Source organism: Cohnella lubricantis, assembly GCF_014212015.1.
Lineage (GTDB): Bacteria > Bacillota > Bacilli > Paenibacillales > Paenibacillaceae > Cohnella > Cohnella lubricantis.
Window position 1 is genome coordinate 1 of record NZ_JACJVN010000024.1, and the last position, 57,671, is coordinate 57,671.

The following is a 57,671-nucleotide window of genomic DNA, read 5'->3' on the forward strand; positions in this document are numbered from 1 at the left end:
CGGCTGGAGCGGCTTCGCGAGGAGGCGGAGGCAGAGGATCGCCTCGTTGCCTATGAAGAGTTGAATGCCGAGTTCGCGAGGCTGGCGGACCGCTATGCGGTGCTGTCGCTTACGGCGGAGCTGATCCGCAAGACCAAGCTGATATTCGAAGAGGAACGCCAGCCGGAAGTGCTGCAGAAGGCATCGGGCTACTTCGAGCGGATGACGGACGGCGCTTATGCGCGGATCGTCGTGCCTTCGGACGCCGAGACGCTGATCGCGGAGACGAACGACCGGCGCGCGATCGAGGCGCAGCTGCTGAGCCGGGGGACGCGGGAGCAGATGTATCTGGCACTGCGGTTCGCGCTGGCGGGAGCCACCTCGCCGTCGCAGGCGCTGCCGCTGCTTCTGGACGACCTGTTCGTCCACTTCGATGCCGTACGCCTGAAGCGGACGGCGCAGGTGCTCGGAGCCGTGTCGCAGGAGAGGCAAGTCGTGCTGTTCACGTGTCATGAGCATGTCGCACAGACGGTTGCGGGCTCGCTGCCCTCCGCCCAGGTGATCAAGATGGCAAGGAGGGAGGACGCGGCCGGAGCTTCCGGTCTCGCCCCATCAGGAACATCCAGCCGAGGCTGAGCATGCCGAACAGCGGATACAGCGTGGACAGCAGCGGGCCGAAGCCGAACTGGCCGGCGACGAAGCAGATGAACAGCACGGCTAGAACAAGCGCGCTTCTGCTGAACTGCAGCCGCTCCTGCAGCTGCAGCGTCAGCCCGTAAATATCGGCGACGAGCGTCGTGAAGATCTCCATGAAGATGAGGAAGATGAACGCGTAATGCACCCATGGCCCGGTCTCGCGCGCGATGCCGCCCATCGGGATATCGAATTGCTGGATGCCGGGCATGCGCGAAGAGAGCGTCAGATGGCCCGCGAGCAGCATGACGCCGATGCCGATGCCGCCGAGCCAAGCGCCGCGCCTCAGCACGGTCGGGTTCCCGATCGCGGAGCCGACCGGCACGAGCACGGCCTGCGCCATGGACAGGTTAAACGCGGCGTACAGGAACGGGGACATCCAGGCGGCGAACGGCGATTGCTCCGACGTCAGCGTCAGCCAACGTCCGGAGCCGGGTCCGTTAAGCGTGTGGAGAACGAGCACAGCTGTGAACAGGAACATGACGGGGACGACGAGGGTGTTGATCGCGAGGATGGCGTTCATTCCCCTGCGGAGCAAGGCGAAGCAGGCTGCCATCGTGATGAGGAGGCCGGTCTGGTAGGCGATATTCAGATGTTCGGAGAAAATCGATCCTGCCCCCGCCAGCATCACCGCGTTAACGCCGAGCAGCAGGACAAGCATCAGATGGCTGACCCACGTCCCGATCCGCTCCCCGAACAGGTGCTTGTTCAGGTCTTCATAAGACTTCGCCTTCAGTTCAGCGGCGAGCAGCATCATCTTCGCTCCCAGCCAGACGAACAGCAGCGTCGCCGTGGCGATCAAGAGCGCGCCCCAATGGCCGAACCGTGTGAAGAACTGCATCACTTCCCGGCCCGTCGCGAATCCGGCGCCGACGACGGTGCCGATGAACGTGAAGGCAATCTGCATACTCCGGAGCCAAGATCTCATAGGACGGACCCTCCCGAGCGGTTTGTCCGCATTCTTCTCCCTTAAAGGTATGAAGAGAATCGGACGGGCATGCCTCGGAAGCGGCGAATGTTACGGCTGACCGACGAGCTTAATCGAGAGCACTCGGTGCGTATCCGGCGTCAGGTCAACCTTCAGCAGTCCGCCGGTCACTTGGCAGGAGAGCACTTGCGAGTCGGGGTAGAAGGGCAGGCCGAGAGCGGCCGCGGCTTCCGGGCCTCCTGCGCCGATCTCTACGCCCGCAATGCCCGTCTCGGCGCCGGGCGCGGAGATCTCGATATATACGACCATTCCATGCGAATTGAACCCGACCGTCAGGCGGTCATATTCGTTCATCGATACGGCGGCACTGCCGTCCGCGAGGTTGTATCGCTCCGCCGGCTGGCCAAGTAGCCGCTTGATATCTTGCTTGCTCATTCCCAAGGCGATGCCGCCGAGCGATGGCTGATCAGGATCGAATGCCGAACTGGCGGTATCCATATCGTCTGAAGAGTCGATGTGGTCTTCGGATGAATCGGATTGGGCAGCAACGGCCGAGGAGGTAACCAAATGCGCGTTCGATAGCGTATCGGACGGCGATGATAGCTTGTCTTCTGAGCTTGCAGCGCTGCTGCAAGCGGTCAATGCGAGCATAACGGCGAGGGCGAACGTGGCCCGGACGAACGGTACGGATGATCGGCGCATCTGCAACCCGCCTTTCCACCTTGTCTTACTTAATAGGACAGCTTTAGCCGGTGAAAAGTTTCGTATATCCAACACTTTCTCTAACTTAATTGGGATTCCATCGCACCGTTGGATTCGTTGTCGCCAATTTGTGCAAAAAAAGGTTGCAAACTCATCTCAAGCGGTTATAATCTAATGCAAGCTATCGAAACCTATGTCGGAAATCGCTTGATATTATGCGCGGAGTGGAGCTAATGGATATTTTGAAGGAGAGAATTCTCCAGGAAGCAACTGTCGTCAACGCAGGCGTCTTGAAGCTGGATTCGCTGCTCAATCATGGGGTCGACCCGGAACTGACGATGGAGATGGGCAAGGAATTCGCCCGCCGGTTCCAGGGCCGGACGATTACGAAGGTCATCACGGTGGAATCGTCCGGCATACCGGTGGCGTTCGCGACGGCGCTGACGCTTGGCGTGCCGCTCGTATTCGCCCGGCGCAAGAAGACGCTGCTGCAGGATCCGGACGACTATATGGAGCGAGTGCCCTCGTTCACGAAGGGCATCGTGACCGATCTGATCGTCTCGCGGCATCTGCTGGACGAGAACGATTCGGTTCTGTTCATCGACGACATTATCGCCAACGGAGATGCGGCCAAAGGGCTGCTCAAGATTATCGAGCAGGCGAGAGCGAAGGTCGCCGGCATCGGGATCGTGCTCGAGAAGTCGTTCCAGGCAGGCGGCAAGACGCTGCGCGAGCTGGGTTACGAGGTCGAGACGCTGGTGCGGATCTCCTCGCTAGAAGGCAATTCGATCACGTTCGAGTAAGACGAGAGCGGCTAATGGGAACGTTTTCCCAGGCCTATATTGGCTTGAGTCTCTTCACGATCGCGAGCTGTTGCCCTATAATAGGAGTATGTCGCTGAGGGGAGGCGAGCAGAATATGGGAGACAACGCAAACCTGTCGGTTGATTTCTTCGTGAGCAAGCTGGATGACGCCAAGAACCATTTCGAGCGCGCGCTCGACTGCAAGCACACCGAATTCGACGATCTGTATCCTTACATGATCGAGCATCCGCAATTTTTCTGGTACAAACGCTATGTCGCATGGTCGGAGCTGCTGACGATCGTCAAGCTCTGCGAGGAGCTGAACTTCCCGTGGACGGACCGGTTCACGGAACGCCAAGCGGAGTATGTCCGCAATCGCGTGATGTCCGGCACCGTGCTCGATTGCTGGTACGAGACGAACGATACGCGGGAGCATGTGGGGTAACCTCGCGTTCTTGCCCAAGGCCCGCCGGGACGGTAACGTCTTGGGCGGGTCTTCTTGTTGGTCATGTAGATTGAATTAGGAGGTCGGCGAAAGTGACGGAAGAACAATTGGACAAGCTGCGGCTTGACGGTACGAAGGTGCGTGTCGTGCGCGACGCGCTGGAGTTGAACGATGTGGTCGGCTTCGTCGTCGCTTGGGACGATGAGAACGTGCTCATCCGGCGGCCGAACCGCCGAGTCGTGAAGCTGAAGCGGAGCTACGCGATCGTACCGGCGAGCGAGCCGCGCCCGGACGTATTAACTGAAAATTAGAACTTCCAAGCATCGGCTTGACTCTCCCCGGCGCCCGTGCTAAGATAAGTCTCGTGATTGCGACGGGTTAGCCGGAAGACGCCAATAACGCCGGCAGGAATTAGCCTTCATCACATCTTATATGCGGTCGTGGCGGAATTGGCAGACGCGCTAGATTCAGGTTCTAGTGGTGTAACAGCCGTGGAGGTTCGAGTCCTCTCGACCGCACCAACCATACCAATGGAAGTCCTTCTGATCAGAAGGACTTTTTTGTTTTCATTTAATGGGTTGTATGCGTACAATCATCCATGTACTTCTATTCTTTAAACACTCAGGAGGAACCCATGAGCGGAATCGCTAGAACGCCAGAACCGGCGTTAGTCACTTCAGCAATTTTGTTTTTGTTGTCCCATTTAATCCCACTCACTCTAGAATTAAATAAATCTTTAATAGGAATGAATGCCTCTTTGTATTTAAATTCCTTCTCAACTTTTCCTTGATTGATGTGAAGTACCGTATAACTTTTCTCTGAGTTATATGCATTGTTGGCCCTCTCCAAAATTGTCTTGCCAGTAGGAGTGACTGCTAGAACGGAAGAACTAACAACAAATAAAGATAGAGTCATCGTACTAAGTGCGATTAACTTCTTTAACATTTGAGTACATACCTCATTTCTGAAATATTACGCGATGTGAATATTTAATTAGGATTACTTGAAATTATGGTGATCGATTGTGAAGCAATGCTTCCTGTTGAGGGAGACTTGGTTATTAATCCCGGAGACTAGAGCCTTTTCTTCAAATGTACCCCCCCATGAATAGTTCAAATAGACTTATCCTAACGTGTTGTCTAACTATTAAGACGATGTTCGTTATCAATATCTGACGCAAAACATTATATTTTATCGTAATAGGTACTTTGTACCAATTTGTATTATTGATAAATATTGAAAAAGATAGAGGTATAGATTGTTAATCATTTAGAATAATAGTATCGAGAAGCCTTTATACACAAAACTTTTTGTATGGCTGATATGGAAAGTATGGAAGGTATATTCCAATGAGACAATGTATGATTCAACTTTCGAAACAGCGTGCTGCTTTTGCATGCTTGATAATCTGTACTGGGAAGACCCGACGACTTGAACCTGAACGATAACATGCATAGGATTCGTTCTTGGAATCGTTCCCGATTCCACATTATGATATATAATGGGAACGCAAGGAATGAGAAGGGGGCTCTCTCCGGATGACGATGCTGATAAATAATGTTCCGACGAATCGCAAGCAGGTTGCCTTTACGTTCGACGACGGTCCTGATCCAATCTACACGCCGCAGATTCTCGATATTTTCCGGGAAGCGGGCGGCCGGGCGACGTTCTTCATGGTGGGAAGCCAGATCGACAAGTCTCCCGAAGTCGCGAGGCGGGTGCAGGAGCAAGGGCATGAGATTGGCAATCATACCTATACGCATCCGAGATTAATCGATCTTAGCGAAGCCGACCGCGAGGAGGAGCTGCTGCGGACGCATCGATCGATCGAATCGCTGACCGGCGCGGCGCCCCGGACGTTCCGGCCGCCGTACCTCGCGTACGACGAGCAGGTGGAGCTGGCCGCTCGGAAGCTCGGCTACGCGGCGATTGGAGCGGTGAATTCAGAGGCAAGGGATTGGGATCAGCCCGGCGTCGACCATATACTGCAAGCCACTAGAGCGGAAGCGAACCCTGGCGCCATTCTATTGTTCCACGACGGCTTCGGAGACCGGTCCCAGACCGTCGAGGCGGTTCGCCGGCTGGTATCCGAACTGACGGAGCAGGGCTATTCCCTTGTCACTGTTAGCGAATTGTTGGCATCGGGTTCGGAGGCGCGGCAGTTTGGCTAATGATGTGCAAAAAATAAGATTGACACCGGCCGTGCATTCGTGATAAATTATTATCTGTTGACGCCGTAACAACGGCGGCCAACATCAAGGATGTGCGGTCGTGGCGGAATTGGCAGACGCGCTAGATTCAGGTTCTAGTGGTGTAACAGCCGTGGAGGTTCGAGTCCTCTCGACCGCACCAACCACAACAATGGAAACCCTTCTGAGAAGAAGGGTTTTTTTAATGTGCCGATATGGAGATGCGACGGAGACGGCGTGACGGCTCTTCTCTCGGGCTCAAGCGTTCCTTCGTCTGGCGGAGAGCTTGCGCTTGTTGTCAACTGCTGCAGATCTCCTTCTGGACACGGCAGATCTTCTCTTGGCGGCGATCGTACGGGCTTTGAGCCTTCTGAGCCTGCCCAGCTTATTTCGCTTGCGGGCCGAACGCTGTCCTCTGCGGGTTAAGCGTCTCTTCGCTATGCGGGATCTTCGCCGGATAACCCGTCTTCTGCGCCTTGCGGCAGGCAAGCGAACCGGAGCTTCTACTGGTGCTGGGATAGGCGGGCCTTCCGGCGGAACGCCATTCATTCCCTCGCTGATGGCAGCCGGAACTGCAATAGGCGGAACGCCATTCGGCGATGATGCTGGGTGGCCCGCGTCTGCCGGCGGGATGGACTGTGCCTCTTCGGCTTGCGGCCCCGCGGCGTCGGCTAGTGATGCTTCAGCTCCGGCCTCCGGATTCGAGAAGTCGTGGAACCAAGCGGCTTTCGGAAGCGGAGCGATCCATTCGGGGTCCCAACTTGACGCTTGCGCGCGGTCGTTAGAAGCAGAGGAAGCAAGCGGACTAGCAAGGGGCAATTCCCTAACCGAATGCTCTGCGGCACCCATTCCTTCAACAGGCATATCCCGAGCAATCGTCTCCGTGCCGGCCATGTCAGCGGCGGTCGCATCGGCATCCGATTCCAATATTGAAGCTTCAGCCGCAGCATCAATCCGAAGCCATGCTTCGTCAACGTACGGCGCGGAAGGCGCCGTTGTCTCCGAGGCGGCATTCAGCAAGCTCTCCTTAGGCGCAGCTGGATCCGTCTCCACGCGCTTCACTCCCATCTCCCCTATTGTAATTCATTGTTATACATATGTTCCGCGGCAGTGACCGGCATGTACATTCGCGTATATCGCCCGAAGATGTCTATTCATGCTTGTCCGGTTCATAAACTCCATTAAGCAAATTCTCGCCTTCGGGCAAGGAGGGGCAATGGTGAGCATACAACGGAACGTCGGCAGCGAATCGGCGCTGTTCGAGCATCGGTTCTGGCTGCAGGTGTTGGGCGACCACTCGCGGTTTATCCGCGATGCGCTAGCGCCGAAGGAGAAGGCTGATATCGCTGGAGCGGAGCGGTTCATCCAGGCATACGATCAACTGTTGCAGCAGGCGCGGTCGGCGGGGCCAAGTACGGACCTAGGCGAGTTGAACCAAGCGGCGCGCACGGAGACGGCGGCGCTGCGCGAGTTCAAGCTCGATCTGCTGGCGCGATCCTTGACCGGCCGGGTGACGGTATCGCTTCCCCCGACCTTCTTCAGCCATATGCTGAACGAGCTGGATGAGTATGTCCGCATTCTGGACGCTCTGCTCGCCGGACAGCCGGTTCCGGTCTATCACCCGCTGCACCACGACTTGTTATGGCTGCAGGATGCCTACGGTCACGCCGGATCGATCGTGTCGGGCCTCGACCGGATTGAATCGGATCTGCTGCACCGCTTCTCCGAATTCGAGAAGCACTTTCAAGCGTTATACTTAAAATCGGTCGAGATGGCGGGATATCTGCGTACGCAGCTGCGGGACTTCCCTTCGATGCGGAGGTTCCACCATCAGGTGCATCTGGAGATGGCGTTGTTCCGTAAATTCCTGCTTGAGCTCGACGAGATGGAATTCGACGCCGCGGTGCTGGATATTATCAGTCCCTTGATGCCGGATCATATGGCGCGTGAAGAATGCTACTATCTGCTTAAGCTGGCGCAATCGGGAGCCGTTCCGCCGCCGGACTGCGATCCATCCAAGCCCCGCGTCGGAGCTTAAAGACCGCAAGGCAAGAAGCCCCCGAATCGCCAGCGGCGGGTTCGGGGGCTTCTTGCGGTATCGGAAGCTTCCTTCCGGATTAGAACATGACGAGGAAGTAGAACAAGATCGCCAAGGCGAAGCGGTAGTAGGCGAACGGGGCCAAGCCGATACGATTGATCAGCTTGAGGAAGCCGACGATGACCAGCATGGCGACGACGAATGCCGTGACGAAGCCGACCGCGAAGAGCGGGATATCCGACTTCTGAAGCACGTCCAAGCTCTGCACGAAGTCAAGTCCGCTCGCTCCGATCATAATCGGCACTGCCAGAATGAAGGAGAATTCGGCTGCGGTCTTCCGCGACGCTCCGACCAGCAGGCCGCCGCTGATCGTGGAGCCGGAGCGGGAGAAGCCGGGCCACAGCGACAGACATTGGAACAAGCCGATGATGAACGCTTGCTTGTATGTCAGCTCGTCCAGCGATTCGGATCGGCTGCGGCGGGCGAACCGATCGGCGTACAGGAGCAGCAAGCCGCCGATGACGAGGCTGATCAGGACAGGGTACGGTCCGAACAGCTTCTCCTTAATCAGGTCGTGAAGGATGAGGCCGAGGACGACCGCGGGAGCCATCCCGAGAATGACATGGAGCAAATTCAGCGAGCGCTGCCCTTTGGGCCTGCCGACGCCGAGGATCGACCAGAGGCGCTTCCAGAAGACGACGACGACCGCTAGAATCGAGCCCAGCTGAATGATGATCTCGAACGTGCTCGCGCGGTCGCCTTCGAATCCTAATAGGTGGCCGACCAAGATCAAGTGGCCGGTCGAAGACACGGGGGCGAATTCGGTAATCCCTTCCACCGCGCCTTGAATTAAACCGATTAACCAATCGCTCATCAATGAACTTCCTTTCAGCACTATCGCGTTGCTATGTTGAGACAAGAAGGCGATCCAAGCATGGCTTGTCCACCGCCACTTATTCTAGCACATTCGCGGTCACATACAATTGTTCGCACCCATTATTAAGAATTCCTTAATAAGTGACAGCCGCAGGCGGATAGCCGCCTGCGGTCGTCCTTCACAATATGAAGCCGTCTTATCTGCCGCGAGCTCTTGATCCGCCGCGATGGGCGCCCTGCGGGCGGCCGCGAACTTCGGCGGCGCCGTTCACCCAGACGTCCTTCGCTGTGCAAGTATAGATGTGATGAGGGACCGGCACACAATGGTGGCGCCGGATCACTTCGACGGAGTGGACCACGTTGACGACTTGGGGATGGTAGTAGTCCTCGTAGACGACTTGCGGCGGATCGTAGGCGGTCTGCGTAGGGCAGTTCGGGCAGTATTCGTCGGACATGCTGATCAAGCTCCTTTCCTGGGGTGTTGTACAGTATACGGTACGCCTGCGGATCCCGACTGTTCACTTGCCCACGGGCGCGCGGACGAATGTACCGATCCGAACGGACGAACGACGCGGTGTAGACATCGTTCTTCAGCTGTCCAATAAGCGGCATGTCTGAGGTTAACCGAATAATTCCTCAGGACTCAGCGCACACTGAAGAGGATTGTCTCGGCCTATGCGAGGCTAATCCAGACAGCGCAAGAGAGATGATAAGAGAGATGATGGAGCTGTGACAATGCGTTCGCGCAAGGACAGAGCAAGCGCAGAATCGGGAATTCAACCCAGAGCAAGAGCTGGAGCAAGAGATAGAGCGGACGCAAGGAGCGGAGGCTTGCGCCTGCTAGCCGCCGCCATGGCCGCTTCCGCCGTCATCGGTGCGGCGACGTTGACGATGCCAGCCGGCGGTCGAGCATTCGCGGGCGAGCACGCGAATGCAAAGGCGGAGGACCATTCGGCGGTCCCTTCACGGCAGATCGCTATCGTCATCGATGACTTCGGCAACAGCATGAAGGGGACGGAGCAGATGCTGGAACTGCCCGTGCATTTGACCGCGGCCGTCATGCCGTTCCTGCCGACGACGAAGCAGGACGCCGAAGCGGCCCATGCCAAAGGCCACGACGTCATCGTCCATTTGCCGATGGAGCCGGTCCGGGGGAACGCGAACTGGCTCGGCCCGAACGCCATTCTAACGTCGCTGCCGGACGACGAGATTCGGCGCCGGGTGGAGGCGGCGATCGCGGACGTGCCTTATGCGATCGGCATGAACAACCACATGGGCTCCAAAGCGACGGTCGACGAGCGGGTGATGCGGATAGTGCTGCAGGTATGCAAGGAGAAGGGGCTATTCTTCCTCGACAGCCGAACAGCCTGGCGTTCGGTCGTTCCGAAGGTCGCGAAGGAGCTGCAGGTGCCGCTGATCCGCAATGACGTCTTCCTTGATGACGTCTACACGGCGCATCACGTCTCTCATCAATTGACTGTATTGAAGGAGCACTTGGCTAAGCAGGACAGCTGTGTCGTCATCGGGCACGTTGGCCCTCCCGGCTTGATTACGTACGGCGCGCTGAAGTCCGCGATACCGCAATTGCGCAAGGACGCCAGCTTCGTCGGCCTGACGGAGCTGCTGCCTCTGCCTTCAGGCGTGTCGGTCCATTATCGCCAATGAACGCCGCAAGCCTAACAACCCCAAGCTAAGCGCAAGGGCCTCCTTGATCGGCGAGTCCGCAGCTCGCCGTTCGAGGAGGCCCTTGCGGCTAGGGGCGGTTAGCCAATAGGACGCTTAGGCATTACGGGGAAATGCAGCGGTAAGCGATAATCCCTTCGGCAATCGCAGCGGCGATGCGGGTCTGCCCGCGAGTGGAGGTCAGCATCGCACGGTCGCCGGGGTCGCTTAAGAACGCGGTCTCGACGATGACGCTCGGAACGCGGATTCGATTGAGTACATAGAAGCTCGATTCCGCGATCGGATGCCTACTCGTCTTCTGCTGCCGGTTCAGCCCCTCTTGGATGAAAGAGGCAAGCAGCGCACTGCGGCCTTCCGGTTGATGAAGGACGAGAGGACCTCTTTTCCTCCTCTTGGGGGCCCAATTGACATGAATGCTGACGAACATACGCGGCTCGATCTCTTCGCTCAGCCCGCCTCGCTGGGACAAATCCCGGCTGTGCCGCGACGCCCTATGCCAGCGGTTCTCGTCGCTAAGCGCATAATCTCCGGTCCGGTTGAGCACGGCCTTCACGCCGCGGCTGCGGAGGATCAAGTACAGCTTGCGCGAGATGGCCAGATTAATATCCTTCTCCATCACATCGCCCCAATGCGTGCCCGAGTCGATGCCTCCGTGTCCGGCATCGATCAGCACATCCGCCGCGGGCATTGTATGACTGGCCAGAGAGCCGGGCGATAGCGCCGCTGCAGGCGCGAAGCCGGTCAGCAGGCATAAGGCAGGCAGCAGCGCCGCTCCCCAGCCGATGGATCGAAGCTTGCGGCAGATCATCGTCCATACCCTCCTTTTCCCCAATATCCGTTATCTCCGTTAATCATCCGCAGAACCAGCCTTCATATCGTGGCACCGATGCCTTCATCTCATGCAAGCGGAACAGCATTTCCGAAGGTTTGAAGCGCGTGCTTCCGGGGCATCCTAAAGCCAAGAAACGGTGAAGGGGGTCATGGAAGATGGGCGAAGGGTCCGATCTGCTGAAGTATATGACGCACCGGGCGGCTACCTATTTGACGACGCCGCCGGCTCCGGCTGAACGCAAGGCGAATCGGCTGCCGTGGACGACGCAATGGTTCGGCATGGTACCGATGGGGATGCAGCTCTGGTGGGAGGATAAACGAGGCAAGCCGGCCCGTGCCGAAGCTGAGCCGACTTACGAGAACTTATGATCCGAATGAACAAAGCCGCAGTTCCCGTCTGGAGAAGGGAGCCGCGGCTTTCGCATTTATTTGTAGAAAAGTCCGGCTGCACGCAGGGCGGTCAACGGCACGAACCGAACGCCCTCATTGTCGAGGGCCACGTCGATTCGGCCGTTCGACCAGCGCTCATATCCGATGACGGCTAGCGCGTACAGCATGCGATCGCCGAAGGGCTCGGAGACATAGCGCAGCTGCTTGTCTTGCTCGAGCCAACGAAGCAGCGACTGCTCGTTCTTGACGCTGAACGGCTTCTCGTTCATCAGCCACGGAAGCCGCTCGAAAGGGTCGAACGGCGGGTTAAGCCGATAGGCCTCCGCGATTATCTTGGCCTTCGTCTGGCGATCCTGCTTCGCGGATATAGACTGCTGCGGATCCGGCGGTGACGCTTGGGCAGCCTGCACGAGTGTATCCCACTGCCCGTCATCGAGCGGCAATACTTCATCCGTCTTGGCGTCCAGCCAGTAGGTCTGCCCGTTCGCCTGCACCTTCCATACTGCGGCGAAGGGGTGCAAATACAGCTTCTCCGCTTTGAATGCCGGCGTGGAACTAGAGATCAATCCATTGGCGACGAGCGATCGGCCTAGCGCGGCCGCGTCGAACAGCGGCTGCGATCCGGCGCCGTATTCGCCGAGCCGGTATGTGCCGTCTTCAGCGGCATACACGACCAAGTAGCCGACGGGGCGGCCTTCGGCAAGGCGAAGCGTCACGAGCCAGCCATGCGTGCCGGGGCCGAGCGCTTCAATCGTGGGAGAAGCCTGCTTCCATTCGGCGAACGGCTTCTGGGCCGATAAGGCTGCGATCCAGCCGTTGACGGCGCTCTCCAGCTCTCGCGCCGGGGCGGCAACGGGCTTAGAGGCGGCGGATGCGGATTCGGCATTCAGGACGGCTGCCGAGAGTACGAAGCCTGAAGAATCCGGCGGGGCAGCGCGAGCGGCTTGCGATGCCGGAGCCCATGCGGCTGCCAGCGCGCAGAAGGCGGCTAAGCCGAGCATGCGCAGCGGGCGGCGAGCGGTCTCGCGGCTGTGTGAGCCGCTTAGTCGGCTGATCATGGTTATCACCTCGCTATGGATTATAGCGGACAAGCGGCGCCGAAGCTGTTGGAAAGTGTCTGAACTCGGAGGGCCGCTTCGCTTCTAATCTTGTCAATCGATGCCGGGAAGGTGGAAAAGTCCGCAGTTCATGACGGACATCGTCACTCTCGGCCGATATTGCCAGTCAATCTCTTCCTTGCGCTGCCGGAAGCGAGAGCTGAGCGCTTCTCGCTGTTCATTTGTCGCGGAACGCTCGATCATCGGCTCGTAGTATTGCTCGACTCTCGCCAGTTCATCGAGACGCCGCTCCTCGGCTTCCTCCGCCCAGCCGTAGTCCGCGCCGCGCAGCTTCCGCTCGAGCGCGTGCTCCAGCTGGGTCATCGCTTTGCGCAGCGACAAGCCGTTGCGCAGCAGATGCACATTGGACGGCAGGCGTGGCGTCAGCCGCTTGTCCCGAAGGCGCGCCAGGAACCTCTCGTCGATAACGCCGGTCGCGAGCGAGATGCCCATGCCGTACAGCTCCTCGCGCTTCATGTCGCATTCGTAGCTGACTTTGAAGTTCACGCCGAGCCAAGCCGTGTATGGCTGCGAGCCGAGCGGGTGGCCCGGAATCGCCGAACGCTGCGGCTCTTCGAACAGCAGGACGCACTTGCCGAACTGCTGCGCCGAGTCGAAGATCTGCCCAAGCCGTCTCGAGCCGAAGTAGACGTCTTCTTGGATGACGCGTGTCGCGCCGGCCATGAACGATGCGTTCGCGGGCGGATTCGCCGCGTTCTCCTCCGGCGGCTCGAAGCGCCAGCGGAACGTCATCGTCTCCGGCTCCGCCCCGGTGCGGTCGACGAAGCTCCAATAATATGGGCGGTTCGTCAGCGCGCGGTCGGCCGTCGGCGACAGCTTCACGGTTACGTGCGAAGGGCTCTTCTCGACAATATGGCTGTCCGTAGCCTGGAGATAGGAGAGGACGAACTTCTGCACCTGCTTCGCGTTCATGGGCGCTTCTCCTTCTGCAGTTGGCGCTGCGCTTCCAGCAAGGAATCGCCGAGCCCGTCGATGCGCTTGCGCAGGTCGCCGGCGTCGGAAGATTCAAGCACCATTTTCGCCAATTTGCGCTCCAAGGACTCCTCCTTCTCCAGCTGTTCCAGAATCTCGCCGAGCTCTCCGATTACCATTTCAAACATGTTGATTTTCTCATGGAGCAGGTGTACGATATGTTCCTCTATGGTCCCGGTCGTGCACAGATTGAAGATCTTGACGTCCTCCGTCTGGCCGAGCCGGTGCACTCGTCCGATTCGCTGCTCGACGCGCATCGGGTTCCAAGGCAGGTCGAAGTTGATGATATGGTGGCAGAACTGCAGGTTGATGCCCTCGCCTCCGGCTTCCGTGGCGACGAGCACTTGCGCCCTGCGGCGGAACAGGTCCATCATCCAATCCTTCTTGCCCCGGTTCATGCCTCCGCGATAGGGAACGGCGCTTAGGCCATGCTGTTGGAAAAATCGAATCAAGTAATCCTGCGTCGCCCGGTATTCCGTGAACACGATCGCCTTGTCTTGGATGCTCTCGATGAGCTCCATCGTCTTCTCGGCTTTGGTGTTGGCTTTGACGCTGCGGATCCGTTCGACGAGCTCCCAGATTCTCGCATGAAGCGGTGATTCGGGAGCGACCTTCTTGGACAGGTTGATCAGCGTCAGGAACACCGCGTCGCGGCTCGAGCACACTTCCCGCTGCAGCGTGACGAGCGACAGCATGCTGGCCATGTCGCCTCGATCCGACCGCGCATGTTCGCGGACGAACTGCGTGACGCCTTCGTACAGGCTCATCTCTTCAGGCGACAGCTGCAGCGGTACATTGGTCACCATGCGGTCGGTGAATTCGAGCCCGCCGTCGCTGCGCCGGTTGCGGATCATCACCTGCCCGAGCGCGGCCTGCAGCCGGTCCTCGTTCTTGGCGATCCGGCGCGTCGCCACGAAGTTCGTGTTGAAGTCGCCTTCGCCGCCTAATTGGCCCGGCTTGAGCAGGGTGATCAGGTTGTACAGCTCGGACAAGTCGTTCTGCACCGGGGTGGCGGTGAGCAGCAGACAATACTTCTTGCGCAGGTCGACGACGAATTGATAGTTGCCGGTCTTCTTATTCTTAAGCTTGTGCGCTTCGTCGATGATCAGCATGTCGTATTCGCTGTCCAGCAGAGCGGAGCGGTGAGGCTCGCGCTTGGCCGTGTCGATGGAGGCGACGACGATGTCGTTCTCCCATGTGTAGGCCTTCTTCTGCGCGACGGCCGGGATGCCGAACTTCCCGCTCAGCTCCCGCACCCATTGGAGCACGAGGGAGGCCGGCACGAGAATGAGGGCCTTCTTCACGAGGCCGCGAACGAGATATTCCTTCAGAATAAGACCGGCTTCGATCGTCTTGCCGAGCCCGACCTCGTCGGCCAGAATGGCCCGTCCTCTCATCTCATAGAGCACGCGCCGCGCCGTCTCCAGCTGATGGGGCAGCGGCGTCAACTGCGGGAGCAGCCGCAGCGACTGAAGCTCGCCGAAGTCGGCGATCCGAAGCGCGTCCTGGGCTTCCCACGCCATCTGGTACAAGCCCCAGTCGTCCCAAGGCCCGCCGCGTTCGAGGCGGCGCTCCAATTCTTCGAGAGGAGCGCGGTCGATATAGAGATCGACGAGCGGATGGAGCTTGCGGACGGACTGGCCGGGTCTGGCGGCGGGAGTGCCCGCGGCAGATTCGGCCGCGTTGCCGGCGGCGGCGGGCAAGGGCCGAGCAGCATCCGGCGCTAGAGCGCCAATCGGCAGCGCATGAAGCGGTGCGCCCAGCGAAGGCGTTCCCGGCGGCGTGCCCAGCGGGAGAGCGGCTTCGGCCAGCTCTTCCGGCCGCTCGGCGGCGTCTGTGAGAAGCGGATCGTTGCGCATAGCGGGTTGGCCTCCTGACAGTCGTAGAATGGATATGACGGCGACGCGCAGCGTGAGAAAGGCGAAATTCACCATTAGTATGAGCAACAACCGCTTTTTCAAACCAAAGCGCTTGGGAAGTTGTCTCTCTACATCTAGTAGAAGCTGATTGGGAGCTGTTGCGATCGACGCCGATTGACGCTTGCGACATGATTCTGGCAAATGGTACTCTGGGTTATAGCCTCACCATATGTGGTGCAGTATAATGGTATTCGCGCACAATATATTGTACAATTTACATATGAGTTGGTCGTGATTGGCAGTTTGGGGAACCTAGCAATATGGGATTTAGCATACGTAATTTGGGAGAGGGAGTGCCGGATTTGAAGACGACAACGGAGCAAACGAGACGGCTGGAAGGCTTGAGCGAGAAGATTTTCTTGGATCGCTATGCGTGGAAGAACGCCGATTCCAGCGCAGCGGATGTAGGAGACGTTGTGCTCGTATTGACGAAGGACGACCCGAAGTTCCCGGCGAAGGAAGTCGGGGAGGTCGTCGCGCGCGACGGGCGCAAGGCGACCGTGAAGACGAGAAGCGGCGAGCTGGTCGAATCGGACGTTGAGAAGCTGACGCTGACGATCGAGAAGACGCCGGAGGAGATGTGGACTCGCCTCGCGAACGCCATGGCTTCGGTCGAGCCGACGAAGGACAAGCAGAAGGAGTGGGCGAAGAAGTTCCGCTGGCTGCTCGACGATTGGAAGCTGGTGCCGGGCGGACGGATCGCCGCCGGCGCCGGAGCGAGCGACGAACTGACGCTGTTCAACTGCTACGTGATCCCTTCGCCTAAGGACAGCCGGGGCGGCATCATGGAGACGCTCAGCGAGATGACCGAGATTATGGCTCGCGGCGGCGGCGTCGGGATCAACCTGTCTTCGCTGCGTCCGCGCCGCTCCATCGTGAAGGGCGTGAACGGCTCGTCCAGCGGCGCGGTCTCTTGGGGCGGCCTGTTCAGCTATACGACCGGCCTGATCGAGCAGGGCGGCAGCCGCCGCGGCGCGCTCATGCTCATGATCAACGACTGGCATCCGGACGTCATGGACTTCATCACCGTCAAGCAGACGATGGGCCAAGTGACGAACGCCAACCTGTCCGTTTGCGTCAGCAACGGCTTCATGAAGGCGGTGAAGGAAGACCTCGATTGGGAGCTCGTCTTCCCGGATACGAAGGACCCGGACTACGACACGATGTGGGACGGCGATCTCGACAAGTGGAAGAAGGCCGGCAAGGAAGTTATCCATTATAAGACGGTGCGCGCGAGGGAGATCTGGAAGACGATCATCGAATCGGCTTGGAAGTCCGCGGAGCCCGGCGTCGTGTTCATGGAATATTACAACCAGATGTCCAACAGCTGGTATTTCAACCCGATTATCTGTACGAATCCGTGCGGCGAGCAAGGACTTCCGGCGTGGGGCGTCTGCAACCTGTCGGCGATCAACCTGTCCAAGTTCTATGATGCCGAGAAGCACGACGTCGCTTGGGAGGAGCTGGCGACGGTCGTCCGTTATTCGACGCGGTTCCTGGACAACGTCATCGACAAGACGCCGTATCACTTCCCGGAGAACGAGGCGAACCAGAAGAAGGAGCGCCGCGTAGGTCTTGGCACGATGGGACTCGCCGAGCTGATGATTCATCTGGAGATCCGCTACGGCAGCCCGGAGAGTCTGGCGTTCCTCGACAAGCTGTACGGCTTCATGGCTCGCGAAGCGTATCTGGCGTCGAGCGAGATCGCGGCGGAGAAGGGCACGTTCGAGGCGTTCGAGACGGAGAAGTTCCTGCAGAGCGGCTTTATGAAAAACATGGTGTCCGTCTACCCCGAAGTCCGGGATGCGATTCGCAAGAACGGCATGCGCAACGTGACCGTCATTACGCAGGCGCCGACCGGTTCGACCGGCACGATGGTGGGCACGTCGACGGGCATTGAGCCTTACTTCGCGTTCGAATTCTTCCGCCAGAGCCGTCTTGGCTTCGACAAGCAGTATGTCCCGATCGCTCAGGAGTGGAGGGACGCGCATCCGGGCGAAGAGCTGCCGGAGTGGTTCGTGACGGCGATGGACCTGTCCGCGAAGGATCATATCCGCGTGCAGGCCGCCATTCAGCGCTGGGTCGACAGCTCGATCTCGAAGACGGCCAACTGCCCGGCCGACTTCACGGTCGAGGAGACGGCCGAGCTGTATGAGCTCGCGTTCGAGCTTGGCTGCAAGGGCGTCACGATCTACCGCGACGGCAGCCGCGACGTGCAGGTGCTGAGCACGTCGAAGGATGAGAAGAAGAGCGATGCGGTCGGCGCGGGGACGAATGCGGATGCGTCGGCAGCGGAATCGGTCGCGGCGGCATCAGCCTCGGCAGCGGCTCCGGCGACGGCTGGCGAGACGGCGGCGATCGGCGGGCTGGAAGCAACGCTTCCGGTGAAGGTGGAGCCGGAGCAGAAGCGCGTGTTCGACAAGCAGTACAAGAGCCGTCCGAAGGTGCTTCGCGGCGCGACGTACAAGTTCAACACGCCGTTCGGCATGGCGTACATCACCGTCAACGACATCGACGGCACGCCGGGCGAGATCTTCCTGAACGTCGGCAAGGCCGGCTCCGACGTGTTCGCGATGGCGGAAGCGCTCGGCCGCGTCTGCTCACTGTTCCTGCGGTACGGCGACCACGGCAACAAGGTGCAGCTGCTCGTCAAGCACCTGAAGGGCATCGGCGGCTCCGGCGCCGTCGGCTTCGGCCCGAACCGCGTCGAGTCGATCGCAGACGCGGTGGCGAAGGCGCTTGAGCTGCACGCGGATCTGATCGCGGAGGACGAAGTGACGGCGACGGCGGAAGCGCCGATCGCGGCGACGTCCGCGGCGGTTGGCGGAGCGGATGACAGCCACGGCCACAGCCACGGGGCGCAAGGCAGCTTCGCTTATACGTCGAAGGATCTGTGCCCGTCCTGCGGCTCGGCTTCGCTGCTGAACGTCGAAGGCTGCAAGACGTGCCAGAACTGCGGCTATAGCAAGTGTTCATGATCGGCGGCGGCGAAGAGCGCCGTCGAGGCTCTCTCTCGCCAATAACGGAACGACGTTCCGTTATTGGTGGGCTGGAGCATGCTGTACGCGGAAATAACGGAACGCCGTTCCGTTATTTCCGCGTTTTAAGTCGGTTACTCTTAAAAATGTCACGAATAACGGAACGGCGTTCCTTAATTGCTTCTGCGAGCAGGCGAGTACGGCGAGATAACGGAACCAGCTTCCGTTATGGCGGGACGCAGCCTTAGCTGCGGACTTATCGGATCCGCGTCGAGCGGGGGGCGCGAAAGGACGAGGACATCGATCGGGCGATCGATGTCCTTTTCGAATTAGGAGTCGTGGCGCACTGTACTGTGCTGTCTGGCGTTGTCACTCGATCCGTTGCCGGTATTCCCTAGGTGACAACCCCGTCTTGGTGCGGAACAGCTTGTTGAAATAGCCGATGTCCTGATAGCCGACGGCGGAAGCAATGTCCGCGATCTTGCGTTCGGTCGTGCGGAGCAGCCTGCAGGCTTCGTCGATTCGGACGGATTGAACGTAATCGATGAAGGTCATGCCCGTTCGCTCTTTGAATTTCCGGTGGAATTGCCGCTCCCCAAGCGAAGCCAAATCGGCTGCTTCTCTTAAGGTGATCGGAGAATCGAAGCGGGTATGGATCAGATAGAGCGCCGCTTCCATATCCGTCGAAGCGATGCTTCGCGAGCTGCTCGCCGGTTCCTCCTGATCGCGATGAAGGTGTAGAAGAAGCTCCAGAACAGCCAAGTGCAGTCCCGTAATCCAGCCTGGACGCATCGTGGCGTATTCGTCATACAGCTTCAGGAAGAGCCTGCGGACATCGCCGTGATCGTCGCGGTATTGGCGCCACACGGGCTGCTCCAGTAGGGAAGCAAGCGCGTCTCCTCCAGGGAAGTGCTGCAGCAAGGGAAGGACGGACTCCAATGCCATGACGCAGTTATAGACGATGAGCGGGCGAGCTGGCGATGCGGCAGCCGGGCGGAAAACGTGGGAGACTCCGATGGGAATGAGGAAGATGTCCCCTTGATGCACATGCAAAGCGCTGTCGCCTATATAATGAGTGCCCGCTCCCTCGGCGACGTATGTAATCTCGAGAAAATCGTGCCTATGTTCGATGACATCGAACGTCTCGACCGCCCGATTGACGAATATCGGGACCTCCGGACGGAAGAGTGATTCGCCTTTGTATACTTCGATTGAGCGTTGAATGACCATCGACATCGCTCCCCTTTATCCTTTTCGAAGTCCGAAATACCATGTCTAAAAGTCCGAATCACCCGCATTCTAGAACTTTATTCCATCTTATGATGAGATCATAGCGAGTTCAAGCAGGAGGTTGATTCAATGGCTGATTTGCTAGTGAAAAAGTTGACGTGCGAATATCGCCAGCATTGGCTGGGCACCGATGTACGCAAGCCCCGGTTCAGTTGGCATATCCAATCTGACCGTCGCGGGACGCTGCAAACCGCCTACCGGTTGCAGGTCGCTGTCGGTGAGACCGGATTCCGCGACTTGGTATGGGATTCCGGCGAAGTGAGGTCCGAGCAATCGATGCATGTCGAATATGGGGGCGCTCCGCTTCAATCACGCACCCGCTACGAGTATCGCGTGAAGGTGCGGGATAACTTCGGGCGCGAATCCGACTGGAGCGAGACGGATTGGTACGAGACCGCTCTCCTGACCGCCGAGGAATGGATCGCGAAGTGGATCACGCCGTCGGCTGATATCATCGACCCGCAAGACGAGGCCGCCTTTCTGCTGCGCAAGACCTTCGTTCTCCGCGGTCCTGTCCGTTCCGCCCGTATCTATGCCAGCGCGGCGGGCGTATATGAGATCGAGTTGAATGGGAGTAGGGTCGGAGACGACTTTATGGCCCCGGGTTGGACCAGCTATACGAAGCGGACTCAATACCAGACCTATGACGTTACCGCCGCTCTGACCGAAGAAGCGAACGGCATCGGAATCGCGCTAGCCGATGGGTGGTACAAAGGGAATCTCGCATGGGAGAATCATCGGAATCTATTCGGAGATCGGCGGGCGGCATTGCTGCAGCTGCATATCCGTTATGAAGACGGCACGGAAGAGGTCATCGGGACGGACAGCACTTGGTCGGCCTCTCAAGGGCCGATCCGCTATGCCGAGATCTATCACGGGGAGACGTACGATGCCCGGCTTGAACGGCAAGGGTGGAGCCAAGCCGGCTTTGACGACTCGGCATGGTCGGCCGCGGAGACGCTCGACTTGCCGTTCTCGACGCTCGTCGCGCAAGAGAACTGGCCGTCGCGCGTGACGGAGGTGCTGAAGCCGATCTCCTTGATTCGCACGCCAAGAGGCGAGACCGTTCTCGATATGGGCCAGAATATGGTCGGCCGAATTCGATTCTCGGTCGAGGCGCCAGCCGGGACGGAGATTCGGCTACAGCACGCGGAGGTATTGGATCGGGAAGGCAACTTCTACATCGGCAACCTGCGTACCGCCAAGCAAACCGTGACGTATATCGCCCGAGGCGAAGGAGTGGAGACGTACGCGCCGCACTTCTCATTCCAAGGATTCCGCTATGTGAAGGTTGAAGGCTATCCGGGGCAGGAGCATGGATTGCCGCTGGAGCGGTTCGAAGGCGAAGTCATTCACTCGGATATGGAGCCGACGGGCGAGTTCGAATGCTCGAACGAGATGGTCAACCAGCTGCAGCGCAACATCGTCTGGGGGCAGCGCGGTAATTTCCTCGACGTGCCGACCGATTGCCCGCAGCGCGATGAGCGGTTGGGCTGGACGGGCGACGCCCAGGTATTCGTGCGCACGGCCGCGTTCAACTATCAGGTGGCGCCGTTCTTCACCAAATGGCTGCGCGACTTGCGGGCGGATCAGCTGCCGAACGGAGGCGTGCCGTTCGTCGTCCCTCACGTATTGGACGAGAACGCGTACTCTTCCTCCGCATGGGGCGATGCCGCTGTGATCTGTCCGTGGACGATGTACCTGACCTATGGGGATAAGAGGCTCCTAGCCGAGCAATACGACAGCATGAAGGCTTGGGTGGAATATATCCGGAGCCAGGGCGATCAGGAATACTTGTGGAATACGGGCTTCCACTTCGGCGATTGGCTCGGACTCGACGCCAAGGAGAACAGCTACGTCGGCGCGACGCCGAGAGAGTTGATCGCTACCGCTTTCTACGCGCATTCGACGCGGCTTCTGCGGGATGCCGCCGTCGTGCTCGGGTATGCGGAGGAAGTGCGGCGGTACAGTGAATTGCTGGAGCGGGTCAAGCAGGCGTTCCGGGACGAGTTCGTCACCCCGGCCGGCCGGGTCGCGGCGCCGACACAAACTGCGCATGCGTTGGCGCTGATGTTCGGCTTGGTCGAAGGAGCGGCGAAGGAGCGGGCCGCCCGCGATCTGAATGAGCTGGTCGTGCAGAATGAGTATCATCTGACGACGGGCTTCGTCGGGACGCCTTATCTGTGCCATGTATTGTCGGAGCACGGCTATCATGACACATCCGTTAAGCTGCTGCTGCAGCAATCGTATCCCTCGTGGCTCTATTCCATTACCCAAGGGGCGACGACGATCTGGGAACACTGGGACGGCATCAAGCCGGACGGGTCCTTCTGGAGCGACGACATGAATTCCTATAATCACTATGCCTATGGCGCCATCGGGGAGTGGTTATACCGCACCGTCGCCGGGCTTGATCTGGACGAGTCGGGGCCAGCGTTCAAGCGAATCCGCATCGAGCCCCGGTTCGCGGACGGGGAGTTGATGAGTGCCCGCGCGTCGCTGATCACTCCTTACGGGAGAGCGGAATCGTCCTGGCGGATTGAGAACGGCAAGACGAAGCTCGCCGTAGAAGTGCCCGTGAACGCGGCCGCACAAGTTCTTCTTCGCGGAGCCGCGCTGGAGGACGTACGGGAGAATGGCGCCGAATTGACCGCCGTTCAAGGCATCGGCGAATATAAGCAGACACCGGAAGGCGTTCGGTTGACGATCGGATCGGGGACGTACAGCTTTACTTGGTGACAATGGATGAGGGCAGACTGTCGCTGACGGTCTGCCTGCCTTTATTAAACGACGACTAAAAATAATATAACGGTTGCTCTTATCCGAAAAGCCAAGCTGCGACTTCTCATTATAGTCGATTGCTTGGCCTTTTCACATTATTGGGAAATAGGTTCTATCTTTGTTGAGCAATATTAGAGAGTGATATAATATTGTTAATTCCATATAGGAGAGGATCGCGACGGGAGAAGCCTCGAGTGGACCAATCAATCGTCCTCTGTATCTATATAATCGAACATGAACCATAACTTGCACATATCGGAGAGGTGCCGTTCATATGGATAACAAGCTGAACTGGGCTGGGAACTATCGTTACAATTCATCGGAGCTGCTCGAACCGGCAAGTCTGGAGGAGGTTCGCGACATGATCGCACGCAGCAGTCGAATACGGGCACTCGGCTCACGCCACTCCTTCAACGGGATCGCCGATACCGACGGCAGCCAGCTATCGCTGCGCAAGCTCAATCAGGTTATCGAGCTCGACCGGGAACAGGGAACGGTTACCGTCGAAGGCGGCATCCGGTACGGGGAGCTGTGCCGGCACCTCAACGATCAAGGCTATGCGCTGCATAATCTGGCGTCGCTGCCGCACATCAGCGTGGCCGGCGCCGTCGCGACCGCCACGCACGGCTCCGGCGATCGGAACGCAGGGTTGGCAGATGCCGTTCATACCATTGAGTTGGTGAAGGCGAACGGAGAAGTTGTAGTCCTCACGCGCGGGACGGACATCGAGTTCGAAGGAGCGGTCGTCGGACTCGGCGCTCTGGGCGTCGTCACGAAGCTGAAGCTGAACGTGGTGCCATCATACCCAATATGCCAGACCGTCTATGACCAGCTTCCCCTGTCGGCGCTGGACGGCAACTTTGAAGAGATCTTCTCGGCGGCCTACAGCGTCAGTTTGTTCACGGATTGGACGAGCTCCGTGTTCAACCAAGCGTGGGTGAAGCGGAAGGTGAGCGGCGATGGAGCGGACGGTCCCGCACCATTATCGTCCGACTTCTTCGGGGCGTCGCAGGCTTCAATGAAGCGGCATCCGGTGCCCGGCCAGTCCGCGGTCAACTGCAGCGAGCAGTCGGGCGTTCCCGGTCCATGGTACGAGCGGCTGCCTCACTTCCGCATGGACTTCACGCCAAGTGCGGGACATGAGCTGCAGAGCGAATATTTCGTGCCGAGACGGCATGCGCTCGAGGCGCTTCGCGCGCTTGATACGATGCGAGAGCGAATCGCGCCGCTGCTCTTCATCTCGGAGGTGCGCACGATTGCCGCGGACGAATTCTGGATGAGCCCATGCTATAGGCAGGACAGCGTAGGGCTGCACTTCACGTGGAAGCCGGAGTGGGAGCGCGTGCGCGAGCTGCTTCCGCTGATCGAACGGGAGCTGGAGCCGTTCGGAGCGCGCCCGCACTGGGCGAAGCTGTTCACGATGGAGCCGGGCAAGGTGCAGGCGCAATGTGAACGGCTGCCGGACTTCCGCCAGCTGCTGCTTCGTTACGATCCAGAGGGGAAGTTCCGGAACTCGTTCATGGACACATACATTATGGGGCAGTAAGACGCCGGACTGATAAGAGGAGCGTTGCCGATGGGCGATATTCGAACGAAGCGAATCTATGAGCCATACGAAGAGACGGACGGACGGCGGATTCTAGTCGATCGGCTGTGGCCGAGAGGCGTATCCAAGGAGGCAGCGAAGCTGACGCTCTGGATGAAGGAGATCGCGCCGAGTCCGGAATTGCGCCAATGGTTCTGCCACGTTCCGGAGCGATTCGACTCATTTAATCAGCATTACCAGGCCGAGCTGGATGGCGGTTCCGCTCAGCCGTATGTGCGGCAATTGCTGGAGTGGTCCGAGCAGGGAAGGGTCACGCTTCTGTATGCAGCCAAGGACGAGCAATGCAACCATGCGATTGTGCTGAAGCAATATTTGGAACGGGTGCAACTGTCAGAATAGTTCACCAACAAGCCAAATGATGAGGAGGGACTTGACATGGAAGAACGATTGGAGAATCCCCGCTTGCGGGGATGCAGGCAGGAAGGCGCGGCAGTTCGATTCGACGAGGAAGGCGGCGGTCTATTCTATCGCTTGAACGGCAAGCTGCTGGAAGGGTATTCGTATCTCCTGGCGGATGTGGAGAACAAGGAAGACTATGCCGTATGCCTGAATATCGGGTTCTGGGAGGATCAGGAGGACAAGAACTGCGACTTGTTCATTGCGGTAGGGGTTCTGCCCCGGCTGAAGACGACCGTCTGCGTGCCCCTGTCCTATTTGAATGGACAAACGCTGTTCGGTCCTCGCCGGCCCGGCATTCTGAAGACCGTTGTGAAGGGCAACCGCATCAACCCTGAGCGCCTAACGGCCGTTGCCATCGCTCTGCCTCCCTCCCATAGCCAAACAGCTCTAGTCGTGAGCAATGTCCGTCTCTCCACGGAGGAGCCGGAGATGGATATGGACTTGACCGCGCTCGTGGATAATTTAGGACAGTACGCGGGGAAGGATTGGCCGGGGAAGACGGCAAGTCCGGAGGCCAGCATCCGCTACCTCCTGTCGCTGAGGGAGGAAGCCAGGCAGTTTTTGACCCGTCATGAGGACAGCTTCTTCGGAGCGCGGGACATCCAGTTCGAGGCTACCGGTTATTTCCGTCTGGAGCGCGAGGGAGAGCGGCATTGGCTTGTCACGCCTGACGGCCGCGGCTTCTTCAGCAGCGGGATGGACTGTGTCCGTCCCCATTCGCCTGGCCCTTGGGACCATGAGGGGAACGATCGGGACTTTCCGGTCGAAAATGTAAAGCGAGCTTTCGGCGATGAATGGAACGAAGCCTGGAGCGAGATCACCAAGTACCGCCTGATCCAATGGGGGATCAATACGGTTGCCGCATGGAGCGATCACGACTTCGCCCGCAGCTCGAAGATCCCGTACGTGGCGATGCTGAACCATTTTCCAACCACAACCGCTTCTATCTACCGGGACTTCCCGGATGTATTCTCGCAGGAATACGAGGAACGTTCTCGTGAATACGCCCGCCAACTGGAGGAGTACCGGGACGACCCGTGGCTGATCGGCTACTTCATGTCCAATGAGCCGAATTGGGCTTTCGTGGATCGCTTGAATCTGGGCTATGAGCTGCTGAGGAATCCGGGAGAGCTGGCTTCCAAGAAGAAGCTGACCGAATTCCTGCAGGCGCGGTATCCCAATCTAGCGGAGCTAAACCGCAGTTGGGGGACGACAGCGGGCGAATACGAGGATCTGTTCAAGCTGGGGGACTTCCCGGCGATATCCGATGCGGGCATGGCTGATCTGGAGGCGTTCTCCCGAGCGCTGATCAAGGAATACATTCGAGTCCCAGCTCAGGCGCTGAAGCAGGCGGATCCTCACCATCTCAACTTGGGTATTCGCTACGCTTATATCTCAAGCCCGGACTTATATAGCGGAAGCGAGTATTTCGATATTTTCTCCATCAACTGCTATGAGAAGACGTGCAATAAAGCGGTGGAAGAGGTGTATTCCCACGTGCGAATGCCGGTAATGGTGGGAGAATTCCACTTCGGCGCTATCGATCGAGGGTTGCCGGCCACCGGTATCCGAGGCGCCAGGGATCAGGCGAACCGGGGCAAGGCGATCCGCCGCTACATCGAGGAAGCGGCCGCGCAGCCGTACTGCCTGGGCGTTCATTACTTCCAGTTGAACGACCAGCCCTTCCTCGGCCGGTTCGACGGCGAGAATTATAACATCGGTCTGGTTGATGTCTGCAATCGGGAATATCCGGAGGTCGCAGCACCTTTGGCGGAAGCCAACAAGCGGCTCTATTCGCTTCGGCGGGGTATCGAGAAGCCCGTCTCGGAGCCGGTCGATTATATTCCAGCCATCTTCTATTGAGAATGGAGGCTCCATATGCAGCATCATAGCTTTCCGCCAACTCCCCCGATGGGGTGGAACAGCTGGGATTGTTACGGCGCAGCCGTGACGGAGTCCGAGGTCCGCGGGAACGCGGCTTATATGGCAGAGCATCTGAAGGAGTATGGGTGGGAATATGTCGTGGTCGACATCCAATGGTATGAGCCGGGCGCGGTCTCGTCGCAATATCGGCCGTTCGTCCGGCTGGAGATCGACTCTTATTCTCGTCTTGTGCCGGCGGTGAACCGCTTCCCTTCCGCGGCCGGCGGCCAAGGGTTCAAGCCTCTGGCTGATTATGTGCATGGGCTTGGGCTGAAGTTCGGAATCCATATCATGCGCGGCATTCCCCGGCAGGCCGTTCATGACAATGCGGCGATCAAGGGCATGAACGTTACGGCGCGTGAGATCGCGCATTCGAATTCGATCTGCCCGTGGAACACCGACATGTACGGGGTAGACGCTTCCAAGGACGGCGCGCAAGCGTACTATGATTCGCAATTCGAACTATATGCCGAGTGGGGAGTCGACTTCGTCAAGGTTGACGACATCGCGGCATCTAGGCTGTATGGAACGCACCTGGAAGAGATCGAGCTGATCCGGAAGGCGATCGACCGCTGCGGGCGGCCGATGGTGCTAAGTCTGTCGCCGGGGCCGGCTCCGATCGAGCTTGCCGAACGCTTCGAGGCGAACGCCAACATGTGGCGAATGACGGACGACTTCTGGGATCTGTGGCCGCTGCTGCTCGACATGTTCGACCGCTGCGAGAGATGGGAAGGCCGCCCACGGCCTGGCTGCTGGCCGGATTGCGATATGCTCCCGCTCGGCCATATCGGCATTCGCTCCGTTGATGGAGGCGGCTCCGACAGATGGACGCGGTTCACGCGGGACGAACAGCTGACCATGATGACGCTGTGGTCGATCTTCCGCTCGCCGCTGATGTTCGGCGGAGAGCTGCGAGATAATGATGCGTGGACGCTGTCGCTGCTCACCAACCGCGAGGTGCTGCATATGCACCGCTCGAGCTTCGGCGCCCGTCAAGCGCTTCGCGAAGGCCCGCGCATCGTCTGGACGGCCGAAGGGCCGGACGGGGAACGGTACGCCGCCTTATTCAATACCGGCGAAGAGCCTGTTGTCGTATCCGTATCGCTGGCTGAGTTGGGGATGAACGGCTCTGCTGCGCAAGGCAAGGAGCTGTGGAGCGGCCGCGAGACCGGCTTGTTGGAAGGCGAACTCTCCGCGGAGGTTCAGCCGCATGGAGCCGCTCTCTTCAGGCTAGAAGGATAGCATCGGCTAATCGTCTACAAGGTTTGCCCGCTATCTACCGTAATGATCTGTCCTGTCATTGCTTCTTGTTCCAATGCCGCGCAGATCAATTGAGCAATGTCGTCAGGGGATGCTATTCTCTGCAGAAGCAGGCTGGGCGCGAGCAACTTCATTCGCTCTTCTTGTCCAGCCCACCATCTGGTTGCGACGGCCCCGGGCACCACGCAATTAACGCTAATCTCCGGCGCTAATGCGTGGGCCAAGGATCTTGTAAGGCCGTGAACGGCAGCTTTGGATACGGCATATGGAAGCGAGGAGCCCACGCCTGTCTGTCCGGCAATGCTGCCTACGTTCACGATCGCTCCCTGTCCGCTCTGCTTCATGAAGGGGGCGACGGCTCGCGCGCAGAAGAACATCCCTTTGACATTAACGGCGAATAGCTCATCCCACACTTCCTCCACAGCCAGATCAAGGTCGTCCATCGGTATATGGCTGGTGATGCTGGCATTGTTGACAAGCAGATCTACGGTGCCATACAGCTGCGCAGCAGCCTGAACCATAGCGCGAACTTCATCATCCTGCGACACATCCGCACGTATGGCAGTGGCTTGCCCACCACCGTTAACGATCAGTTGAACGGTCTCTTCCGCGTCCGTTCGAGAGCGAGAATAGTTGACGATTACCGTTGCTCCTCTCTTCGCCAGCAATAGGCTGGTTGCCCTGCCAATTCCCGTTCCGCCTCCCGTAACAAGCGCAACTTTGTTTTTAAGTTCCATCTCTCATCCACCCTTCATTTCTCTTTTGCACAGACCTATTGTAGTCGGTTTTTACAATTATGTATAATTAAACTATTTGAAGGGAGCGTTCATAAAAAATGATAGGGGGGGCGGGGAGAGAATGAATCCTTTGGATCATCAACTCAACCATTATGGACTGATTGATCGATATAGCCTCAAAGGGATCAGAACATTAATCAATGGGCTTCATAATTACAGCTTCCCGCTCTATTGGGGATTACTAGAACCGCGCATCTTCGATGAATAGTGAAAGAAAGTTGTTCGTTGTCCCCATACTCCCCCTAGGATTCTACTAATACAATTCAGAGTAGAGTGCGCCTGGGGGAGTGAAGCAGCAATGAGTATAGATAATCAGACATTTGTCGTGAATGGAAACACCGCCTTCATTAGCCGAGTCGATCAGACATCGGCTATTCGTCATGTATGGGACATGCTGCTGAGAGATCATGCGTCGGTCTTCGGGCAGGCTCCTAGTTCAGCGCCTTCCGCGGGGCGTACGTCGGTTATTGTCCGATACGCGGAGCCGAGCGACAACTGCCCGTCCTGGCCGGAGGCATTCTGCTTCCGCTATGATCGCGCTGAAGACGGCCTTCGTCTGCATATTGTCGCCAGGGACGAACTGGGTCTCATGTACGGCATGCTTCATTACAGCCGATATATGCTGGGCGTCGATCCGTTCTGGTTCTGGGCGGATCTGCCGCCCAAGCGGCGGGACATCATCGAGTTCCCGGCGGAAGACTTCGATTCGACTCAGCCGAAGGTTCGCTACCGAGGCTGGTTCGTCAATGACGAAGTCTGCTTGATCGGCTGGAAGGATGAATATCCGCCGACCCGAGAGGTGTGGCTGCCGGTGTTTGAGGCGCTGCTGCGCTGTGGGGGCAATATGGTTATTCCGGGCACCGACCTGCCCAAGACGGGCGTTCATGCCAAGCTGGCCGCGGAGATGGGATTATGGCTTACGCATCACCATGCCGAGCCGCTCGGCGCCGAGATGTTCCTGCGCGCATATCCGGGCAAGAACGCCAGCTACAAGGAGCATCCCGATCTCTTCGAACGGCTGTGGCGGGAGGCGATCGAGAAGCAGAAGAACGACCGCATCGTATGGGTGCTCTCCTTCCGCGGGCAGGGAGATAAACCGTTCTGGGAGAACGATCCGGAGTTCGATACGCCAGCCCGCCGCGGCTCGCTGATCTCTAAGGTCGTCCGCAAGCAGTACAACATGATCCGGGAATCGGTAGCTAACCCGGTCTGCTGCATGGCCATGTATGGCGAGATTGCCGAGTTGTACAGGGACGGCTACATCGAAGTGCCGGACGGCGTCATTAAAGTTTGGGCCGACAACGGCTACGGCAAGATGGTCTCTCGCCGCCACGGCAATCTGAATCTGCGCGCGCCGGCGCTGCCGCCGAAGGGTGACACGGGCAGGAACGGCATCTATTATCATGTGACGTTCCACGATCTGCAGGCGTCCAACCACCTGACATTATTCCCGTCTCCTCCGGAGCTGATCGCTGAAGAGATCGGAGCGGCATTCGAGGCGGGTGCATCGGAATATGTGCTGCTTAATTGCGGCAACATTCGCCCCCACCTGTCTACGCTGGATCTCGTGGCCGAGCTATGGCAGAGAGGCTCTGCGGATCCGGCGCTCCATCTGGCCGATTACGCCGGCAGAATGTTCCTGCAACAGGAAGCCGGGGCGATCGCTGCCCTGTTCCGGCGCTATGCCGAGTGCACGATCAAGTACGGCCCGAATCCGGACGACCGGGCAGGCGAAGAGTTCTACCACCACCCGGCTCGGCAGATCGTCGGGCACTGGCTGCAGGGCCGAATCGCCAAGACGGACGAGCGGCTGCTATGGGCAACGGGAGACCGCCCGTTCCTTGAACAAGTGCGTTGGTTCGAGCAGAGAGGAGCGGAAGCGATTGCCCCTTGGGAGGAGTTGGAACGAAGCACCTTAGCTGTGATGGCGCGTCTGCCCGAATGGGCTGGAAGGAGACTGGCGGATCAACTGCTGCTTCCTATACGGCTTCACTTGTCCGGCAGCCGGGGACTGAAGGCGCTGGGCCGAGCATTTGAAGCCTACACGGAGGGACGCTTCGCGCTCGCCTTCGTTCATGCCTCCGAAGCCGTCTGGCGGTACCAGGAAGGACAAGCGGCGCTGCGGGAGGCGGAGCATGGCAAGTGGGAACGCTTCTTCCGGGCCGACTGGCTGACCAATATCGCCAATACGATCGACCATATGGACACGCTGCGACGCTTCCTGCGCATGCACGGCGATAGTCCGGATATGTTCTTATGGTACAAGGAGTACCTCATGCCGGAGACGGAGAAGCACATTTATCTCGAGAATACGCATCGTAATCCGCTGTCTGATGATCGGCTGGCAACGATGCTGCGTGAATTGTTCGAGCGGGAGACGCCTCGCTTGTTTGTTTGATACTGAAAGAAATACATTCATTGCTCATCTTATCGGCGGTATCCCGCGCTTGTATACTGTTAATAGATCGATATTGGAATAGAGAGACAGGAGTGGGCAACATGTCAAAACCGGCGTACCGTAGAAAACGATGGGATTCGCCTGTCGCGGGCTATTTGTTCCTGTCGCCGTGGCTGATTGGATTCCTCCTTCTAACGTTGGGGCCGATCTGCATGTCATTTTACTATTCGTTGACTGATTATTCGCTCCTGGCAGCTCCCCATTGGACTGGCTGGGCCAACTATCACCGAATCTTCATGGAAGATGACACCTTTCCCAAGACGTTAAAGATTACGTTCGTATTCGTGCTTCTAACCGTTCCGCTGCGGCTCGTCTTCGCGCTATTGATCGCGATGCTGCTGAACCGCAACGTCAAGGGAATGTCCTTCTATCGGACGATGGTCTACTTCCCTTCCCTGATCGGAACGAGCATCGCAGTGTCGATTCTGTGGAAGAACATCTTCGGCCGCAACGGCTTTATCAACGACGTATTAGGCTTCTTCGGAATTGAAGGCAAATCGTGGATCTCCGATCCGCATTACGCGCTGTACACGCTGATCTTGATGATGGTCTGGCAATTCGGTTCCTCGATGATCATCTTCTTGGCTGGACTCAAGCAGATCTCCAGAGATCTGTACGAAGCTTCTTCCGTTGACGGAGCGGGCAAGGTCAGGCAGTTCATTACCATCACGCTGCCGCTGCTGTCCCCGATCATTCTATTTAATACCGTGCAGACTACGATCAACTCGTTCCAGATGTTCACGCAGGCGTTCGTCGTCACGAACGGCGGACCTGTTCATTCAACCTACGTTTACGTCATGTACTTGTACGAGACAGCCTTCACGAAGTATCAGATGGGCTACGCCTCCGCGCTGGCTTGGGTGCTTCTCGTCATGATCGGACTGGTGACGGCTCTGCTGTTCTGGTCTTCCCGTTACTGGGTCTTCTACGAATCGCAAGGAGGGAGACGATAATGCCAGCGAAGCGCCTCGTCAATCATACGATTCTGCTGCTGATCAGCCTGCTCATGATGTATCCGGTATTCTGGTGGCTTGGAGCATCGCTTAAGAGCAATGCCGATATGAGCTCGGCTGCCTTATTCTCCAAGACGCTGCATTGGAGCAACTTCTCTGAAGGCTGGAACGCGGTGCCTAATTACAGCTTCACGCACTTCTATGCCAACACATTCGAACTGATTATCGGCGTGCTGTTCACAAGTATTGTCTCCTGCAGCTTGGTCGCCTTCGCCTTCGCTCGTCTAGACTTTCCGCTGCGCAATGTCTGGTTCGGCATTATGCTGGTGACGCTCATGCTGCCGACGCAGGTGACCATCGTGCCGCAGTACGTCATGTTCAACAAGCTGCATTGGGTTAACACGTATCTGCCGTTCTATATTCCGCACCTGTTGGCAGGCGGGATCGGAGGGCCGTTCTTCATCTATCTCATGGTCCAATTCATCCGCTCGGTGCCGAAGGAATTGGACGAATCGGCCAAGATGGACGGATGCTCGTGGTTCGGCATTTACTGGCGGATCATGCTGCCTCTGATCAAGCCGGCGCTCGTCACGGTAGGCATCTACTGCTTCCTGTGGAACTGGGACGACTTCTTCGGTCAGATGCTGTACATTAACTCAGTCGGCAAATATACGATTAACCTGGCGCTCAAGCTCTTCATTGATTCGCAAGGCTCTGTTCCATGGGGGCAGCTGCTGGCCATGTCGCTTCTCTCGATCGTGCCAGCCGTCGTCATCTTCTTCCTGGCACAGCGGCATTTTGTCGAAGGAATTGCCGCCGGAGCGCTAAAAGGGTAGAATAAATCGAAATTAGTGTTTTAAGCTGCGGATATTTTCGCAGCTTTCTTTGCATGACGGGGGAGATCAACATGTTACGCAACCCATTCAAATCGCTGCGGATCGACTTTGTCTTCTTTTTCGGCTTTGCGTTTATTGTTGCCCTGCTAGTCGGTCTGTTCGTGTACACCAGCTACACGAGCAGCTCCCGAGAGGTTGCTTCAAGCACCTCCTTCTATCAACAGAAGCTGCTGAACGAGCTGAACAAGAAGCTGAACACGAATCTAGTCAGCATCGAACAGAGCTCGATCACCGCATCCAAGAATTTCGATATCGTCATCTCCCGAATGCCCGGAGACGATTCCTACGACCGGGTTCGCGCGCAGGCGGAGATTCGCTCCCAGCTGAACAATTACGTATTCGGCACGCCGATCTTGCAGTCGATTCATGTCTATTCCAATCTTCCGGCGAGCTACAGCGTTCAGGAATACGTGCAGTTCCTATCCATGGACCAGATTCCGAAGGAGAGTTGGTACCCGGATATCGAGAAGACGGATTACGCTTGGCTAAGCGAGCATTCGATCAAGACCAACAGCGGAGATACGCCGGTCATCAGCTTCGCTCGCAAAGTATACAACAATCTCAACCAGTATTACGCCCTAATCGTGCTCAACATTAAAGTTCCCGTCTTCCAATCGCTGATCAAGGCGGATGACACAGATGCTAGTGTCGCCCTGCTGGATGAGACGGGCAAGCTGATTACCCAGACGTCTAACAGTTCGTTCACACAGGCTTATCTGGACAGCATGATGGCGAAGATCGCGGCGCAGCCGAGCGGTTCGGACCGCAGGGGGGACGAGTTCCTCGTCTGGTCTAAGTCGATGGATTCGAAGTGGACGCTGCTCGAACGTTCCTCCTGGAAGGACATGACGAGAAGCAGCATGGAGACGACTCGGCTGTTCCTTCTGCTGGGACTGCTCGCGATCTTGATGATTATTCTGCTCGGCATGTTCCTGGCTCGCCAATTTATAAAGCCGATCGGCCTGCTGCTGAAGGCGATGAATCAATTCCCTAATCATAAAGGCGTCGTGCTCCCGGATGATTACAAGAATGAATTCGGCCGTCTGTTCCAAGGCTATCACAAGCTGACCGGAAGAATCGAAGAGCTGTACGCCAATCTGGAAGTGCAATACGAGCGCAGGCGACATGCGGAGCTCAAAAGTCTGCAGATGATGATAAACCCTCATTTTCTATACAACTCGCTAGATCAGGTCAACTGGGTCGCTATCGAAGAAGGCCAATCCCGCATCAGTAGAATGCTGTCTCTGCTCGGACAGATGTTCCGCCTTGCGCTCACGAATACAGACAGTCTCGTACCGGTCAGCGAAGAGGTTGCGCATATCGAATGCTATCTTCAGTTCCAACAGATTCGATGGGAAGATGACCTTGTCTACCAGGTTGACTTGACGGAAGAAGCCAGAAGGCTGCTCATGCCCAAGATTATTTTGCAGCCGTTCATTGAGAACGCTTTCGTTCACGGCTTCCATGGCAAACGATCGGCGAGGCTCGTCGTGACGATTCGCCCCGCCGGGAACCAGTTGGAGATAATTATTGCAGACGATGGACGCCGCATCGGGCTGAGTCATATGGCGCCTAAGGATACCAAGAGCGGCGGAGGTTACGGGCTTCGCAATGTCCAAGAGCGGATCGATGCGCTGTTCGGGCCGGCGTACGGCTTCGAATTGTCCGATTCGAATATGGGGGGCACGCAAGCCGTCATTCGTCTGCCGATCATCCTGGAAAGCCCGCACACCTAAGGAGGACATGCTGATGTGGAAAATTGCCATAGTGGACGATGATTTTCAAGTGCTGCGCGGCCTTCGCAGGGCGATTCCGTGGGAAGAGCTGGAGGCGGAGTTCGTCGGCGATGCGATCAACGGAGAAGAGGGCATTCGGTTAATTGAAGCCGCCAATCCGGATATCATCATCACGGATATTTACATGCCTCATATGAGCGGCATCGAGATGATCGAGCAACTGAGGAGGAATCACTTTCCTGGGCGGTTCATCATTCTAAGCGGCTATAACGACTTCGAATTCGCCCGTACCGCCATTCGGCTTGGCGTCGAGGATTATTTGACGAAGCCAGGCACGGTTGAGCAGATCCGCGATGTGCTGACGAATACGATTGCCAAGCTGGAAGCGTCCTATCTGCAAAATATTGAACAGAATGAGCTCGCCAGCCGCAACGAGTCGCTTGATGGGATGACGAGTGAGGAATGGCTGGCGGCTGTCGTCTCCGGACAGCCGATGGTAACCGATCTTCCCGGTTCGAAGAAGGCGTGGAACGACAAGAGCCATCAGGTCATTGTGCTCGAAGCGGTTCGTACCGAACGGCTTCGGGGCGTATCCATCGCCGATTGGAACTTGTTCCAGTTCGCTATCGCCAATATTGCGATTGAGATTATGGGACAGGAAGGGTTCGACGCGGACTTCGTGTGGCTGTTCGGGAATTACGCGGCTATTATCATGCACGAAGATCTGAAGATTCCTCATGAGACTGCTAGAACGCAAGCAGATGCATTGGGAAGATTGTTAGTGGAGAGCATTCGCAAATACATTGGCTTGGAGCTGCGATATGGCCTTGGCGATGTCCGCTCCAGCTGGCAGGATATCAAATTATCAGCCGATCAAGCGCTTCAATCGCTATTTGCCATGGCGGAAGCCGAGGAGAATCCCGCTGCCAGCACGCCAGGCAAGCCGGCCGCTGTCGCCTCGGCAGGTTCCGCTATGGGCAATTCGGGCAATCCGAAGCATAAGAAGGCCGTGGACTTCATGATTCGATATATCCATGAGCACTATGCAGAGGATCTGACGCTGGAGGAATTCGCCAAGCAGCTGTATATTTCGAAGAACTATTTAAACCAATTGTTCAAAAAGGTGACTGGCGAGACGCTCACCAACTACATTATTCGGGTACGCATCGAGAAGGCGAAGTCGCTGCTGTTCGAGGGCAACCATCTGATCTATGAGGTCGCCGAGATGGTCGGATATCAGAATGTTCCTTACTTCACCACCCTGTTCAAGAAGTACTGCGGGGTTACTCCCAGCGAATTGACCCGCCGTCAGATCAAACAGTAGTGGATTGTGAAAGTTTTGCGTTCAGTGCTCATCTATACTGTCATAGAGCCCGATGCTAGTATGATCATGCAAGCAAAATCTAGTAGGGGGTATACAGCAATGGCATTCGTAGCTAGAAAGTGGTCTGTGGCATTAGCATTAACGATGCTCGCCGGCGTAATGGCGGCATGCGGCAGCAATTCGAACGATGGTAATGGCGCCTCCAGCGCTTCTCCTTCGTCTCCTGCTTCCTCTTCCGCATCGTCTTCCGCATCGCCCGCCGCTTCATCTTCCGAACCGGTGAAGCTGACAATCGCCTGGTGGGGCTCGCAGGAGCGCCATGACGCGACACAGAAGGCACTTGAGCAGTATACAGCGCTTCATCCGAACGTTACCTTCGAGACACAGTTCTCTGGATGGGACGGCTACTTCGACAAGCTGGCTGTGCAATACTCCGCAGGGAGCGCGCCCGATATCATCCAGATGGACGCAGCTTACGTGAACGACTATGTCGGCCGCGGCCTGCTGGCAGACATCGGAAGCATCAATACCGCCGACGTCGATCCGTCCTTGATCGCATCCGGCAAGGTGAACGGAACGTTGTACGCGATGCCGCTCGGCGTAGCCGCGCTCGGCATGGTATACGATAAGACCGTCGTAGACAAATTGGGCCTGACGCCTCCGAGCTTCGAATGGACTTGGGACGATTACTTCGCCTTCGGCGAAGCTGCTAAAGCCAAGCTTGGCAAGGATAAATACGTGTTCGAAGACCAATCGGCTGACTTGGTCGACTACACGGCTTACCAATACAGCATGGGCAAAGGTTATATCTACAACGATCAAGGCAAGCTGGCCATCGACAAGGACACTTGGCTCCAATACATGACGAAGATGAGCGAGCTCCGTGACAAAGGCATTCTGACGCCGGCCGACCTCACCGCGACGGATAAGGAGCTCGACCCGCAGCTTGATAACGTTGTCAATGGCAACGCGATTGCACGACATCTGTTCTCCAACCAAGTAGGCGCTATCGATGCGCTTAAGCCAGACACCTACGGTTATGCGGCATTGCCGAAAGGCACGGAAGCCGGCGGCTGGCTGAAGCCGGGCATGTTCTGGAGCGTCAACGCTCAATCCAAGCATACCGAAGAAGCTAAGGCCTTCATCGATTGGTTCATCAACGACGTGGATGCAGGCAAGACGCTGGGGTTGACCCGCGGTACGCCGGTATCGAGCAAGGTTGTTGAAGCTTTGACACCGAACTTCAGCGAAGCGGATAAGACGAGCATCGACTTCATTAACAAAGTGGCTCCGGACGCTCAGCAATTCATTAATGATCCGCAAGGCTGGGGCAACTTCAAGAACGAATACAAGACGATCGTCGAAGAGATTCAGTTCGGCCAGACGACGCCGGAGCAGGCGTACGACAAGCTGATGAAGAAAGCCGCGGAATTCGAAGCGGCAGCAGCCCAGTAAAACCTCATAAAGAGTAACACCAGTGCAGGCGACAATCAGATGCTGATTTGTCGCCTGCTTTGCTTATCAAGGAGGTGATTCTATAGATAAAGCCATAATCTTAATGTCGTCTGGTGTAACCGCTTTCTAATCTTGATTTAGAGCGAGGAGGAGAATGATGGAGATCAAGAAATGGGGAATTGCCGTACTTGCATCCGTATTCGTAGTACCGGTTCTCTTGTTCGGAGGCGATCAATCTGCACAGGCAGCGGATACGCCGCCCAATCCAATTGACAAGCCAGGATGGGTACTGACGAAGAATGATGAGTTTAACGGTTCTACGTTGGATACCAACTTATGGGTGCCCCGATATCTGGGATTCCGAACGTCAACCGATCGAGGCAATGCTGAATACACATTCCGCGATGGCAGCCTAGTCCTGCAGGTGAATAGCAACACGCCTAATTATTTCGCCAGCGGAGATCAAATGAAAGTCTCCAGCATCCAAACCGCACAAGGAGATTTCCATCAAGCATCTTATGTCAAAGATCATAACGAGCCGTATGTTAGCCATTTCTCTCAGAAGTACGGCTATTTCGAGATCCGGGCCAAAGGCCAATCGGATCGGTCGGGACATGCCGCATTCTGGATGAATACGGATGATCCCAGCATTTATCAACAGTCTTCCAGAAATACTACGGAACAGCTGGAGATCGATATATTCGAGAACTTTAGACGAGACCAGTATCGATTCAACCTCTACAACCCTGCCAATTCCGGAGTTGGCAATACTAATGGCGGAACCTATGCGTTCGACTTCTCGGAGGACTACCATATCTATGCGATGGAGTGGTCCCCCGAATACGTAAGATATTATGTAGATAATCAACTGGTTAAACAACTGGATGGAACCAATGTCGTAGACAAGCCGATGTTCGTCTATTTATCTCTTTACGTTAATACCTGGGGAGGAGACTCTTCGCCAACTTATCCTGCTGAATTCGCCATCGATTACTTCAGAGCCTATCAGAAAGCCGAGTCGGCAGATGGGGTTATCTACCAAGCGGAAGATTTGCCGACGACTTTATCTTCTGGCGTATCGAAGGAGACGTGGAACGATGGAGCGAGCGGCGGGGGATGGGTGAAGATTCTCTCCGATTCCACGGGCGACTACGTTGACTTTACGGCGAATGTCCCTTCCTCAGGCGAGTATAATGTCATTACCGGTTACCGAAGCGCAACGACCAGAGGCACCGCCCAGTTATCCATCAACGGGCAAGATCACGGCTCGCCAATCGATATGTATGGTTCCACGGCCGTATTCAAGGAAGCATCGACGACTGTTAATTTCGGTTCTGCCGGCAACAAGACATTCCGATACCGAGTTACGGGCAAAAATTCGAGCAGCACGGGTTATCAGCTTGGGATCGATTATATTAAACTTGTTCCAGCAAACAATGGCATTGTAAACGGCGCTACTTACAAAATTAAAAATTTGGCCACCGGCAAGTATTTGGACAGCGGCTCCGATGGTTTGGTCGAACTCGCTTCGAACACGATCTATGACGACCAAGATTGGATCGTAACCCAAGATTCATCTGGCTATTGGACGATTAAGAATGCCAGAACGGGACGTTATTATTTAGATACCGATAGCACGAACAATAGGGTCATCTGGAATTCGGGCGAGATTATCAACGATTCCTTATGGAGTCTTGAATCGGCCTCAGGCGGCTTCCGCGTGAAGAATAAATATTCAGGGAGAGCCTATATGTATGGTAACACTGCCAATGAAGTGAAGTGGAATACGGGATCTGCGGATTCAAACACGATCTGGGTGTTCGAGAAGAAATAGTGTAATTGCGATAAAGACCTGGGGCTATTGCTGCCCCAGGTTTTACTTTTTTTGCCCGCAGCTGAACTGGAAGATTTCACCTGTGGGTGATCGCGTTACCATATGAGATAATGGAACGCGAATATACATATAGAGGGGAGCCTATGATACTTTCTCACCCTATTATCGCTCTGAGGTGACGCTGTGTATCGCCAATAAGGCTGCGGCGGTTGGCACCTATCGGGTCATTATCTGGGAATGTCGGCGGTCCTGGTTCGGCATGCCGATGAAGTGGAGCCTTCCGGGGAGCAAGATTGCGGGCTATTGGATGAACCGCTCCTACGAGCAGGCGGCGTCAGAATTGGAGGCTCGAATCCGCGCCTTCCTTCACCTACCCGTCTAACGCTTCGAGCGACACTCGCGACCGACCAGGCTGCGAGTTTTTTTCTTTCCGTAGACCCATTTACGATATCTGTATATGTGCTATCATAGTAAATATTGCCTAATAATTGACTAGTTTCAAGCCCAATAGTCCTATTATTTCGAACCCGTCATAGGGGGTTGAAGAATTGAGAAAGCTGCACATTGAGTCAGCCTATAATTAAACGCAAGGTCGTCCTTCCGGACCTCGGAAGAGCATATCAGAAGGTATTCGGGGATATTATCTCCGATTTGACGCCAGCCAAAGATTTGATGTTTAATCTAGCCAGCATGAACGTGAAGGATGAATATCTGTTCCAGCATGCCGTCGATGTAGCGGTCCTCTCGGGAATCGTCGGGATCGCGAAAGGCTATAACCGGAATCAATTAACCGAACTGGGCGTTGGAGCTCTTCTCTGCGACATCGAAATGACGACGGTAGCAGATGATTTATGGAAGCGAGAAGGCTCGTTAACGCTGGAACAGAAAGATCTTATCCAGAAGCATACTATTGAAGGCTTCGAGATCTTGCGCAAGCAGCACGACATCTCGCTGCTATCCGCTCATTGCGCTCTGCAGCATCATGAGAGATTCGACGGCTCCGGGTATCCCCGGGGTCTCCGCGGCAAGGAGATTCATGAATATGCCCAGATCGCAGCGATTGCTGATGTATACTGCGCGCTGACGTCTGCCAGGGCCTATCTCTTCGCCAATGGGAATCAGTGGTTCGACGTGAATCTGATCAAGATTTTCTGCAACCATATCGCTGTATTTCCAGTGGCTGCCACCGTATTGTTGAACACGGGGCAGGTGGGCGTCGTATCCTCGGTGAATCCAGACGCATCGCACAGGCCATTCGTACGGATTGTTAAGGAATCCAATGGCGAGCCGCCGGCAGCCGCTTATGAGATCGATCTTCGGAAGCAAATGAACCTCACGATCGTCAAGGAACTCTAATTCACAACGAGAGAGAAGGAGCAGGATGGAAGAATGCCCAGAATCTTAAAACCGATCTTAGCCGTTCCCTTTACATTACTCTTCATATTCGCTTTAGCCATCCTCCCTCACTTGTTCCAGCTGAACGGAGGCGGCGGTCTCCATCTGGATTGGTCCGGCAGCATGTCCAGCGTGAAGGATTACTTCGCCGGCATCGGAACGGGAGAGTCGTTCCGATTCATCTCGGGAAGGAAGGAGCTGTCCTTCTGGGAGCAGATCGGCGGTTACTTCCGCACCTCATTGTTCTACATTGCAATCGGAGCGCTTGCGGGGACGACCATCGGCATCTTGGTCGGCATCTACTTCTCGCTGTCACGCGCGGCCTGGCTTAAGCGTGGAGTTGACCTGGCGGCTTCGATACCCGACTTCGTCCTCATTATCTTGCTGCAATCGCTAGTGATCTTCGTGGGCAAGAGTACGGGCGTGTTCGTCTTTAAGTTCGCCAGCATCTCTTCCAAGGATCCCGCGATTGCGCTGCCCTTGATCTCCTCGATTATTATACCAGCCAGCTACATGATCCGAAGCGTGGCGCTGCAGATGAAGCTGACGATGACGGAGGATTATATTAATGTGGCGAAGTCTCGCGGATTCAGCAAGCCGCACATCGTGTTCTTCCACGCGCTGCCCAATGTTCTTCCGTTTATCAAGACGGATATCAACAAGCTGTTAGGCATTCTGATCGGCAATATGTTCATCGTGGAATTCCTCTATAACTTGCGGGGCGTCACGAAGCTGCTGTTCACGGACACCTTCTCCAATAATGGGTATCAGTACGCGCTTGCCGTTAACGGGCTGCTTGCGCTGGTTATCGTCTACACGGTGGTATACGTTCTGCTAAGAATCTATCTATGGGGATGGGAGAAGGTGTTCAGCCGATGAACAAGACTTTAGCGATTGGACTTGCGATAACGGCGATACTGTTCGCGGCGGCTCTGTTCGGCCAATGGCTCGCCCCTTATGATCTGCACCATCAATTGAAGATCGACTACATTCTGGATGACTCGGGCAAAGGTTATCTGATCGCGCCGCCTAGCCCGCCGGGATCCGATTATCCGCTAGGTACCGACAAGGATGGCTACGACTTATTGACCAAGCTTCTGAATGGAGCCAGGTATACCGTCCTCCTCTCAATCGGCATTGCCTTGGCCCGAATCTTCATCGGCGGCTCACTGGGCATGTTCATGGGTTATTACGGGAAGCAAACCGTGAAGCCCGCTTCAGGATCCTCCTCGTGGAATATGCTGAACGGAATTCCGGTATTCATCATCTCCTGGTTCGTGCTGCGAGGCATCACCACTAATTCAAGCCTCTCGCCGCTGTCGCTATCGCTACTCACTGGTGTGGTGCTTACCGCTGTCGGAATTCCCTCCGTCGTCTCTTCGGTGAAGGGGAAGACTCAGGTCATTCGTGACAGGCAGTTCGTCCAAGCGGCCCAATCGCTTGGAGCGGGGCATTGGAAGATCGTGCGCTCCCATCTGTTCCCTCATCTGAAGGAGAACCTGCTCGTTCTGATCGTCCAAGAAGTCATTCTGGTGCTGGCGTTGTTCGGGCAGCTCGGGATCTTCAATATCTTCGTCGGCGGCACGACAATGTACTTCGATATGCTCGAGTATCACAGCCGCACGAACGAATGGGGCGGACTGATCGCGCAATGGAGAGATCTTAAGGGCATCTATCCGTGGATCTTCTACTATCCGCTCGCCGCTTATATTCTGCTGATCATGGGGCTTCACTTCATTGCCCATGGCCTCGAAGCGATGTACAAGAAGAGATACGCGAAGTTCTCTCATTTATAAAGCTGCGAATCAGGCCTGTGATCCGGCCTGATTTTTTTGCGTGTACGCTTAAAGATGCCGCACCTCTCTCTGCAAAATGCAGCGGTTCGGACACGCCCAGACATGATATGATTAAATATCAGACTCTCTCGACAAGGGGCGAACGGAACATTGGGCAAATGGAGGCACAGCATCTTACCGTTCTAAGTGCCATTCTGATCTGCCTGGCGGTCTTGGTCCTCATGGGGGCATGGTTCTCCCGGCGGCTCAGGCGCCGCCCCGGGTCCGGTTAACTTCCGCATCCGCAACCAGACAGCAGACGGGAGATATACGCTGAACTATCGATCGACAGACCATGCAGGCAATGCGGAGGCGATTCAATCCATCCCGTTCAAGCTGGATACGACCGCGCCCACAATATCGGTGGCAGGTCTAGTTTACGGCGCGTTCGAGGATTCCTCGGATCTAACGCCAATTGTGCAATTGGAAGATGTTGGTTCCGGTATCGATCATACGCGAACAATCCTCACGCTGGATGGGACCAGCCTGGAGCTCGGCGCGGCCATACCGCTGTATGCGCTGCCTCTCGGTTCGCATACGCTTATCGTGACAACTAGCGATATGGCGGGGAATACGAGCAGCCGGACGATTCTGTTCGAGACGCAGACCGGCATCCCCTCGCTGAAGGCGTTGATCGATCGCTTCCGCAATGCGGGATGGATCGACAACAACGGCATAGCCAACAGCTTGCGAAGCAAATTGAAGGCGAATCAATTGGCTGCTTTCGTCCATGAGGTCGAAGCTCAAAGAGGCAAGCACATTGCCGATCAGGCTGCCGATTACTTGCTTCGGGACGCTGAATTCTTGTTGTCTAACTAATGGATTAATATATAATTAATGGTATAACCGAAGCCGGCACCAGAAGCTGATTTCTGTGCCGGCTTCACGATTATCTGTGGCAGGTGGAGAATAATTGCAACAACGACAATCCTTTCGAATTGCGGACCGATTCTATTTAAATGATCAACCGATTCAAATCATTTCGGGCGCCATTCATTATTTCCGGGTCGTGCCGGAATATTGGAGGGACCGTCTGGAGAAGCTCAAAGCTCTTGGCTGCAATGCCGTAGAGACATATGTGCCATGGAATCTGCACGAACCGAGGGAAGGCCGGTACCAATTCACCGGTATGCTCGATTTGAGGAAGTTCGTTCGGACCGCAGGGGAATTGGGCTTGTATGTGATCTTAAGGCCTTCCCCTTATATTTGCGCCGAATGGGAATTCGGCGGACTTCCATATTGGCTTCTCAAGCATTCCGGCATGAAGCTCCGCTTTAGCGGCAATCCCTTCCTGGATTATGCGGACCGATATTTCGCGCGCTTATTCCAAGAAGTGAACGATCTGCAGATCACCTGCGGCGGACCGATTCTATTGATGCAAGTGGAGAATGAGTACGGAGCGTACAGCAACGATAAGGCTTACCTGTATGCTATAGCCGAGATGATGAGGACGCACGGCGTAACCGTACCTCTGGTTACTTCCGATGGGCCTTGGCATGATTATCTGGATAATGGTTCGATTCCGGATACCGCGTTGCCTACCATTAACTGCGGGTCCAACATCAAGGAACATTTTGCGAAGCTGAGAAGCCTTCATGGAGAAGCCAAACCGCTGATGGTGATGGAGTTCTGGATCGGATGGTTCGATGCATGGGGAGACAAGGAGCACCATACGCGCGATGCCGCCGGCTCGGCGGCGGAGCTGGCCGATATTCTGGAGGAAGGCAGCGTCAACATCTATATGTTCCACGGAGGAACCAACTTCGGTTTTACGAGCGGCGCCAATTATTACGAGCGGCTTGCGCCGGACACCACTTCCTACGATTACGACGCGCTTCTGACGGAATCCGGCGACATTACGCCCAAATACAAGGCCTTCCAGGAAGTCATCGCCCGATATGCCGAGCTTCCGCAAGTCGAATTATCGACGGTGATCCGCAAGCGCGCCTATGGAGAGATAGCGGTGAAGAAGCAGGTGTCCCTCTTCGCCGTGCTTGATCAGCTGGCTAGACCGACGGAATCGCCCTATCCGCTTCCGATGGAAGATTTAGATCAGCCTTCGGGTTACATAGTGTATATGACGGATCTAGGCAAGAGCAGGCGAATAGATGATTTCCGGCTCATTCAATGCGCCGACCGGGCCAACGTGTATCTGAATCGCAAGCACTTGTTCACCAAATACGATCTGGAGATGGAAGGCAAAGAAGCATTCGATCTAACGGAACCGGAGAACGAGCTGGCGATCCTAGTCGAGAATATGGGGCGGGTCAATTACTCGGTCAAGATGAACAATCAACACAAAGGCGTCAAAGGCGGAGTCATCGTCAACGGCGCGTTCCACAGCGGTTGGAAGCATTATGCCCTGCCGCTCGACAATCTGGAGCAATTGGATTTCTCCCGAGGGTATGCCGAGGGTACGCCGGCTTTTTACTTATTCGAGCTGGAAGTGGACGAACCGGCCGATACTTTTCTCGATTTTACCGACTGGGGGAAAGGAGCCGCTTTCGTGAACGGCTTTAATCTGGGCCGATTCTGGGAGATTGGGCCGCAGCGCAGGCTGTACGTTCCCGCCCCTTTGTTAAGGCCGGGCGTTAATCGGATTATCATGTTCGAGACGGAAGGAAGAACAAGCGGCACGATACGATTCGAGGCTTCGGCCTTATAACCTACTCAACGATAGTGACGATATTCTACTGACAAGGAGCTGCCTTAGCGATAGGGCAGCTTCATTCGTTCTCCAAATCATGGAGTTTTAGTGTATAATTTACCCAATGATGTATCAATTTATTTAATTCACTTAAATATTAAAGCGCTTTCATAATATAACCTGCCGTTTCGTGAAGGAGGGTTCCTATGACACGAATTCCGATGATGCTGCAGCTTGCACTGATACTGTTCTTGGTGATGGCCATCCCGACGGGCATCCTGTCTTGGTATAGCGGCTCGCAGATGCTGCGCAATTCAGAGGAAGCGATCGCGGAATCCTCGCTTGCGGGGCTGAACGCGAATCGAGAGCTCAACGAGAATGCGTTGAACAACTTAGCGCAGGATACAGTGCGCCTTGCCGTGACCAATATTTTCGACCGGATACGCAGCTTCGAGACTTTCGAGGAACTGAACGCGAATTACAGCAATGTGAGCAGAGCGTTAAGTATTATGCAAGAGCTGCTGAATTTGAATCATCGGGTGGATGGCGTCTATTCGACCTTCTTCTATCTCGATCATTCGGACTACGTTATCTCCACGGATAGGGGCATTACGGCGCTGGAGCGCTATGAGCCGATCGATTGGATGGAGGAGGCGCTTGCCGATCGCCAAGGGATCAGCGGGGTATGGTACCCGCGCAGGATGGCTTCGGGGGTGAACGTGGTATCGTATGTGCTGCCCTTAAGCCGTCTATCCACGACAACCCGGGGAACGATTGTCGTTAATATGAGAGAGAGCCAGATCGGCGAATACTTGCGCTCGTCGGAGCCGGGAGAGCACGGCTACTCGCTCCTGGATTCGGACGGTACGATTATCTCTCATAACGATAAGTCCTTGCTTCTCGCGAGCGTCGAAGAGCAGCCGTTCATGCAGGACATTCTGGCAGACGGAACAGCGGAGGGCTACGCGTTCCGCGAGCTTGAAGGCGAGCATCTGCTGTATACGTGGTCACGGTCGGAGCTGTTCGGCTGGTGGAATGTGAACGTCTATTCGATGGATGAGCTGATGACCAAGACCTACAGGGTGCAGCGAAGCAACATTCTGACTACCGCCGTTATTCTCCTGGCAGGGACCATTCTGACCGTCTTCCTCGCGACATGGCTGTCCAAGCCGGTTCGAGAGCTGGTGAGGACGGTCCGCGCGCACGGCCATCAGGGAGCATCGAACAAGAAGAACGAGCTGGCCTTCCTCAATGCTGCGTTCCGGCGAATGCAGGAAGAGGAGGAAGGGCTCTATAAGCTGCTGCGGGAGCGCGAACAGGATACGCGCAGCCTCGCGCTTCATCATTTGCTGCGCGGCGAAGTGACAAGCCAGATCGCGGAGATGTTCCCCGAGCGATATTACCTTGTCGCCATCGTCTCCATTGATCGGTACCGGCGGTACGTGAACAAGACGAATCCGGAGACCCGGAGCTATCATCGATACTTGCTCATCTCGCAATGCGAGAGATTGTTCCCGGTTGGGGTGAACGCCAGATCCATCTATCAGGGAGACGGCTGCTTCGCCATCGTCGTCAATTACGGACAAGAAGAATCGGATCGCGGTCTCGAGGGGATCAAGGAAGCGCTCGACCTGATCCGGGATCAGGCTGCAGGATTGCTCGGGCATTCGGTGACGATCGGTGTCAGCCGAGAAGCCGAAGCGAGCTCCATGGTCTCGGAGCGGGCGGTGGAAGCGATGGAGGTCATTAAGCACCGCATGATCGAAGGAAGCGGAGGCATTACCTTCTGGCGCCAGGAAGCCGATCGCAGCAAGAAATACATCTATCCGGCGAACAGCGAGAGGCGCATGCTGAACTTTCTGGATGCCGGCGATCTGGGCAGCATTGTCAAGGAACTGGCGATGATTCGGCAGGAGATTCAATCGGTCGAGTATATCTCCTACGATAATATTATGTTTATCTACAATCAATTGGTGGGCGTCACCATCAAGCATCTGCGGGAGAGCAATATTAGCACGGCCCATATCTTCGCGGGACGCGGGAATATCTATTCCACCATTGCGGCCATCGATACGTTGGACGAACTGGAAGAATATCTGCGCGAGTTCTTCGGCGAGATCATTCAATACCTGGCGCGCAACCCGAGCGAGCTTAACTACGGCGAGCGGATTATTCGTTACCTGGAGGAGCATTATTGCGAAGACATCGTGTTCGAGCATATGGCCAAGGAGATCGGAATCAGCTATTCGTATATGCGCAAGATCGTGTACGAGCTGACCGGCAAGAGCCTAATCGACTATACGAATTCGCTGCGAATCGAGAAGGCGAAGCAGCTGTTGCTGGAGTCCAGCTTGAACATGACGCAGATTGCCTCGGAGGTCGGATACTATAACGTGCAGAGCTTTAACCGATTCTTCCGCAAGTACGAGGGCATGCCCCCTAGCAGCTACAAAGCCTCCAAGTCACGGACATCCTGACAGATCCGTTCATTTTTGTTCCTCCACATCAGAATTGATTATTTATCAAAAATGACATCCATAATCAATACTCACGATTTACTGGCTGCCGGCTGGGAAGGTATGATGCAGCCATGACCTGGCTTCGAGTCCGACGCTCAACAAGACAGGGGGAATACAAGCTGAGGGGGGTGAAAAGGTAATTTGAAAGCGCTTCATAAAAACGAGGCCGCTTTAACCGGACTCAAAGCGAACAGCCGGGGACTATCCTTCTATTTCCGGCGTGACTGGCAGCTCTATACGCTGCTTCTGATCCCGCTGTCCTTTGTGCTGGTGTTTAAGTATGCGCCTCTATCCGGACTTGTGCTCGCTTTCAAGGACTACAAGATCGCCAGAGGGTTCTGGGGGAGCGAATGGGCCGGCTTCGAAGTGTTTAACGAGATCTTCGCCAGGCACGACTTCCTCCGCGCCGTACGCAACACGCTGCTGCTCAATAGCCTTGACCTCGTCTTCAGCTTCACGATGCCTATCGTCCTAGCGCTATTGCTGAACGAGATCAAGGGGATCCGATTCAAACGCGTGAACCAGACGCTGCTCTATCTGCCTCACTTCCTGTCCTGGGTCATTATTGGCGCGATTGCTTACCAACTGCTTAGCGAAGGCAACGGGCTCGTGAATAATCTTCTGGAGCAGATGGGCATCAACCGGGTTCCGTTCCTGCAGGAAGACACCCACTGGCTGATCACCTACTTAGCCATTGGCGTCTGGCAGAGCATGGGCTGGGGGACGATCATCTATCTGGCGTCGATTAGCAGCATCAACCCGGAGATGTACGAAGCGGCCATCGTCGATGGCGCAGGCCGGTGGCGGAAGGTATGGAACGTTACGCTTCCTTCGATCCGCGTCACGATCGTGACCCTCCTGATCTTGAACCTGGGCCGAGTGATGGAAGGCTCGTTCGAGCGTGTGTACGCCTTGCAGAACAAGGCGACGACGGAGTACACCACCACCATCCCGGTGCTCGTCTACCGGTGGGGGATCGAGAGCGGGAACTTCAGCCGCGCGACCGCGCTCGGATTGTTCCAGGCCGTCATCGGCCTCGTGCTGGTGCTGCTCGCGGATCGGATCGCGAAGAGGCTCGGCGAAGACGGATTGCTCTAGTGAAGGAGGCGAACCATGAAAGCCGTTAGCGGCACTCTAACGCTGCAGCGCCGAAGGCGCTTCGATATTTGGGATGTGCTCATTCGCCTCATCCTCATCATCGCCTCACTGGCCTGCCTGCTGCCATTCGTACATGTGGCTGCCAAGTCGCTCAGCCAAGACGCCTATGTCATTGCGAACAAGGTGTATCTCTGGCCCCAAGGATTCACGCTTGATGCGTACGGCAAGATCTTTGCCGACGCGAGTATCTTAAGATCGCTGTACGTGTCGGTCCTCGTGACGGTGCTGTTCACCATTCTGGGGATGATCGTAACGACTTGCGCGGCGTATCCGCTGTCGCGCAAATCGCTCAAGGGCCGCACCGTTCTGACGTTTATCTTCATGTTCACCTTGTACTTCCATGGCGGTATCATTCCCGAATATATGCTGGTGAACAATCTGGGCTTGCTCGATACGATCTGGTCGATCATATTGCCGCCGGCGTTCAGCGCCTTCAACCTGCTCATTATGAAGACCTCGCTCTCCAGCAGCATTCCGGACAGCTTGGAAGAATCGGCGCGGATCGACGGCGCGGGACACTTCCGCATTCTGTGGAGCATCGTCCTCCCGCTCTCGAAGCCGATCATCGCGACGCTGTCTCTCTTCTATGCGGTCGGACGCTGGAATACGTATCAAGACGCTCTGTTCTACATTAAGCAGAATGTGGATATTCGGCCGCTGCAGCTGAAGCTGTATTACTTGGTTATTCAGGCAACCGAGAGCTTCCAGCTGGAGGCGACGCAGGTGCAGCTCAGCAACCCCGAGGTGCTGAAGGCGTCGTGCGTGGTATTCGCGACGCTGCCGATTCTCTGCGTCTATCCGTTCATTCAGAAGTACTTCGTTCAAGGAGTTATGTTAGGAGCCATCAAAGAATAATCTCAAGTTTGTCGAAGCGCCTTATTTAAGAATGGAAAATTCCATAATGGGGGAACAATCGATGAGCATGAAGAGAATGGGTTCCACAGTATTAGCGTTAATGATGGCAGTCGGTTTGCTGGCCGCCTGCTCGAACAGCAACAACAATTCGAACGCTAGCAGCAGCCCTAGCGAGTCGACACCGCCTGCGAGCAGCACGGCAAGCGCCAGCAGCTCTCCTAGCGACAGCGCTAGCGGCAGCTTCGCCGATTATTCGAGCGGATTCCCTGAGCGGGTGACTCTTGAGATCCCGGTCTATGAACGCGCATTCGAAGGCTGGAACGTGAGCGACAACTACTATACGCGCTGGGTTCAGCAGAACTTCGGCGACAAGTACAACATCGACGTCAAGTTCGTGCCGATCACGCGCAGCAGCGAAGTGACAGATTACGAGCAGCTGCTCGCGTCGCACAAAGCTCCGGACATCATTTTCCACTATGATATGCCTCAAGCGCTAGCCTACTACGGAGAAGATGTCATGCAAGAGCTGAATTGGGATGAGATCGCCTACTACGCTCCGACTTATTGGAAGAATATGAGCGGGACGATTGAGAAGTACGGCATCGTCGACGGCAAGAAGGTGTTCTTCTACGCCGCCCGTCCGGAGGCCGACAACTTCACGACGCTCATCCGCAAAGACTGGGTCGAGAAGGTCGGCATGAAGGTGGAGGATCTGACTTCCCTGGAGAAGTATAACGAGATGCTGGTGAAATGGAAGGAGGCCGGGCTTGGGGTCGGCGGCGGAAGCTTGCTGCAGAACAACTATACCTTCAACTACGCCTTCCGCGATTGGCCGGTCGATCCTAAATACCGCGCTCTCTATTCCGATCTCGGCGTTGCGGATCTGACGACGGCTGACACCGAGCGTTATCTTCGCAATCTGAACTACCAGTACAACAACGGACTGATTGACAAAGAATTTTATCTGCGCACCGACGACGCCAAGATCAAATCCGAATTCGTCGCGGGCAAGACCGGCACGTACGGCTTCTATCTCGCCAGCAACACCGATGTGCTCTCCGCTACGCTTACGAACAACCCGGATGCGGAATTCGCGGTGCTGCCTCCGACAGCCGGCGTTCCGGAGGGACGTCAACCGCAATCGCGCGGCTACTGGCCGTTCGGCTTAATTATGGGCATCAACTATGAGTCCTCCGCCGAGGAACGCGCCGCGGTCTGGATGTATCTCGAATGGATGAGCCAGCCGGACAATCTGTTCTTCCTGCAGAACGGCGTGGAAGGCCAGAACTACACGCTGGATGCCGAGGGACTTGCCGTGAAGGTGCCGGACTTCGCCGGCGAATCCAAGCTGTCCAATAACAACAACAAGGACTACTGGGCTCTCGTCACCGAGATGGCGCAATATCCAGACCCTGCTGTGACCCGCAAATCCTACATTCAGAACTGGGCGCCTCCGGGCTACGAGAATCTAGCGGAAGACATGCTGAAGTATTATGAGCAGACCGCGGAGTATCGCACGCCGGACGCACTGTTCAGCGTCGTGCTCGAGACGGTGAACGAGTACAAGGCGGATCTGAACTCTCTCTTCCAAGAGCTGTACGTGAAGTGCGTTCTCGCTCCTGAAGATCAGTTCGATGCCGTGTACGAGGAAGCCAAGCAGACCTATCTCGATGCGGGCTATCAAGAGATTCTCGACGAGAAGCAGAAGGCGATCGACGCAGGCCAATTCAGCTAAGGATATCGACTGCGAATAGGAGATAGAACACACTTAACAGAGCCCCTGCTCCGGCGGGGGCTTTGGATATGGAGGCATGGATTGTGAGAATTAACGCAAACGCAGCCGATTTGAAGCGTGTCATCGGAAGTGTGGTCGACTACACGCTTGACATGGATTTGACGTGGGATTGGCCATGCGGCGTCGCCTATTACGGCGTCAGCCGCGCATTCGAAGTGACGGGTGAGGAGGCCTGCCTGGAACGGATGGCCGCCTGGTGCGACGAGTACATCGAAGCGGGTTTGCCGGTATGGACGGTGAACGCGTGCGCCATGGGCCACATGCTGCTCACGCTCTATGAGCAGACGAAGGAGCAGAAGTACCTCGATCTCATCTTAAGCAAGGTGGATTACCTGCAGCATAAGGCGCTTCGCTTCGGGGATCGGGTGCTGCAGCATACGGTGTCGGCGAAGAACGACTTCCCGGAGCAGTGCTGGGCGGATACGCTGTTCATGGCCGGCTACTTCATGCTCCGCGTCGGCGTGATGCTGGGGGAGAAGCCGCTCATCGAGGACGCGCTGCACCAGTTCTATTGGCACATCAATTACTTGCAGGATGAGGATACCGGTCTCTGGTATCACGGCTACAACAACCTGACGAAGGATCATATGTCGGGCATCTATTGGGGTCGCGCTAACGCGTGGGCGGCTTATACGATGTCACGGGCGGCGAAGGGATTGCCGGAGGGCTATCTGTATCCTCCCATGATGCACATCTGGAGTTCGTTGCGCGACCAGCTTGCTGCGCTCAAGAAGCTTCAGAAGGACGATGGCCTATGGGGCACCGTGCTCGACTACCCGCCGTCTTACGGCGAGGTATCGGCGACGGCGGGCATCGCGGCGGCGATGGTCACGCAAGGCAACCCGCTGCATGCCAAATACGTGCAGAAGGCGCTGGACGGCGTGCTGGCGAATATAACGGACCGCGGCCGGGTGTTGAACGTATCCGGCGGCACGGCTGTCATGAACGATATCAACGGCTACCTTGGCATCGACAAGAAGTGGGCGCAAGGCTGGGGCCAGGGACTTGCGCTTGCGCTGCTGACGGCTGTCTTGGAGAATCAAGAACGGAATGCGGAATGAAGACGTAGCGATGAACCGAGAGCGGAATACGGAATGAACTCGCAAGTTGTTCATCACACCGGCATAGGAGGTTCGAATGGATTGAAGGACGATGATGATCTGTTGCTGCAGCTGCTCGGCGACTGGCCGGAGAGAGGCGTGACCGGCTCCGATCTGCTGCGGGAGGAACCATACGACGGATATCGCCTGCAGACGATCCTGCTGGAATTGGACGGCCAAGAACGCGCCCCCATATCGGTCGCGCTGCCATTGGAGCTCAAAGCTCCGTATCCGCTCGTAGTGTTCAACCATTCTCATGGAGGCAACTACGCGCTAGGGCGCAACGAGCTCGTTCGCGGAGCGGGTTACCTGCTGCAGCCCTCCTTCGCCAAAGCGTTGACGGATATGGGATATGCCGTCTGCTGCATGGACATGCGCGGCTTCAATGAGCGATCGGGCAAGGCGGAGAGCGAGCTGGTGAAGGAAATGCTCTGGCAAGGTCAAGTGCTGTGGGGCATGATGCTGTACGACAATCAGCGTCTGCTCGATTATATGCTGGAGCGCTCGGATATCGACGGGAGCCGCATCGCGACGATCGGGATGTCGATGGGAGGTCTAATGGCGTGGTGGCTGGGAGCGATTGACGAGCGGGTGAGAGTGGTGGTCGATATCTGCGGCCAAGTGGATGCCCATACGCTCATCGCCAAGCGAGGACTGGACCATCACGGCTTCTACTCTTACGTGCCCGGGCTGCTGAAGCACTTCACGACGCTCGACATTCAGAAGCGAATCGTTCCCCGCCCTCGGATGAGCCTCAACGGGCGGCATGACCGGCTGTGTCCAATCGAAGGCGTCGAGCTTCTGGCGAAGGGACTGCGCGAAGCCTATGCCGCAGCCGGCAGTCCCGAGCATTGGCAGTCGGTCGAGACCGGGGGCGGCCATATCGAGACGGCGGAGATGCGGGCGGCGTGGCAGAGATTTCTGGCGAGGTATTTGTAATTAACCAATCCAACTGCTCCATTTTCACCCGCAATCTAGCCTTCCTGATCTCATGATCTCTGTCAGCCACTGAGATCATGCAAGGGCGAACGCTTCCCAAGCGAATCGTGCCGGCGGAGAGTGTGTTCACCGAGCAGATGGCCAAACGCGAAGTCGACAAACGGAAATATTAGCCGTCGGAAGAAGGAACGACGATCCGCCATGTCGAACCATGCAATATCAGCATTGCATATCGTTGTTCCATCAAGGAGGCTTACTTCACTTCATATGCGTCCGATTGTTCTGGGGCTTCTGGCTTCGTTCTTCTTCTCATCAACGTTTATTCTTAATCAGGCCATGAAGCTGTCCGGCGGCAATTGGATGTACTCCGCGTCTTTGCGGTTCTTGTTCATGCTGCCTTTGCTGCTCGCGATCGTGCTGCTGCGGAGGGGCTTGCGGCCGTTGCTGTCGGATATGAAGCGGCGGCCTTTGCCTTGGTTCGGCTGGAGCTTCATCGGCTTCGGCGTCATGTACACGCCGACCTGCATCGCCGCGCAATACGAGCCGGGCTGGCTCATTGCGGGTACTTGGCAAGTGACGGTAGTGGCGGGACTGCTGCTGGCACCGTTATTCTATCGCGTCTCGCAGACGCCGGATGGTCCGGTGAAGGTGCGGGAGCGCATCCAAGGCAGAAGCTTGGCTGTGTCCTCTCTCGTTCTAGTCGGCGCGGCCACTATGCAATTCAGCCATGCGAACGGCTTCGCCGCGAGGGATCTGCTGCTCGGCGTAGTTCCCGTCTTGATTGGTGCTTTCGCTTATCCGCTAGGCAACCGCAAGATGATGGCGCTCTGCGAAGGGCGGCTCGACGCCTACCAGCGCGTACTCGGCATGACGATCGGCAGCACGCCGCTGTGGATCGTGCTGGCTGTCGCCGGCTACAGCCAAGACGGCTTGCCCAGTCCGGCGCAGGCTGGCCAAGCGCTGATCGTCGCCGTCAGCTCGGGCGTCATCGCCACCGTGCTCTTCTTCGCGGCGACGGACATGGCGCGCGGCTCGGCCGGCAAGCTGGCTGCGGTCGAGGCGACGCAGTCGGGCGAAGTTATCTTCGCTGCGACCGGAGAGCTGCTGCTGCTTCCGGTGCCGGTCCCTCCGGCGCTCTCATGGGTCGGCATGTTCATCGTCATCGCAGGGTTGACGCTGCACAGCTTGCGAACCGGCTTGCAGCAACGCGCGGCAGCGGCGTCTTCCTCGCCGAGCGGTTCCGAAGAGGTTCCGAAGCGTAGCGCGCGTTCGGCAGCGATGACCGCAGGCGACGGGGAGATTCGTTAGCGGGCGCGGAATAAGGCAGTTTTGCTGCCTTATTGGATAAGAGTGTTGTGCCAGGCCTCAAATAAGGCACTAAAACTGCCTTGTTAAGCGTAAGATTCGTAGACGGCGCGGAATAAGGCAGTTAAACTGCCTTATTGGGCAAGAATGACTGAGGACAGACGCAAGCAAGGCAATTAAACGACCTTATCCAGCAGATGAGTTGTCCTAATCCCTGGAGCGAGTTTAATTGCCTTATCTATTTGCTATGTTGCCAAGCGGTAGCTTGCTGTCGGCATTGTTTACTTTCCCGTTTGAACGAACGCCTCGACACGCAACCTAATGTCATCCCGCACGCTGCGGAACTGCGCCATAACCTCGTCCTCCGTCCCGGTCGCTCTCGCCGGATCGCCGAAGCCCCAGTGCCGCTTGATCACATTCGGGTTCGAGATGACGGGGCAATGCTCATCCGCATGCCCGCACAGCGTGATGACATACGCAGCCCGGTTCAAGATCTCCGGATCGATCACGTTCGACGTGTGGCCGCTAATGTCGACGCCGGCTTCCTTCATCACTTGGACGGCGCGCGGATTCAGTCCGTGCGCTTCCAAGCCGGCGCTCAGCACCTCGTATTGCTCTCCGCCGATTGCCTTCAAGAAGCCGTCCGCCATCTGGCTGCGGCAAGAGTTCCCCGTGCACAAGAAGTAGACTAGCGGTTTGCTGCCCATACAACTTGAAGCGCTCGATGCGCTCGATGCGTTCGATGCATTCGGTGCGTTCGATGAGCTCGATGCGCTCGATGCGTTCTCCATACTCGACGTACTCGACGCCCCCGATGTGCCCGATGTGTTCAATTGGTCCATATCAGATTGCTCCTTTACTTGTCTGATTAAATTGAACTTAGCCTATAACGGTCAGCCACAGGAAGAGGCCGCACAGCGTAACGAACAGCACGGGAATGGTTAGTATGATTCCCGTCTTGAAGTACGAGCCCCACGAGATTTTGATGCCTTTCCTCGAGAGGACATGGAGCCAGAGCAGTGTTGCCAGCGAGCCGATCGGCGTTATTTTCGGACCTAAGTCGGACCCGATCACATTCGCATAGATAAGCGCTTCCCGCACGATCCCCTGCGCATTCGTTCCATCGATAGCAAGCGCATCGATCATGACGGTAGGCATGTTGTTCATGATCGACGAGAGGATCGCCGCGATGAAGCCGGAGCTGACCGCCGCGATGAACAAGCCTTGCTCGCTCGCCCAATTGAACACCTTGCCCAGCTCATCCGTCAGCCCAACGTTCCGCAGGCCGTACACCACCACATACATGCCGATGGAGAAAACAACGACTGCCCACGGAGCGCCGCGAACGAGCTTCCATGTCTGAACTTCCTTGCTCTGCCTCGCGAGCAGCAGGAAGACGATGGCGGCTGCGCCGGCAATGAACGATACCGGAATCACAATGAATTCGCTAATCAAATAAGCGATCAATAGCACCGCTAGAATGACCCAGGATGCCTTGAACATGCGCATATCCTTAATAGCGTCCGCCGGATTCTTCAACTGCGAGTTGTCATATTCCTTCGGAATGCTTCGGCGGTAGAACCAATACAAGACAAGCATGCTTGCGCCAACCGAGACCAGCGCAGGCGCAATCATGCGGCCCGCGTATTCTGCGAAGCCGATGCCGAAGAAGTCGGCGGATACGATGTTGACGAGGTTGCTGATGACCAGCGGCAGCGAGGCCGTGTCGGATATGAAGCCGCTCGCCATAATGAAGGGGAGAACCATCCGCTCGTCGAATCGAAGAGCCCGTACCATAGCGAGAACGATCGGCGTCAAGATCAGGGCAGCGCCGTCATTGGCGAAGAAGAAGGCGACCGCGGCTCCTAGCAGAATGATATAGACGAACATCAGTCGGCCGTTGCCCCGGGCGGAACGCGCCATGTGAAGAGCTGCCCACTCGAAGAAGCCGATCTCATCGAGAATGAGAGAGAACAGAATGATGGCGACGAACGTTAGCGTAGCGTTCCAGACGATCTGGGTAACGTCCCACACATCGTGGAGATCCACGACTCCGAAGAGAAGGGCGAGAAGAGCGCCGCCGCTGGCAGACCAGCCGATGCCAAGCCCCTTGGGCTGCCAAATGACAAAGACTAATGTGACTAGGAAAATGATGGTAGCGATGGCGAGCATGTGACCTCCAAGTTAACAGCAGCTGTTTGGTTGGTGAGCTTCGATTTGTTGCTTCATCGAGGGCAGCTGGCTTAAGATTTCGCGCAAGTACGGCTTAGCGTCCGCTTGTAACGAGTAATAAATCCACTGGCTGCGACGCGACTCATGAACGATGCCGCCGAGCTTAAGCTTCTTTAGATGCTGGCTGATATTCGGCTGCGTCGTCTCCAGGAAGTCCACCAGATCGCAGACGCACATCTCGCGCTCCTTCAACAAAGCGATTATCGTCAGCCGAGTCTTGTCGGAGAGCAGCTTCAAAGTTTCGGCTATGTCGGCGATTGAGTCCGAGGCTTGCGTGCCAACCATTTTATCCCCTCCTTATGAACTTGTTTGATCGAATCTATTAATTATTCTCAATATATAATCAATCGATTATATTATCAATCACTTATTAACTAGATCGAACCATCAAATATTTTTGATATAGTGCTTGATTTTGTCAAAACGCCATGATAAGATTGGTTCATCAAGAAAATTTGATTCAATTTGGAGGGACATCGCAATGATGAACCATTACGCAATGGAGACGCTATTGCAGCATGAGCAGCATACAATTGAGAACCGGTCGCGGCAAGCTTGGAGATGGGCGGAGCTCAACCAGCCGAACCGGCGGAGCTTTCGGAAAGTGCTAAAGCAGCGCCTGTCACCGATCCTCT

General features: G+C 56.4%; 48 protein-coding genes and 2 tRNA genes. 35 read left to right on the plus strand and 15 right to left on the minus strand.

Annotated elements, in window-relative coordinates:
* Positions 1 to 615, plus strand: a 615-nt coding sequence (locus H4Q31_RS05925; RefSeq protein ID WP_376698220.1) for an ATP-binding protein, incomplete at its 5' end; no start/stop codon positions are given.
* Here H4Q31_RS05925 and H4Q31_RS05930 read toward each other — a convergent pair.
* Both H4Q31_RS05930 and H4Q31_RS05935 read right to left on the minus strand, forming a co-directional pair.
* Positions 542 to 1,600 (minus strand): YkvI family membrane protein, encoded by a 1,059-nt coding sequence (locus H4Q31_RS05930; RefSeq protein WP_185178159.1) that lies wholly within the window; start codon positions 1,598 to 1,600, stop codon positions 542 to 544. The two genes, H4Q31_RS05925 and H4Q31_RS05930, sit on opposite strands and share 74 nt — an antisense overlap.
* A 90-nt stretch (positions 1,601 to 1,690) precedes the next feature.
* On the minus strand, positions 1,691 to 2,302 hold the full coding sequence (locus H4Q31_RS05935) for a hypothetical protein (protein WP_185178160.1): 612 nt from the start codon (positions 2,300 to 2,302) through the stop codon (positions 1,691 to 1,693).
* A 233-nt stretch (positions 2,303 to 2,535) separates the two neighbouring features.
* On the opposite strand from H4Q31_RS05935, the gene H4Q31_RS05940 reads away from it, so the two are divergent.
* From H4Q31_RS05940 to H4Q31_RS05955, 4 genes are all read left to right on the plus strand, one after another.
* Complete coding sequence (locus tag H4Q31_RS05940; RefSeq protein ID WP_185178161.1) at positions 2,536 to 3,105, plus strand: xanthine phosphoribosyltransferase; 570 nt, start codon at positions 2,536 to 2,538, stop codon at positions 3,103 to 3,105.
* Between the two features lie 115 nt (positions 3,106 to 3,220).
* Positions 3,221 to 3,550 carry a hypothetical protein gene (locus tag H4Q31_RS05945; protein WP_185178162.1) on the plus strand — a complete coding sequence of 110 codons (330 nt, stop codon included), beginning with the start codon at positions 3,221 to 3,223 and terminating at the stop codon, positions 3,548 to 3,550.
* A 92-nt stretch (positions 3,551 to 3,642) separates the two neighbouring features.
* Positions 3,643 to 3,861 (plus strand): hypothetical protein, encoded by a 219-nt coding sequence (locus tag H4Q31_RS05950; RefSeq protein WP_185178163.1) that lies wholly within the window; start codon positions 3,643 to 3,645, stop codon positions 3,859 to 3,861.
* 123 nt (positions 3,862 to 3,984) lie between these two features.
* A tRNA-Leu gene (locus H4Q31_RS05955) sits at positions 3,985 to 4,071 on the plus strand.
* A 100-nt stretch (positions 4,072 to 4,171) separates the two neighbouring features.
* Here the strand turns inward: H4Q31_RS05955 and H4Q31_RS05960 are convergent.
* On the minus strand, positions 4,172 to 4,495 hold the full coding sequence (locus H4Q31_RS05960) for a hypothetical protein (RefSeq protein ID WP_185178164.1): 324 nt from the start codon (positions 4,493 to 4,495) through the stop codon (positions 4,172 to 4,174).
* Between the two features lie 593 nt (positions 4,496 to 5,088).
* Between H4Q31_RS05960 and H4Q31_RS05965 the strand changes: the two genes are divergently transcribed.
* Both H4Q31_RS05965 and H4Q31_RS05970 read left to right on the plus strand, forming a co-directional pair.
* Complete coding sequence (locus tag H4Q31_RS05965; protein ID WP_245347311.1) at positions 5,089 to 5,721, plus strand: polysaccharide deacetylase family protein; 633 nt, start codon at positions 5,089 to 5,091, stop codon at positions 5,719 to 5,721.
* A gap of 94 nt (positions 5,722 to 5,815) precedes the next feature.
* Positions 5,816 to 5,902 (plus strand) — tRNA-Leu (locus H4Q31_RS05970).
* Positions 5,903 to 5,997: 95 nt separating this feature from the next.
* Here H4Q31_RS05970 and H4Q31_RS05975 read toward each other — a convergent pair.
* Positions 5,998 to 6,801 carry a hypothetical protein gene (locus H4Q31_RS05975; protein ID WP_185178165.1) on the minus strand — a complete coding sequence of 268 codons (804 nt, stop codon included), beginning with the start codon at positions 6,799 to 6,801 and terminating at the stop codon, positions 5,998 to 6,000.
* 157 nt (positions 6,802 to 6,958) lie between these two features.
* On the opposite strand from H4Q31_RS05975, the gene H4Q31_RS05980 reads away from it, so the two are divergent.
* The gene (locus tag H4Q31_RS05980) at positions 6,959 to 7,777 is read left to right on the plus strand and encodes a DUF2935 domain-containing protein (protein WP_376698221.1); all 819 of its coding nucleotides are present in this window, start codon (positions 6,959 to 6,961) and stop codon (positions 7,775 to 7,777) included.
* Positions 7,778 to 7,856: 79 nt separating this feature from the next.
* On the opposite strand, the gene bacA is transcribed toward H4Q31_RS05980, so the two are convergent.
* Complete coding sequence (gene bacA, locus H4Q31_RS05985) at positions 7,857 to 8,651, minus strand: undecaprenyl-diphosphate phosphatase (RefSeq protein ID WP_185178167.1); 795 nt, start codon at positions 8,649 to 8,651, stop codon at positions 7,857 to 7,859.
* 199 nt (positions 8,652 to 8,850) lie between these two features.
* On the minus strand, positions 8,851 to 9,108 hold the full coding sequence (locus H4Q31_RS05990) for a hypothetical protein (protein WP_185178168.1): 258 nt from the start codon (positions 9,106 to 9,108) through the stop codon (positions 8,851 to 8,853).
* 436 nt (positions 9,109 to 9,544) lie between these two features.
* Here H4Q31_RS05990 and H4Q31_RS05995 point away from each other — a divergent pair, with 436 nt between their 5' ends.
* On the plus strand, positions 9,545 to 10,318 hold the full coding sequence (locus tag H4Q31_RS05995) for a divergent polysaccharide deacetylase family protein (protein WP_376698223.1): 774 nt from the start codon (positions 9,545 to 9,547) through the stop codon (positions 10,316 to 10,318).
* Between the two features lie 121 nt (positions 10,319 to 10,439).
* Here the strand turns inward: H4Q31_RS05995 and H4Q31_RS06000 are convergent, their stop codons facing one another.
* On the minus strand, positions 10,440 to 11,144 hold the full coding sequence (locus H4Q31_RS06000; RefSeq protein WP_185178169.1) for an N-acetylmuramoyl-L-alanine amidase family protein: 705 nt from the start codon (positions 11,142 to 11,144) through the stop codon (positions 10,440 to 10,442).
* A gap of 179 nt (positions 11,145 to 11,323) precedes the next feature.
* On the opposite strand from H4Q31_RS06000, the gene H4Q31_RS06005 reads away from it, so the two are divergent.
* Positions 11,324 to 11,536: a YqzE family protein gene (locus tag H4Q31_RS06005; protein WP_185178170.1), complete on the plus strand. Its 213-nt coding sequence runs from the start codon at positions 11,324 to 11,326 to the stop codon at positions 11,534 to 11,536.
* A gap of 56 nt (positions 11,537 to 11,592) precedes the next feature.
* Here H4Q31_RS06005 and H4Q31_RS06010 read toward each other — a convergent pair whose 3' ends face one another.
* The 3 genes from H4Q31_RS06010 to H4Q31_RS06020 all read right to left on the minus strand — a co-directional run bounded on the left by H4Q31_RS06010 (position 11,593) and on the right by H4Q31_RS06020 (position 15,506).
* Entirely contained in the window at positions 11,593 to 12,615 is a 1,023-nt protein-coding gene (locus H4Q31_RS06010; protein WP_185178171.1) for a hypothetical protein, read from the minus strand.
* A 93-nt stretch (positions 12,616 to 12,708) separates the two neighbouring features.
* Positions 12,709 to 13,587, minus strand: coding sequence for a YqhG family protein (locus tag H4Q31_RS06015; RefSeq protein WP_185178172.1), 879 nt, complete (start codon positions 13,585 to 13,587; stop codon positions 12,709 to 12,711).
* Positions 13,584 to 15,506, minus strand: coding sequence for a DEAD/DEAH box helicase (locus H4Q31_RS06020; RefSeq protein WP_245347313.1), 1,923 nt, complete (start codon positions 15,504 to 15,506; stop codon positions 13,584 to 13,586). Before H4Q31_RS06020 ends, H4Q31_RS06015 begins: the two co-directional genes overlap by 4 nt.
* A gap of 362 nt (positions 15,507 to 15,868) precedes the next feature.
* Here H4Q31_RS06020 and H4Q31_RS06025 point away from each other — a divergent pair, with 362 nt between their 5' ends.
* Positions 15,869 to 18,544 carry an adenosylcobalamin-dependent ribonucleoside-diphosphate reductase gene (locus tag H4Q31_RS06025; RefSeq protein WP_376698222.1) on the plus strand — a complete coding sequence of 892 codons (2,676 nt, stop codon included), beginning with the start codon at positions 15,869 to 15,871 and terminating at the stop codon, positions 18,542 to 18,544.
* 369 nt (positions 18,545 to 18,913) lie between these two features.
* Here the strand turns inward: H4Q31_RS06025 and H4Q31_RS06030 are convergent, their stop codons facing one another.
* Positions 18,914 to 19,774 (minus strand): AraC family transcriptional regulator, encoded by an 861-nt coding sequence (locus H4Q31_RS06030; protein ID WP_185178174.1) that lies wholly within the window; start codon positions 19,772 to 19,774, stop codon positions 18,914 to 18,916.
* A 129-nt stretch (positions 19,775 to 19,903) separates the two neighbouring features.
* On the opposite strand from H4Q31_RS06030, the gene H4Q31_RS06035 reads away from it, so the two are divergent.
* The 5 genes from H4Q31_RS06035 (at position 19,904) to H4Q31_RS06055 (ending at position 27,785) form a co-directional block, all read left to right on the plus strand.
* Positions 19,904 to 22,573, plus strand: a complete 2,670-nt coding sequence (locus H4Q31_RS06035) for a family 78 glycoside hydrolase catalytic domain (protein WP_185178175.1) — start codon at positions 19,904 to 19,906, stop codon at positions 22,571 to 22,573.
* A gap of 316 nt (positions 22,574 to 22,889) precedes the next feature.
* Positions 22,890 to 24,161: an FAD-binding protein gene (locus H4Q31_RS06040; RefSeq protein WP_185178176.1), complete on the plus strand. Its 1,272-nt coding sequence runs from the start codon at positions 22,890 to 22,892 to the stop codon at positions 24,159 to 24,161.
* A 30-nt stretch (positions 24,162 to 24,191) separates the two neighbouring features.
* Positions 24,192 to 24,560, plus strand: coding sequence for a DUF488 domain-containing protein (locus H4Q31_RS06045; RefSeq protein ID WP_185178177.1), 369 nt, complete (start codon positions 24,192 to 24,194; stop codon positions 24,558 to 24,560).
* Positions 24,561 to 24,596: 36 nt separating this feature from the next.
* Positions 24,597 to 26,483, plus strand: a complete 1,887-nt coding sequence (locus H4Q31_RS06050; protein WP_185178178.1) for a beta-galactosidase — start codon at positions 24,597 to 24,599, stop codon at positions 26,481 to 26,483.
* A gap of 15 nt (positions 26,484 to 26,498) precedes the next feature.
* On the plus strand, positions 26,499 to 27,785 hold the full coding sequence (locus H4Q31_RS06055) for a glycoside hydrolase family 27 protein (RefSeq protein ID WP_185178179.1): 1,287 nt from the start codon (positions 26,499 to 26,501) through the stop codon (positions 27,783 to 27,785).
* 14 nt (positions 27,786 to 27,799) lie between these two features.
* Here the strand turns inward: H4Q31_RS06055 and H4Q31_RS06060 are convergent, their stop codons facing one another.
* Positions 27,800 to 28,540 carry an SDR family NAD(P)-dependent oxidoreductase gene (locus H4Q31_RS06060; RefSeq protein WP_185178180.1) on the minus strand — a complete coding sequence of 247 codons (741 nt, stop codon included), beginning with the start codon at positions 28,538 to 28,540 and terminating at the stop codon, positions 27,800 to 27,802.
* A gap of 358 nt (positions 28,541 to 28,898) precedes the next feature.
* On the opposite strand from H4Q31_RS06060, the gene H4Q31_RS06065 reads away from it, so the two are divergent.
* The 19 genes from H4Q31_RS06065 to H4Q31_RS06155 all read left to right on the plus strand — a co-directional run bounded on the left by H4Q31_RS06065 (position 28,899) and on the right by H4Q31_RS06155 (position 54,807).
* A complete protein-coding gene (locus H4Q31_RS06065; protein WP_185178181.1) occupies positions 28,899 to 30,998 on the plus strand; it encodes a glycosyl hydrolase 115 family protein in 2,100 nt (699 codons plus the stop codon).
* Between the two features lie 101 nt (positions 30,999 to 31,099).
* Complete coding sequence (locus tag H4Q31_RS06070) at positions 31,100 to 32,011, plus strand: carbohydrate ABC transporter permease (RefSeq protein WP_185178182.1); 912 nt, start codon at positions 31,100 to 31,102, stop codon at positions 32,009 to 32,011.
* Positions 32,011 to 32,847 (plus strand): carbohydrate ABC transporter permease, encoded by an 837-nt coding sequence (locus H4Q31_RS06075; RefSeq protein ID WP_185178183.1) that lies wholly within the window; start codon positions 32,011 to 32,013, stop codon positions 32,845 to 32,847. Before H4Q31_RS06070 ends, H4Q31_RS06075 begins: the two co-directional genes overlap by 1 nt.
* 71 nt (positions 32,848 to 32,918) lie before the next feature.
* A complete protein-coding gene (locus H4Q31_RS06080) occupies positions 32,919 to 34,643 on the plus strand; it encodes a cache domain-containing sensor histidine kinase (RefSeq protein WP_185178184.1) in 1,725 nt (574 codons plus the stop codon).
* A 13-nt stretch (positions 34,644 to 34,656) separates the two neighbouring features.
* Entirely contained in the window at positions 34,657 to 35,967 is a 1,311-nt protein-coding gene (locus H4Q31_RS06085) for a response regulator transcription factor (RefSeq protein WP_185178185.1), read from the plus strand.
* Positions 35,968 to 36,066: 99 nt separating this feature from the next.
* Entirely contained in the window at positions 36,067 to 37,422 is a 1,356-nt protein-coding gene (locus H4Q31_RS06090; protein WP_185178186.1) for an ABC transporter substrate-binding protein, read from the plus strand.
* Positions 37,423 to 37,579: 157 nt separating this feature from the next.
* Entirely contained in the window at positions 37,580 to 39,256 is a 1,677-nt protein-coding gene (locus H4Q31_RS06095; protein WP_185178187.1) for a family 16 glycosylhydrolase, read from the plus strand.
* A gap of 564 nt (positions 39,257 to 39,820) precedes the next feature.
* Complete coding sequence (locus tag H4Q31_RS06100; protein ID WP_245347314.1) at positions 39,821 to 40,612, plus strand: HD-GYP domain-containing protein; 792 nt, start codon at positions 39,821 to 39,823, stop codon at positions 40,610 to 40,612.
* Positions 40,613 to 40,645: 33 nt separating this feature from the next.
* Positions 40,646 to 41,530, plus strand: coding sequence for an ABC transporter permease subunit (locus H4Q31_RS06105; RefSeq protein ID WP_185178188.1), 885 nt, complete (start codon positions 40,646 to 40,648; stop codon positions 41,528 to 41,530).
* A complete protein-coding gene (locus tag H4Q31_RS06110; protein ID WP_185178189.1) occupies positions 41,527 to 42,447 on the plus strand; it encodes an ABC transporter permease in 921 nt (306 codons plus the stop codon). Before H4Q31_RS06105 ends, H4Q31_RS06110 begins: the two co-directional genes overlap by 4 nt.
* Before the next feature lie 456 nt (positions 42,448 to 42,903).
* Complete coding sequence (locus tag H4Q31_RS06115; RefSeq protein WP_185178190.1) at positions 42,904 to 43,305, plus strand: hypothetical protein; 402 nt, start codon at positions 42,904 to 42,906, stop codon at positions 43,303 to 43,305.
* A gap of 94 nt (positions 43,306 to 43,399) precedes the next feature.
* A complete protein-coding gene (locus H4Q31_RS06120; RefSeq protein ID WP_185178191.1) occupies positions 43,400 to 45,151 on the plus strand; it encodes a glycoside hydrolase family 35 protein in 1,752 nt (583 codons plus the stop codon).
* A 188-nt stretch (positions 45,152 to 45,339) separates the two neighbouring features.
* Positions 45,340 to 47,610, plus strand: coding sequence for an AraC family transcriptional regulator (locus tag H4Q31_RS06125; protein ID WP_185178192.1), 2,271 nt, complete (start codon positions 45,340 to 45,342; stop codon positions 47,608 to 47,610).
* Positions 47,611 to 47,793: 183 nt separating this feature from the next.
* Complete coding sequence (locus H4Q31_RS06130; protein WP_185178193.1) at positions 47,794 to 48,750, plus strand: ABC transporter permease; 957 nt, start codon at positions 47,794 to 47,796, stop codon at positions 48,748 to 48,750.
* A gap of 15 nt (positions 48,751 to 48,765) precedes the next feature.
* The gene (locus H4Q31_RS06135; RefSeq protein WP_185178194.1) at positions 48,766 to 49,665 is read left to right on the plus strand and encodes a carbohydrate ABC transporter permease; all 900 of its coding nucleotides are present in this window, start codon (positions 48,766 to 48,768) and stop codon (positions 49,663 to 49,665) included.
* Between the two features lie 61 nt (positions 49,666 to 49,726).
* Complete coding sequence (locus H4Q31_RS06140) at positions 49,727 to 51,400, plus strand: type 2 periplasmic-binding domain-containing protein (protein ID WP_185178195.1); 1,674 nt, start codon at positions 49,727 to 49,729, stop codon at positions 51,398 to 51,400.
* An 80-nt stretch (positions 51,401 to 51,480) separates the two neighbouring features.
* Complete coding sequence (locus H4Q31_RS06145; protein WP_311771695.1) at positions 51,481 to 52,521, plus strand: glycoside hydrolase family 88/105 protein; 1,041 nt, start codon at positions 51,481 to 51,483, stop codon at positions 52,519 to 52,521.
* An 81-nt stretch (positions 52,522 to 52,602) separates the two neighbouring features.
* Positions 52,603 to 53,499, plus strand: a complete 897-nt coding sequence (locus tag H4Q31_RS06150) for an alpha/beta hydrolase family protein (RefSeq protein ID WP_245347315.1) — start codon at positions 52,603 to 52,605, stop codon at positions 53,497 to 53,499.
* Between the two features lie 267 nt (positions 53,500 to 53,766).
* A complete protein-coding gene (locus H4Q31_RS06155) occupies positions 53,767 to 54,807 on the plus strand; it encodes a DMT family transporter (protein WP_185178198.1) in 1,041 nt (346 codons plus the stop codon).
* Positions 54,808 to 55,085: 278 nt separating this feature from the next.
* On the opposite strand, the gene arsC is transcribed toward H4Q31_RS06155, so the two are convergent.
* The 3 genes from arsC to H4Q31_RS06170 all read right to left on the minus strand — a co-directional run bounded on the left by arsC (position 55,086) and on the right by H4Q31_RS06170 (position 57,321).
* Positions 55,086 to 55,511 carry an arsenate reductase (thioredoxin) gene (gene arsC / locus H4Q31_RS06160; protein ID WP_185178270.1) on the minus strand — a complete coding sequence of 142 codons (426 nt, stop codon included), beginning with the start codon at positions 55,509 to 55,511 and terminating at the stop codon, positions 55,086 to 55,088.
* Between the two features lie 172 nt (positions 55,512 to 55,683).
* Positions 55,684 to 56,976 carry an arsenic transporter gene (locus H4Q31_RS06165; RefSeq protein WP_185178199.1) on the minus strand — a complete coding sequence of 431 codons (1,293 nt, stop codon included), beginning with the start codon at positions 56,974 to 56,976 and terminating at the stop codon, positions 55,684 to 55,686.
* A 12-nt stretch (positions 56,977 to 56,988) separates the two neighbouring features.
* The gene (locus H4Q31_RS06170) at positions 56,989 to 57,321 is read right to left on the minus strand and encodes an ArsR/SmtB family transcription factor (RefSeq protein ID WP_185178200.1); all 333 of its coding nucleotides are present in this window, start codon (positions 57,319 to 57,321) and stop codon (positions 56,989 to 56,991) included.
* Positions 57,322 to 57,671 lie beyond the last annotated feature (350 nt).

Coding starts and splice junctions, on each gene's coding strand:
- H4Q31_RS05930 (WP_185178159.1), bottom strand. CDS start 1,600: ATGAGATCTTGGCTCCGGAGTATGCAGATTGCCTTCACGTTCATCGGC.
- H4Q31_RS05935 (WP_185178160.1), bottom strand. CDS start 2,302: ATGCGCCGATCATCCGTACCGTTCGTCCGGGCCACGTTCGCCCTCGCC.
- H4Q31_RS05940 (WP_185178161.1), top strand. CDS start 2,536: ATGGATATTTTGAAGGAGAGAATTCTCCAGGAAGCAACTGTCGTCAAC.
- H4Q31_RS05945 (WP_185178162.1), top strand. CDS start 3,221: ATGGGAGACAACGCAAACCTGTCGGTTGATTTCTTCGTGAGCAAGCTG.
- H4Q31_RS05960 (WP_185178164.1), bottom strand. CDS start 4,495: ATGTTAAAGAAGTTAATCGCACTTAGTACGATGACTCTATCTTTATTT.
- H4Q31_RS05965 (WP_245347311.1), top strand. CDS start 5,089: ATGACGATGCTGATAAATAATGTTCCGACGAATCGCAAGCAGGTTGCC.
- bacA (WP_185178167.1), bottom strand. CDS start 8,651: ATGAGCGATTGGTTAATCGGTTTAATTCAAGGCGCGGTGGAAGGGATT.
- H4Q31_RS05990 (WP_185178168.1), bottom strand. CDS start 9,108: ATGTCCGACGAATACTGCCCGAACTGCCCTACGCAGACCGCCTACGAT.
- H4Q31_RS05995 (WP_376698223.1), top strand. CDS start 9,545: ATGCCAGCCGGCGGTCGAGCATTCGCGGGCGAGCACGCGAATGCAAAG.
- H4Q31_RS06000 (WP_185178169.1), bottom strand. CDS start 11,144: ATGATCTGCCGCAAGCTTCGATCCATCGGCTGGGGAGCGGCGCTGCTG.
- H4Q31_RS06005 (WP_185178170.1), top strand. CDS start 11,324: ATGGGCGAAGGGTCCGATCTGCTGAAGTATATGACGCACCGGGCGGCT.
- H4Q31_RS06010 (WP_185178171.1), bottom strand. CDS start 12,615: ATGATCAGCCGACTAAGCGGCTCACACAGCCGCGAGACCGCTCGCCGC.
- H4Q31_RS06015 (WP_185178172.1), bottom strand. CDS start 13,587: ATGAACGCGAAGCAGGTGCAGAAGTTCGTCCTCTCCTATCTCCAGGCT.
- H4Q31_RS06020 (WP_245347313.1), bottom strand. CDS start 15,506: ATGCGCAACGATCCGCTTCTCACAGACGCCGCCGAGCGGCCGGAAGAG.
- H4Q31_RS06030 (WP_185178174.1), bottom strand. CDS start 19,774: ATGGTCATTCAACGCTCAATCGAAGTATACAAAGGCGAATCACTCTTC.
- H4Q31_RS06035 (WP_185178175.1), top strand. CDS start 19,904: ATGGCTGATTTGCTAGTGAAAAAGTTGACGTGCGAATATCGCCAGCAT.
- H4Q31_RS06040 (WP_185178176.1), top strand. CDS start 22,890: ATGGATAACAAGCTGAACTGGGCTGGGAACTATCGTTACAATTCATCG.
- H4Q31_RS06045 (WP_185178177.1), top strand. CDS start 24,192: ATGGGCGATATTCGAACGAAGCGAATCTATGAGCCATACGAAGAGACG.
- H4Q31_RS06050 (WP_185178178.1), top strand. CDS start 24,597: ATGGAAGAACGATTGGAGAATCCCCGCTTGCGGGGATGCAGGCAGGAA.
- H4Q31_RS06055 (WP_185178179.1), top strand. CDS start 26,499: ATGCAGCATCATAGCTTTCCGCCAACTCCCCCGATGGGGTGGAACAGC.
- H4Q31_RS06060 (WP_185178180.1), bottom strand. CDS start 28,540: ATGGAACTTAAAAACAAAGTTGCGCTTGTTACGGGAGGCGGAACGGGA.
- H4Q31_RS06065 (WP_185178181.1), top strand. CDS start 28,899: ATGAGTATAGATAATCAGACATTTGTCGTGAATGGAAACACCGCCTTC.
- H4Q31_RS06070 (WP_185178182.1), top strand. CDS start 31,100: ATGTCAAAACCGGCGTACCGTAGAAAACGATGGGATTCGCCTGTCGCG.
- H4Q31_RS06075 (WP_185178183.1), top strand. CDS start 32,011: ATGCCAGCGAAGCGCCTCGTCAATCATACGATTCTGCTGCTGATCAGC.
- H4Q31_RS06080 (WP_185178184.1), top strand. CDS start 32,919: ATGTTACGCAACCCATTCAAATCGCTGCGGATCGACTTTGTCTTCTTT.
- H4Q31_RS06085 (WP_185178185.1), top strand. CDS start 34,657: ATGTGGAAAATTGCCATAGTGGACGATGATTTTCAAGTGCTGCGCGGC.
- H4Q31_RS06090 (WP_185178186.1), top strand. CDS start 36,067: ATGGCATTCGTAGCTAGAAAGTGGTCTGTGGCATTAGCATTAACGATG.
- H4Q31_RS06095 (WP_185178187.1), top strand. CDS start 37,580: ATGGAGATCAAGAAATGGGGAATTGCCGTACTTGCATCCGTATTCGTA.
- H4Q31_RS06105 (WP_185178188.1), top strand. CDS start 40,646: ATGCCCAGAATCTTAAAACCGATCTTAGCCGTTCCCTTTACATTACTC.
- H4Q31_RS06110 (WP_185178189.1), top strand. CDS start 41,527: ATGAACAAGACTTTAGCGATTGGACTTGCGATAACGGCGATACTGTTC.
- H4Q31_RS06125 (WP_185178192.1), top strand. CDS start 45,340: ATGACACGAATTCCGATGATGCTGCAGCTTGCACTGATACTGTTCTTG.
- H4Q31_RS06135 (WP_185178194.1), top strand. CDS start 48,766: ATGAAAGCCGTTAGCGGCACTCTAACGCTGCAGCGCCGAAGGCGCTTC.
- H4Q31_RS06140 (WP_185178195.1), top strand. CDS start 49,727: ATGAGCATGAAGAGAATGGGTTCCACAGTATTAGCGTTAATGATGGCA.
- H4Q31_RS06155 (WP_185178198.1), top strand. CDS start 53,767: ATGCGTCCGATTGTTCTGGGGCTTCTGGCTTCGTTCTTCTTCTCATCA.
- arsC (WP_185178270.1), bottom strand. CDS start 55,511: ATGGGCAGCAAACCGCTAGTCTACTTCTTGTGCACGGGGAACTCTTGC.
- H4Q31_RS06165 (WP_185178199.1), bottom strand. CDS start 56,976: ATGCTCGCCATCGCTACCATCATTTTCCTAGTCACATTAGTCTTTGTC.
- H4Q31_RS06170 (WP_185178200.1), bottom strand. CDS start 57,321: ATGGTTGGCACGCAAGCCTCGGACTCAATCGCCGACATAGCCGAAACT.